Raw genomic sequence first — 57,316 nt, forward strand, 5'->3', positions numbered from 1 at the left:
ATTTTCGGTTAGCACAACCCCTGTTTGCTGGTCAATTTTAGGTTAGCATTACTAGGTGTTCACTGCCGCATAGGCAGCTTAGAAATTTGACGGGCTGGTCGGTGGCGTGGTGGACTTGTTCACTGCCGCATAGGCAGCTTAGAAAGAAGAGGGCGCGCGGGGTCCATATCAGCCCCCGTTCACTGCCGCATAGGCAGCTTAGAAAGGTAAAGCGGCCCTCGTAGTCCTGCACGTCCAGTTCACTGCCGCATAGGCAGCTTAGAAATCCACCTACTGCCCAAGATGCGGAGTGTCGCCGTTCACTGCCGCATAGGCAGCTTAGAAATTTGACGCCGCCGGTGGCGTCGAGTTTGAATCGTTCACTGCCGCATAGGCAGCTTAGAAAATCCAGGCCTACACCCAGCTCGCCGCCTCGGCGTTCACTGCCGCATAGGCAGCTTAGAAATCGGCAGCCTCGCTGAAATCACCGACCGAGTCGTTCACTGCCGCATAGGCAGCTTAGAAATTTTTCGGGCGGCCCGATCGGGATCGGGTGGTGTTCACTGCCGCATAGGCAGCTTAGAAATATAAGGGAGCCCATTATATAGCGGACTACGCGTTCACTGCCGCATAGGCAGCTTAGAAACTGATCCGCTCCTGCTCGGCGCGGCGCTCGGCGTTCACTGCCGCATAGGCAGCTTAGAAATCCAGCGCAAGCAGGCCCACGCCATCATCGACGTTCACTGCCGCATAGGCAGCTTAGAAATGCGAGTGTGAGACAGGACCACGCTTGCCATGGTTCACTGCCGCATAGGCAGCTTAGAAACAGAGTCTCTACCGCCGAGCGCTCGGCTACTCGTTCACTGCCGCATAGGCAGCTTAGAAATGACGGATGAGCCCAAGCAGGCAGGTCGATGTGTTCACTGCCGCATAGGCAGCTTAGAAAAGGGCGGTGATCTCTTTCTTGAGCATCTCAAGGTTCACTGCCGCATAGGCAGCTTAGAAATATAAGGGAGCCCATTATATAGCGGACTACGCGTTCACTGCCGCATAGGCAGCTTAGAAAATCAAGGCCCACGACGACGGTTTCATGCCGCAGTTCACTGCCGCATAGGCAGCTTAGAAAGTCGAGGGCCAGGAGCAGGCAGACGAACGCATGTTCACTGCCGCATAGGCAGCTTAGAAAGTAAGCGGCGGAGAACAACAGCGCCGGTCCTGGTTCACTGCCGCATAGGCAGCTTAGAAAATAGCTCCAGGAGAAGGACGATATTCCGCAACAGGTCTATGCTGCCCAACCCCGCAGCGCGTTTTCTGCTATCCTTGAAACTCCATATCATCACCGTTGCCAACCCGGGATAACGGTTTTTTTGAGGTTGTATGCACTTTCACCATCTCTTCTCCGCCCTCGCCATTGTGCTGCTCGGCTCCCTGGTCGGCGGCCGCCTGGCGGCCCTGCTGCGCCTGCCGCGGGTCACCGGCTACCTGCTGGCTGGCCTGCTGCTCGGCCCCTCCTGCGCCCAACTGCTCGGCCTGCCGCCGCTGCTGGCCGAGGACGCGCTGCGGGAACTCGACGTTCTCGGCAATCTCGCCCTGGCTCTGATCATGGTCAACATCGGCGGCCAGTTCCGTACCGACCATCTGCGCCGCTACCGTCACCGGATCGCCATCTTCTCTCTGGGAGAAACCGGGCTGACCTTCATCCTGGTGGCGGTCTGTTGCTTCCTCGTCAACCAGCTGCTGATGGACGTCGTGGTCGGCGGCCTGACCCTGACCCAGACCTCTCTCGCCTTCGGCCTGCTGCTGGGATTGATCGCCATCGCCACCGCCCCGGCGGCGACCCTGATGGTGATCCGCGAATACGAGGCCGCGGGTCCGGTGACCAACACCGTGCTGACCCTGATCGGATTGAACAACCTTGCCTCGGTGATGCTCTTTATCCTTGCGGAACAACTGCTGACCGGCAGCGGTTTTTCGCTGCAGCTGTTGACCCGGATGTTCGGACCGCTGCTGCTCGGCGGCCTGCTCGGCTTCCTGATGTCGGTCTGGGGGCAACGCCTGGAACAGGGCAGCGAGTACAAGATCCTCCTGCTCGGCGGCATCGCCGCCTGCACCGCTCTCAGCCTGGCACTGCAGGTCGACAGCCTGCTCGCCAGCCTGGCGCTCGGCATGGTACTGGCCAACAGCTCGCCACGCTGGCACCGGATGCTTGAATCGCTGCGGCAAATCGACTACCCGCTCTATGTCGCCTTCTTTGTCCTCGCCGGCGCCAACCTGCACCTCCAGACCCTTGGCCACATCGGCCTGCTCGGAGTCATCTACGTGATCGCCCGCACCGTCGGCAAACTGGTCGGCGCCTGGTGCGGTGCCCGCATCGGCGGATTCAGCCTGCGCGAGCAGCGCTACGTCGGCGCCACCCTGCTGGCTCAGGCCGGGGTCGCCATCGGGCTGGCCCGAAACCTGGTCATCGACTGGCCGGAAATGGGCGCATTGCTGCAGACCGTGGTTCTCGGCGCCGTGGTGGTGTTCGAAATCTTCGGCCCTCTCGCCGTTCGTCACGGGCTGGTTCATTCCGGTGAAGTCCCGCTGCTTTCGCTGCTGCAGAAGCAGGCGCCGCAAAGCGCCCTGGAAGGACTGCACAGCGTAGTCCACCATTTCCGCGCCTCTCTCGGCCTGCCGGACGGCCACAAGGTCAGCGATCCGGGAGATATCCTGGTGCGTCACATCATGCGGCAGAACGTCGAAACCCTGCACAATGACACCGGCTACCACGAGCTGCTGCGCTTGATCGCTCACAGCCGTTACGACCGCTTCCCGGTGGTCGATCAACGGGACCGCTTTATCGGCATGGTCAACTACACCGAGATCCGCAGCCTGCTGTTCGAACCTGACCTGGCAAGCCTGGTGGTGGCCGGCGACCTGGTCACCAGTGTCCAGCATGCGGTCTTTCCGCAACAGTCGCTGCGCGAGGTGCTCGACCTGTTCCAGCAGCAGCGGGATGTCAGCTTCTTCCCGGTGGTCGATCCGGATGAACCGACCCGCCTGCTCGGTATCCTCAGCCAGAATGACGTCCTCTCCGCCTTCCGCCGGCTGGCGGAGAAAGCCTGAAAAGAGACAAACAAAAAGGGCGGCCCGCATCGGGTCGCCCTTTTTGTTTGTTTTCATGTCCACGCCAGCTTACTTCTTCATCAGCGCCGTGGCCTTTTTCGCTTCCGGAGATTGAGGAAACCGTTCCTGCAGCTTGGCCCAGATCACCCGGGCGTTGTCCTTGTCGCCGAGGGCCTGGAAAGCCAGCCCCTGCTTGAGCAGGGCCGATGCCACCTTCGGCTGGTCCCCGTATTTTTCGACCACATCCTGGAACTGCAGGATGGCATTTTCGTACTTCTTCTCCCCGTACCAGGCTTCACCGATCCAGTAGGTGGCATTCACCGCCAGGTGATGCTTGGGATATTGCTTGAGAAAGGCCTGCAGCCGCTCACGGCCAAGGGCGAAGTTGTTCTGATTGCGGATCGCGTCCAGTCCCTGCTGATAAAGCTCTTCGGCACTTACGGGCGCGGGCGCTGTCGCCGCGACTTTCGACGGCGCCTTCTCCAGTTTGACGAGACGTTCTTCGATGGCCTTGACCTTGAAGCGCAGTTCATCGCGCAGGGCGGTCAGTTCCGCCTGCAGTTTCTGCCGGGCGGCCGCCTGTTCCTCGATATCCCCCCGCATGCTGAGAACCTGGTTGCGAAAACTGTCGAAATCGGCCTTGAGGTCGGCCTGGCCGCGGGTCAGTCCGGCCAGCTGCTGCTGTCCACCGCCGGCGGCCTGCGCCTTGCGCAACTCCACCAGGGCCGTTTCATTGGCCGCCAGGCGACGCTTCATCTCCGCCAGATCCTGGTCGATGCGCTGCTGCTGTTGCGGGTTGGCACAGCCGCCAAGGATCATCACCAGCAGCAGAAATCCGAGATAGCACGCTTTCATAACGCCTCCTCAAAGACCTGAAATAAAAAGGGCCGCGCTGCAAAACAGCGCGGCCCCCGTATCCATCTTAAGCTGATCAGCGGACCGCTTTGAACTCGTCACGCCGGTTCTTGGCCCAGGCCGCTTCGTTGCTGGCCGGGTCGAGCGGCATCTCTTCACCGTAGGAGATAGTCGAGATCCGGTCGGCGGCCACGCCGAGAGAAACCAGGTAGTCACGCGCGGCAATCGCCCGTCGCTCACCGAGCGCCAGGTTGTATTCGTCGGAGCCACGCTCGTCGCAGTGCCCCTCGATCCGCACCTTGACGCCGGCGTTGGCCTGCAGCAGGGCAGCGTTGGCGGCAAGGATATCACGCGCCTGGGCCGAGAGACTGAACTGGTCGAAATCAAAATGAATCCGCTGCAACTGCCGGGCGACGGCCTCGATGTCGGCCGGAACCTGCTCCTTGACGGAGGACTCGCTCACCCCCTGGTCGGCAACCGCGGTCGGCTGCTCGACGGCAACCTTGGTCTCGACCGGGGCTTCAGCGGGAGCCTGCTGCGCGGCGGGCTTTTTCGCACAACCAACGGCCAACAGGGAACACAGCGCCACAACGGCAATCCACTGCATTACGACAACCTTCTTCATGGTGTTCCACTCCTTTCAAACGTCTATAGAAATGATATTGTTACCGAAAAACCCTAGTAAAACAGCCTCGATTATACAGAAAGCCGCTGAAAAGACAACTAGGATTGCATTAATCTTGACGATGGCAGCGACGGAGGTTACCAGCGTGGCGACCAGGCCGGATGGTTGCAGTTGCCGGAACCGCCGGAAACCTTGACCGAACCGCTGCCGTCGGCACGCATCAGGTAGATCGCCTTCCTGCCGCTTTCATCCGACGAATAGACCAGAAAGCGCCCATCCGGACTCCAGCGCGGATGTTCCTTGTTGCCGGGACCGAAGGTCAGCCGCCGCTCTTCGCTGCCGTCGGGCCGGATCAGGTAGATGTCGAACAGGCTTCCCTCCTTGCGGCTGAAGGCGATCCAGTCCCCCTTCGGGCTCCAGGCCGGGGTGACATTGTACTTGCCGTTCAGGGTCAGGCGCTGCGGATCACCGCCGTCGGTGGAAAGCAGAAAGATGTGGGGATTGCCGCGCCGGTTGGAGACAAAGGCAATCCGATCACCGTCCGGGCTCCAGGTCGGATCGATGTCGATACCCCAGTAGCGGGTCAGTCGCTTACTGATCCCGCCGTTGCCGTCAAGCAGGTAGATTTCCGAATTGCCGTCCTTCGACAGGGTCAGGGCGATCCGGTCGTCCCGCGGCGCGAAACGGCCGCCGACGTTGAGCCCTCGGCGGGCGGAAAGCCGCGACTCGCGACCGCTGAAGATATCCCGCTGGTAGAGATCGGGATTACCGGCCCGGTAGCTGGTGAAAATCACCCGGCGCCCGTCGGCGGAGAAATCGGGATTGAGGACGATGGAGCGATGATTTGTAATCCGCACCGGCTTGTGTCCGTCAACCTCCATCAGGTAGAGTTCCTTGCGCCCGCTCTGGTCGGAGATGTACGCCAGCCGGCTGCTGAAGGGACCGAGGCTGCCGGTCAGGCTTTTCAGAATCTGGTCGGCGAAGGCATGAGCGATGCGGCGGACATCACCCGGCTTGCCGACATAACGGCGACCGTTGAGCAGCCGCCGGGCGCGGACATCAAACAGCCGCGCCTCGACCACCAGCTGTCCGCCGCGCAGCGAGTAACCGCCCTTGATCAGCATCTCAGCCCCCAGCAGCCGCCATTCGGCGAAATCCACATCGATGGAGAGCAATCCCAACCTGCCGGCATCGGCGAGAAAGGCGCGCGGGTCGATGCGGCTGAAAAGACCGGTCAGCTCAAGGTCCCAGGAGAGGACCTGGTTGAACTCCTCGGCCAGGGCCGGGTTGCGGCCGCCGTCGAGCGGCTGGAGGACGGTCAGCGCCAGCGGTATCTGCTGTTGCCCCGGGGCGCTGATTTCGATGGCGCTCCAGGCCGGCGTAACCAGAACCAGCAGCAGCAACAGCGGCAGAATCAATCGTGTCATGATTATTCCTGAAGATCCTTGAGGTTGAACTTGATGATTTCCCTGATGGTTCGGCCCGGCGGCGGTTCAAGCCGATCAACCCGGCGAATCGCCTGGGTAATCGAATCATCAAAACGACGATCCCCCGAACTCTTCATAACCGTATAGTCGCGCAGAAAGCCGCGGGCATCATAAACCACTTCGACATCCGCCTTGAGATCAAGACTCCTGACCTGGTATTTCGACAGGCTCCAGGCACTCTTGTAGGCCTGCTGCAACCAGGTCCGGTAGGAAACCCCGGCCTCACTGCCGGTGCCGGCGGTTTCGCCGAGAGGCGCCTTGCTGCCCGGCGCCCGGCGGGTGTCCTGCGCCTCCAGAGCCGCCAGTTTCCGCTTCAACTCCTCGCGTTCCCGCTTGCGCCTGAGCTTCTCGATGGCGCTTTCGGTCTTGCGATAGTCAACCTTCGGTTTCGGCCGAGGCTTGCTGACCGCTTTCGGCCTGGACTTGGGTTTGACCTTGGGTTTGACCTTGGGTTTCGGCTTGGGCTTGGGCCTGGCAACCGGCTTCGCCTTCGCTTTCGGTCGGGCCTTGACCTTGTGCTTCGGCGCCCCGTCCGGTCGCCCGGCCTGCGGATTTTTGACCGGCAGGTTGACCAGGTCGACCACGTAGACCGGCGGCTTCGAATGCTGCATGCGCGGCAGCAGCCAGCCGCCGAAGAGCAGCACCAGCAGCAGGTGCAGGCCGAATGAATAGCCGAGCATCGCGGCCAGACGCGGATCGCGTCGTCCCCCGGCCTGCCGCCGCCAGCGGTTGTTGTGACCGCTCCCGCTCACCTCAGCGCTCAGGTTCCTCAGCCACCATGCCGAGCTTGGCGACCCCGGCAGCCTTGATCGCCGCCATCACCTGCACCACCCGCCCATAGGGAACCTTGCGGTCGGCTTCGAGGAAGACTTCCTTCGACTTGCGTCCGCGCAGAACCTGCTCCAGCACCGGGGTCAGCTTTGCCGGCGAGGGAACCGTCGACTTGCCGACACTGATCGTGCCGTCAGCGGCAACCGTGACCACCAGCGGCTCCTGCGCCCCGGTCATGGCCGGCGCATCCTTCACCTCCGGCAGTTCCACCTCGACCCCGGTCTCCATCATCGGCGCGGTGACCATGAAAATGATCAGCAGCACCAGCATGACATCGACAAAGGGGGTGACATTGATCTGGGAGAGGGTGCTGCGTCCCGAGTTGCCGCGGGTTCCGACTTCCATCGCCTAATCCCGTCCCATGCGCTGCACGATATTGAGAAATTCCTGGCAGAAATTGTCCATTTCACCGGTCAGCACGTTGACCTTGTTAACGAAGTGATTGTAGGCCATGACCGCCGGAATCGCCGCCACCAGGCCGATGGCGGTGGCGATCAGCGCCTCGGAGATTCCCGGCGCGACCACCGCCAGCGAGGCGCTGCCGGTTTTACCGATGCCGTGAAAGGAATCCATGATCCCCCAGACTGTGCCGAACAGACCGATAAAGGGAGCGGTCGAACCGGTGGTGGCGAGAAAGGTGAGATATTTTTCCAGCCGCTGGGTTTCACTGGTGGTGGCACGGCGCAGGGCGCGGGCGACATTGGCCGACCGCCCCAGCTCGGCGCTCGGGCCGCCACCCTCGCTCGGCTGTCGACTGCCGCGCAGCAACTCCTGGTAGCCCTCGCGGAACAGAACGGTCAGCGGTGACTGGGAAAAATCCTTGAGCCCCTGGCCGATCAGGTCAAAGCGTTTCTTCGCCCAGAAGAAATCGAGAAAACGATCCGAGTCAATGATCGCCCGGCGGACAATCCGAAACTTGAGAAAAATGATGGCCCAGGAAACAATGGAAAAATAGGCGAGAACCAGCAGGACCAGCTTGACGACCGGCCCCGCACCGAGGATCAATTCCAAGGGACTCCTCCTTACGGCGATACATGAATGATCAATGACGGCCTGAAAAACACCAACTGCGGCGATTATTGACGATCGCCCGGGGCAAGTCAACGTGCTTACCCACAGCCCGGTTCCGCCGCGCAGAGGCTTGCCTTCGACAGCAGGCGGGGTAAGCTTGCTCTGTATGCTCGATCTCAAGCTCATCCAGCAGGCCGCCGCCCGACTCGAAGGACAGGTTCGCCGCACGCCGCTGCTGCAGTCGGCCTATTTCAGCCAAAAACTCGGCCGGCCGCTGCTACTGAAATGCGAGAACCTGCAGCGTACCGGCTCCTTCAAGCTGCGCGGCGCCTACAACTTTCTCGCCTGCCAGCCCCGCAAGCGCATCGCCCCGGGGGTGATCGCGGCCTCTGCCGGCAATCACGCCCAGGGCGTGGCCCGCGCCGCCCAGTTGTTCCAGGTTCCGGCGACGGTGGTGATGCCGGTCAGCACCCCGCTGGCCAAGGAACAGGCGACCCGTCACTACGGCGCCGAGGTTATTCTGCATGGAGAAAACTACGATGCCGCGGCGGCCCATGCCAGGCAGCTGCAGCGGCAGAACAATCTGGTCTACCTGCCCGCCTTCGATCATCGTCTGGTGATCGCCGGACAGGGAACCATCGGCCTGGAAATCCATGCCCAGCGTCCCGATCTGGCGGCGTTGCTGGTGCCGATCGGCGGCGGCGGACTGATCAGCGGCGTGGCCAGCGCCCTCAAGGCCCTCAACCCACGCATCCGCATCATCGGCGTCGAAGCGGCCGGAGCCGCCAGCGCGCTGCACTCAAGGCGGAGCGGAAAGCGCGTCCGCCTGGCCTCGGCACATTCCCTGGCGGACGGTATCGTGGTCAAACAGCTTGGTGCCAGAACCTTTCCGCTGATCGAGGAACTGGTCGACCATCTGCTCACCGTTGAAGAAGAGGAGATCGCCCAGGCGATCGTCGGGCTGCTGGAAAAAACCAAGCTGGTGGTCGAAGGATCGGCGGCGGTCACTCTGGCCGCCCTGCTCTTCCACGCGCCGAAGCTGCCGCCCGGACCGGTCGCCTGCCTGCTGTCGGGCGGCAACATCGATGTCCAGACCCTCTCCCGGGTGGTGCAGCGCGGCATGATCGCCGAAGGCCGTTTTCTGAAAATCCTTGTCAACCTCGATGATGCCCCCGGCAACCTGGCACGGCTCAGCCAGCTGCTCGCCGGGCAGGGAGCCAATATCCTGCACGTTCATCATGACCGTCGACTGAGCAGCATCCCCCTCGGCCGGGCCGAGGTACTGCTCGAACTCGAAACCCGCGGCCCCGAACATATTGCCGCCATCCTCGACGCCCTGCGCCGCCAGACCTGGGGCGCCGAAGTGCTGCACTGAAACCATGTCCGATCATCCCATCAGCGATCGTCTGTTTCTGATCGGCACCGTGCACCGCGACCGGTACGGGGAAGAACGTCTCAGCCGCATCCTTGAACAACTGCGACCGGGCCTGGTCACGGTTGAAATGAGTCCCTACGCCCGCGACTACCGGACCGGGCAGACCCGACCGCAGCTGCTGCGGCTGGAGCGGATCCTGAAACGCCTGGCCAAAGAACTGGGCTGCCCGCTTCAACAGCTCAACCGGCATCCTGCCATTGCCGACATCCGCGGCCTGCTGGCGCTGCCTTTTGAATACCGGGCGGCCCGTGCCTATGCCGACGCCGATGGCGCAGACCTGAAGCTGGTCGATCTCTCGGAAGTCTCGATCCCGAAACTGCGCCAGGTGGAAACCGGACTGATCAGCTACCGCAACCTGAAGATCCTGGTGCGCCGGCCGACCGGAGTTCCGCCGTCGGGAAACGAAGGCTATGCCGGCGCCCGGCAACTGCTGGCCGAGGATGCCCCGGAGAGCCTGCGTCGCACCTTTCTCCGCAACCGACGCGGCACCGAAGGAATCGGCCCGCGCGACGCGGCCATGGCTGAAAAAATCGTCGAACTGCTGCAACGCCGACCGGAACAACGGCTGGTGCATATCGGCGGCTGGGTACACCTGATCGATGATCCGCAACAGCAGACTCTCTACAGCCATCTCGCCGCCTGGCGGCCGCAGCGGCTGCTGCTGGGAAGTCGCTGACCGGGGGTTGTGGCCCCCGACAGCTGGAACTAACCTGAATCCGTGGGTTTATGTCGGATGAAGAGTACAAGTGCTTGACCTGAATGTGATTTGCAAAAATCTGAGGCGCACCCATAGGTTCGCCGGCGATTTTTGAAAAGTACAGACGGGTCAATGACTTGTGCTATTCGCCGGCAATGGACTCACTGATTCAGGACGAGAACAATGACCCGAGATGGGTGCGGATATAGGCGGCCGTCCGCGATCCGGGACTGCGCTGCAGCAGGCGCTTGATCGCCTCGGCATCATCGAGATCGTACCAGGAAGCCACCCGGCACAAATGAATACCGGCCCGATCAGCCGCCTGCCGGGTGCTGTCCAGCACCTCGGCGGTACTCCAGGCGATATCCCGAAACAACTCCGGACAGGGCCGACGACAACCGATCAGCACATAGCCGCCGTCATCGGCCGGAGCGGCCACCGCGTCAGCCGTCCGCAACGCGGCAAAGGCCTCATCGACCAGCGCCCGCGGCAGATCGGGACTGTCGCTGCCGACCAGGGCCGCCGCCCGGAAGCCATCGGCAAGAAGACCGTGCAGAGCCCGCGCCATGCGCTGCCCGAGATCTCCCTCCCCCTGGGGCCGCAGTTCGATCGCTGGAAAATGGTCCGCAAACCAGCCCCTTTCCCCGGCATGGAAAAGCACCAGCGGACGGCCGCAGGCCGAAAGCCTGGCAACCGTCTCGTCGAGACAGGCCGCATAGAGAGCCGCCGCCTGCTCCGGGGAACAGGGAGGACAAAGCCGGGTCTTGACCCGGCCGGGAAGGGGCCGCTTGGCAAACACACCCAACACCTGGGATGCTTTATCGTCACTGTGAATCTGTTTCTGCCGCAGGGACTTTTCCACGCTTTCCACAACCTTATCCACAGCGTTGACTAGTCCCCGACAGTCATCTCGACCTGGGCGTAGGCCGAATGGTTATGAATTGACTCGAAATTTTCACATTCCACGCGAAACCAGCTTATCTCACCGTTTTCCTTAAGTTTCCTGGTCACCTCACGCACCATGTCTTCGACAAACATCGGGTTGTGATAGGCCTGTTCGGTGACCGCCTTTTCATCCTCGCGCTTGAGCAGCGAATAAACCGGCGCGCTGGCGCAGCTTTCAACGGTGGCGATCAGGTCTTCGAGCCAGACATGCTCCCGGTAACGGATCTGGACCCGCACCAGGCTGCGCTGGTTGTGCGCTCCAACCTCGCTGATCTCCCGGGAACAGGGACAGAGCGAAGTCACCGGCACCTCGGCCTCGATGACGAAATCGAAATGATCGCTCAGGGTACCGATCATGCGGCACTGGTATTCCATCAGTCCGCGCGCGCCGGAAACCGGGGCGCGCTTTTCGATGAAGTAGGGAAAACAGAGTTCGAGATGGGCCCGGCCGGCATCCAGCCGCTGCTGCATCTCGCCGAGAATCTCCTCCAGATTGTCGACACTGATCTCGCCATGGTAGCGGTTGAGAATCTCGATGAAACGACTCATATGGGTGCCCTTGAACTGTTCGGGCAGATCGACGTACATGTTGATCCGGGCCACGGTGTGCTGCTGCTCCCTGTACTTGTCGAGCAGCACAATCGGGTAGCGGATATCCTTCACCCCCACCTTGTCGATGGGGATGTTGCGCGTGTCGCGCGATTTCTGCAGATCGGGCATGGACATGGAAAACTCCGTTCCGACTCAGGCGTAGGCAACCGGGTCCTGCAACCCGACCTCGGCAAAACCCTTGAGACGCAGCCGACAGGAATCGCAGCGACCGCAGGCCAGACCCTCCGGGGTCGGGTCGTAGCAGGAATGGGTCAGGCTGTAGTCAACACCGAGATCCAGACCGCGCCGGATGATGTCGGCCTTGGTGAGCTCCAGCAGCGGGCTGTGAATCCGGTATTCGCCCTTTCCCTCGACCGCGGCCGCGGTCGCCAGGTTGGCCAGCTTCTGCCAGGCGGCGATATACTCGGGACGGCAATCGGGATACCCTGAGTAGTCGAGGGCGTTGACGCCGATGAAGATATCGAAGGCCCCGAGAACCTCGGCCCAGCCGAGAGCGAAGGAGAGAAAAATCGTGTTGCGTGCCGGCACGTAGGTCACCGGGATCTCCTCGTCGAGGGGACGATCCTTGGGCACCTCGATATCGGCGGTCAGGGCGCTGCCGCCGAAGGCGCGCAGGTCGATATCGGCCACCTGATGGGCGACGGCGCCGATCTGCGGAGCATAGGTTTTTGCCTTTTCCAGCTCGACGGTATGACGCTGACCATAGGCAAAGCTGAGGGCATAGGGCGCGAAGCCCTGATCGCGGGCGATCGCCAGGCAGGTGGTCGAGTCGAGTCCGCCGCTATAGAGAACAACTGCTTTTTTCTTCATTGATAAACCCTGAAATCGGCTAAGGGCCAAAGGCCAAAGGCTAAAGGTCAAGTCCAATCGTCCCGTCGCCCTGCGCCTGACACCCGACGTTAATGAACCTCGTAATAATCTCCGGTCCCCAACCGGTGAACCTTGAGCAGGTTGGTGGTGCCTGGGGCGGAAACCGGGCTGCCCATGGTGATCACCACCACCTCACCGCGCTGCAGGATGCCGGCCTCAAGAACGGTTTTGGCAACGGTTTCGATCTGCGCTTCGGTATTGCCCTCGATTTTGACCCGCAGCGAGCGTACCCCGTGGTAAAGGGCCAGCTGGCGCCGCACTGTCTCGGACGGAGTCACCGCGTAGATCGGCACCCGGGGGCGATACTTGGCCACCAGCGCCGCGGTCTTGCCGGTCTGGGTAAAAGCCAGAATCGCCGCCGCACCGAGGTTTTCCGCCACCCGGCAGGCAGCCTGGGAAATCGCCTCGGGCAGGGAGCGCCAACCGTCAACCTCGGCAAGCGGGGAAAAGACCTGCTCGCGCAGGGCCGGGTCCGATTCAACATCAAGCGCGACCCGCTCCATCAGTTGCACCGCCTCCACCGGATAGCGCCCGCTGGCGGTTTCCGCCGAGAGCATCACCGCGTCACTGCCGTCGAGGATGGCATTGGCGACATCCGAGGTTTCGGCCCGGGTCGGCCGGGGATTGCTGACCATGCTTTTCAGCATCTGGGTGGCGGTGATGACCGGCTTTCCGGCGTGGTTGCACTTGCGGATAATCCGCTTCTGGATCAACGGTACCTTTTCCGGATGAATCTCAACGCCGAGATCACCGCGCGCGACCATGATGCCGTCACTGACCTCAAGAATCGCGTCAAAGACCTCCACCGCCTCCGGCTTTTCAATCTTGGCGATCACCTGAATCGGACTTTCCCGGTCCAGCAGGTGCTTCTTCAACCCTTCCACTTCATCCGGGCTGCGGACAAAGGAGAGCGCCACGTAATCGACCTGCTGTTCCATGCAGAAGTCGAGGTCCGCCCAGTCTTTTTCGGTCATCGCCGGCGCCGAGACCGCCACTCCGGGAAGGTTGATCCCCTTGCGGTCCTTGAGGATGCCGCCGACGATCACCCGGCAGCGAACCCGGGGAGGATCAACTTCGGCCACCTCCAGTTCCAGCAACCCGTCATCGAGCAGAATCCGGTCACAGGGGCGGACATCATTCGGCAGACCGGCGTAACCGGTGGGGATCAGATGATCCTTGCCGACCAGGTTCTCGGTGGTGATCCACACCTGCTCGCCGGCAATCAGTTTCAGCATTCCCCGATCAAGCGTGCCGACGCGGATTTTCGGCCCCTGCAGATCACCGAGGATAGCCACCGCCCGCTGCCGCCGTCGCGACAGAGCCCTGATGCGGGCGATCAGTTCCCGTTTTTCATCCCGGGTGCCATGAGAAAAGTTCAGCCGGAAAAGGTCGGCTCCGGCATCCAGCAAAGCATCGAGCCGCTCTTCGGTCGAACTCGCCGGCCCGATCGTGGCGACAATCTTGGCGTGACGGAATTTTCGCTGCATACAGTCATCCTTTGATCGGTTCAAGAATACCTGAATCAGTGAGCTCATACCGGCGAACAGCACAAGTCATTGACTCGCTTGCGGCCGCTTTGAATATAGCACAGAGCCTCTGACGGGCAACCGCAAAATGGTTGCCGGAAACGCTTGGTGCATGCTATAAGTTACGGGTTTGCCGTTGGAATTTTCAAAGGTGGGGAGACCGGCTGTCAAGATCGATCTGCCGGTTCGCTGCGACCTTGACCCGAATCACTGATTCAGGTTGACACCCGGACCATCAAAACCATGATACGTTCCCTGTTTCGCAAACTCCTCTGGCTGGCTCTCGCCGCAGCCCTGCTCGGGGCGACCGGCATTGTCACCGCCTACCTGCTGGTTGCCGGCTCCCTGCCGAAAGTCGACACCCTGGCCGACTACCGGCCGCCGATCATCACCCGCATACTCAGCGACGACGGCACGGTGATCGCCGAGATCTACAAGGAACGGCGCATCCTGGTGCCGGTGGAACGTATCCCGCGGCAGCTGATCCACGCCTTCGTCGCCGCCGAAGATTCGAAGTTCTTCGAACATCGCGGTATCGACCTGGTTTCCATCTTCCGCGCCGCGCTGAAGAATATCCAGGCCGGCGGCATTGTCCAGGGCGGCAGCACCATCACCCAGCAGGTCGCAAAATCACTGCTGCTGACCCCGGAGAAGAAATTCGAACGCAAGTTCAAGGAAGCGATTCTCGCCTGGCGCATGGAGCAGAAACTCTCCAAGGAGGAGATTCTCTACCTTTATCTCAACCAGATCTACCTTGGTCACGGCGCTCACGGCATCCAGGCGGCGGCGGAGAATTATTTCGCCAAAAATGTCGAAGACCTGACCCTCGCCGAGTCGGCGATTCTCGCCGGCCTGCCGCAGGCACCGAGCCGCTATTCCCCCTACCGCCACTTCCAGCGCGCCAAGGACCGCCAGCACTACGTTCTCAAGCGCATGGTCGAGGACGGCTACATCAGTGAAGCCGAGGCCGAGCAGGCCGAAGCCGAACAGGTCGTCATCCACCCCCGGGTCAACCAGCACGTCGCCGAAGCGGCCTACTTCACCGAGCAGGTTCGCCGTGACCTGGTCGAGACTTATGGTGCCGAAACCGTGCTGACCCAGGGGCTCGAAGTCCACACCTCCCTCAACCTGGAGATGCAGCGTGCCGCGCAACAGGCGGTGCGGGAAAACCTGCGCAACTACGACAAACGCCAGGGCTACCGCGGTCCGCAGAAAATTCTCAGTGAAGCCGACACCGTCACCTTTCTCGCTGAACAGACCCGCCGGCTCCAGCGCCGGCCGCCAGCGGCCGGGGACTACCTGCGCGGCATCCTCACCGGTTTCGACTCCCGGGTGCTGCAGGTCACGGTCGGTGACCGCCGCGGGCTGCTTCCCCGTGATTCCTTCAAGTGGGCGGGAAACCTTCGCTTCCTCTCCCGTGAAGACTACCTGAAAACCCCGGAGGATCCGGAATCGGATCAGATCCTGGTGCCGATCGGTTCGGTTCTGGAGCTGCGCGTCAACAAGGTCCGTCCTGACGGGTCCCTGGAACTGAGCCTGGAGCAGACCCCGAAAGCCCAGGGGGCGCTGGTCGCCCTCGACCCGCAGAGCGGCCAGGTCAAGGCGATGGTCGGTGGTTTCGATTTCGCCGACAGCCAGTTCAACCGCGTCACCCAGGCCCGGCGTCTGCCCGGGTCGGCGATGAAGCCCCTGATCTACGCCGCGGCGCTCGATAAGGGCTATACCCCGGCGACGGTGATCCTCGACACGCCGATCATCTACAAGGAAACCCGCGATTCCGGGGAAGAGACCGAATGGAAACCACGCAACTACGGCAAGAAATTCTACGGGCCGACCTCGCTGCGCACCGGTCTGACCCACTCACGCAATATCATCACCATCAAGATTCTTGAGGATATCGGGGTCAACTACGCCGCCAACTACGCCCGCCGACTCGGTATCGTCTCGCCGCTGACCCGCGACCTGACCCTGGGACTCGGCTCCTCGGCGGTCACCCCGATTGAAATGGCCAAGGTCTACGCGGTGTTCGCCAATGGCGGCATCAAGGTCAGCCCGGCCTATATCACCCGTATCCTTGACCGCGACGGCAAGGTCATCGCCTCGGTCGACCCGGCCGACTTCCCCGACGGTGCCGGCCCCGGACAGCGTCTGCTGCAGCAGCGTAGGGAACGGGTTATCTCCCCTGAAACCGCCTATCTGATCACCAACCTGCTCGAAAGCGTCGTCCAGCACGGCACCGGCTGGCGGGCCAAGGCGCTGGGCCGGCCGGTGGCCGGGAAAACCGGCACCACCAATGACCTCAAGGATGCCTGGTTCATCGGTTTCATCCCGCAGCTGGTCGCCGTCACCTGGACCGGCTACGATCAGGAACGCTCCCTCGGCAAGCAGGAAACCGGCTCGCGGGCCGCCGCCCCGGCCTGGGTCGCCTTCATGCGCAAGGCGAGTAAAAAATTTCGTCCGCGCCAGTTCCGGGTCCCCGACAGCATCGAATTCCGCTCCATCGATCCGAAAACCGGGCTGCTGGTTCCGGAAGACACTCCGGACGCCATCATCGAGGCCTTCGCCCCCGGCACCGCTCCCACCCGCTACGCCCTGGATGAAGACCGTCCCAAGGCGCGCGACTTCTTCAAGCTTGACCTGGAAGAGAACTAAACGTCAGGTTCCCCAGGCTGAGCAAAAATGTCCACATGCAAGGCGTCCGCGCACCCGCTGAATAAGGCGTACCGGAAGGTACATCGTTGACGCGGGGGAAGGACAACGCCGCAGATGGGCGTTTTTCATCAGCCTGCTCGTTCAGAGCATCCCCTGCCCGCGCCAGAAACGCTCGGCTCCGGGATGCAACGGAACCCGGATGCCACGCAGTCCGAGCCGGCGGTCAAGCTGCCTGCCGATCGGATGCCGTTCCGCCATCGCCTCCATCCCGGCATCGGCATAGAGCCTCTGCAGCAGCCGGTAGACCAGACCGTCGTCGAGATCGACCCGGGCCGCGAGCAGCGCCGAATCCTCAAAAGTCCAGACACGCCGCACCTGGCCGGGATAGGTTCCCGGAGGAATGATCTTTTCGGTGTAGAAAGGAAACTCGCGGAAAAAGCTGCTTTCGCGGGCCTCGGAAAAGAGGTCGATGAAACGCAGCGGCCGGTTTTCCGCCGCAGAGACCAGGGCCCGGTTGGGATAGCCGACCACCAGCCAGACCGCCTCGACGCTGCCCCGATCCAGTTCGCCGAGCCCCATGCTGAAACCGACGTGAATCGGCACGATCCGCTGCCACAAACCGACACGGGAGAAGTAGCGCCGCGCGGCCAGCGCTGTTCCGGAACCGGGGTTGCCGATGGCGATCCGTTTGCCGATCAGGTCACTGAGTTGGCTTATGGGGCTAGACTCGGGTACCACCAGCTGTGCCGCGGCACCGTAAAGACGACCGAGGGCGCGAACATTCTCGAACGACGACGCCTCGTCCGGCAACTGTCCCCGGCGACCGAGCCAGGCGTCGCCGGCGTAGACCAGGGCGAGATCAAGACGGCCGGCGCTGAGATCTTCAAGGTTGCCAATCGATCCGGCCGAGGATTCAACCCGCCACTGCCGCTTCGGCGCAACGGTCGAAGTCACCTCCAGCAGCGCTTCGGCATAGCCCTGGAAGGTGCCACCGGACGGACCGCCGCCGATGAGAATGGTTTGCTGCTGTGAATCACAGCCCATCGCCAGAAACAGCAGCAGCACGAATGTCGGCAAGTGAACCCGACGGGGCACGACCTGCTCCTTCTTATTTGCTGCGCGTAACTCCCCGTCGCGGGCAGCCATCCGCGATCGGACAGGCGCTGCAGACCGGCGTCGGCGCCTTGCACAGGGTCCGACCGTGGGCTATCAGGGTATGGCCGGCCCGCGTCCAGCGCTCCTCCGGCAGCAACTGTTGCAAGTCCTTTTCAATTTTAACCGGATCTTCGGCCCGCGTCCAACCGAAGCGCCCGGCCAGGCGTTTGACATGGGTATCAACCACCATGCCGGGGATGCCGAAGGCGTTGCCGAGGACCACGTTGGCTGTTTTGCGGCCAACCCCCGGCAGGGCAACCAGCTGCTCAAGGTCGGTTGGCACTTCTCCACCGTATTCGACACTCAGAACGGCGGCGCAGCCGATCAGGTTTTTCGCCTTGTTGCGAAAGAACCCGGTGGAACGGATCAGCGCTTCCACCTCGACCAGGTCGGCATCCGCCATTGCCCCCGGGGAGGGGAAACGTTCAAACAGCGACGGTGTCACCAGGTTGACGCGCACATCGGTACACTGCGCCGACAACATGGTGGCAACCAGCAGCTGCCAGGGGTTGCGATGATTCAGCGCGCACTCCGCTTCCGGGTACACCTGCTCCAGACGTTCGAGCAGAACAATCGCGGCATCGCGATCGGTCAGGCTGCCCATACCTTGCCTTCCGGTGAGACTGAAATCCCCGGCAACAATGGTTTATCAACGTTTTTCACAGAATTATCCACAGTTGGTTGAAATAGCGGTCAACCCGGAACAACAATCTCCATCCGCCGCGATGATCTCTCATCGGCCCTCAGGTAACGACGCGGATCACTGATCTGCACCGTCAGAATCAACGGCAGATGGTTTGAGGCATGACGGGCTACCCCGAAGTATGGAATCGAAGATTCCAGGATGCGTAACTCTCCCCGCAGGTAGGCACGGTCGCGGCCGAACAACGGCAACCGGGCCGGATATGTACCGCGCCACAGGGGGCGCCGGGCCTTACGCAGCAGCAGTGCCAGGCTGAGATTGCCCGGCCCCCAGCCGCAGTCGGCGAAGTCCCCCAGCACCAGGGTCGGACAGACCAGCTCGCTGCTGCCCAGCAGGTCGGGCCCGAGCAGAGTCGCGACCTGCTGCTGACGGATCCGGGGCTGCAGGGTCAAACAAACATTGAACACGTGGAGACGCCGGCCGTGCAGTTCAAGGTCGGCGCGCAGGCAACGACCATCACCACCGAGATCAAATTCTCGCACTCCACTCAGGGGATAGTAGGAAAGAAAAGCGTTTGCATTTTCCCCCTGTTGACTGAAACAGGACATTCCCAGCCTCTCGCCGAGGGTCTGCAACGGGTTGCCGGGGCCATCGGTATTGATCCCCTGCAAGGCCACGATATCAGGCGCGGCATCGGCGATCACTTCGAGAATGCGACATGAATCAATGCTGCCGTCACTCCCGCAACAGCCATTGACCTGGTATGTCATGATGCGGATGGCATGCACGATTCAGGACTCCCTGCCGGCGAAGGGGCACCCCTGAATCCGTGAGTTCCTGTTGGATGGAGAGTGCAAGTGCTTGGCCTGAATGGGATTTCCAAAAATCTGAAGCGCACCCATAGGTTCGCTGGTGATTTTTGGGAAGCTCAGGCAGGTCAATGACTTGTGCTATCCGCCGACAAGGGACTCACGGATTCAGAGCATCATCATTCGGCGCGGCGGATGCTTTTGATCACCACCTGTTGCCGCGGCAGATTGGCGAACGGCCCCCCGCGGTGTTCGGTCGGCACCCGGGCGATGCGGTCAACGATGTCCATTCCCGCCACCACCTTGCCGAAAACCGCGTAGCCGAAACCGCGCGCGTCATTGCCGCGATGGTTGAGAAAATCATTATCCACCAGATTGATGAAAAACTGGCTGGTGGCCGAGTCGATCACGTTGGTTCGGGCCATGGCGATGGCCCCGCGAACATTTTTCAGGCCGTTGCCGGCCTCGTTCCTGATCGGCGGCCGGGTCGCCTTGCGCTTCAGGGCGGTATCAAAACCGCCACCCTGGATCATGAATCCCTTGATGACCCGGTGAAAAATGGTGCCATCGTAGAATCCCGCGTCGGCATAGGTGAGAAAATTTTTCACGGACTCCGGCGCCCTGGCTTCATCAAGGTCGAGGGTTATGGTTCCGAGATTGGTCGTCATCAGCACCCGGGTTCCGGCCAGCGCCGGCGAGGCAAGAGTCAGAACAATCAGCAGCAGAACAAGTTTTTTCATCGTGCTTCTCCTGGAATTCGGCCCACACAGGCCACCTATTCGGCTTTCAGATCTCTCTGCATCAGGTCGATGACCGCCTGGCGGGCCGATTTGTCCCGGTAGAGAATCTGGTACATCTGTTCGACAATCGGCGCGTCAATACCGAGCTTTTGCGCCAGTTGGCGGGCCGAGAGGGTGGTTTTGACCCCTTCGGCGACCATCTGCATGCCGGAGAGGATGTCATCCAAGGTGCGACCACGACCGAGTTCCATGCCGACGGTCCGGTTGCGCGACAGGTCGCCGGTGCAGGTCAGGACCAGATCCCCCATGCCGGCGAGACCGGAAAAGGTCGACTGTACCGCGCCCTTGGCCAACCCGATACGGGTGATTTCAGCCAGCCCGCGGGTGATCAGCGCCGCCCGGGTATTATGACCGAAGCCGAGGCCGTCAGACACCCCGGCAGCCAGGGCAATCACATTTTTTAACGCCCCGCCGAGTTCGACACCGACGATATCGCTGTTGGTATAAACCCGGAAAGCGTCACTGCTGAAGGCCGCCTGGACCTGCCCGGCGACCGCGTCGTCGAGAGCCGCCACGGCAACAGCGGTCGGCATTTCGGCAGCCACCTCGCGGGCAAAGGAAGGACCGGAGAGAAAAGCACTACGTTGCAGAATATCCGCGCCGGCGACATCTTCCAGCACCTCCGACATCAGCTGCAGACTGTCATTTTCAATCCCCTTGGACGCGGAGACGATCAGGGCCCGCGGTGACAGGTAAGGCAGCGCGGCAGTGAACACCCGGCGCAGCACCTGGCTCGGCGGCACCAGCAACAGCAGCTCGGCATCCGCGGTCGCGGTGCCGATATCATTGCTGTAGGAGAGCGTCTCGGCAAGCTGAACTCCCGGCAGATAGAGGTCATTTTCACGACTTGCCGGCAGACGTTCGGCGAGATCTTTTTCATACACCCAGAGGCAGACCTGGTGGCCGACACCGGCCAGCAGATCGGCCAAGGTCGTTCCCCAGCTACCGGCCCCGAGAACTCCAATCTTCATCTGTCTTTCTCCATCCCGGTTCGCACAGTTGTCTATGTCCTGAAGCCGTGGGCTCATGTCGAATGAAGAGTGTAAGTGCTTGGTCTGAATGCGGGTTCAAAAAATCTGAGACTCACCCACCAGGTTCGTCGGTGATTTATTGAACCTGCAGGCAGGCCAATGATTTGCGCTATTCGCCGGCAATGAGTTCGCGGTTTCAGGTATTTTATCATGTCACCTGAAAAAGGCCCTAAATGGCCTTCTTTTTCTTCGCCATGCGTCGACGGATCCGCTTGATGCGATGTTCCAGAACCTTCGGCTCGGGATAGTGCCCCTGCAGTTTCTTCAACTCGGCCAAAGCCCTGCGCAGTTCGTCCCGCTGTTCATAGATGCCGGCGAGGGCAAAACGGGACTCAAGGGCAAAACGGTTGCCGGGCCAACGCCGTATGCCTTCGGCGAAGGCGGCGGCTGCCTTGTCCGGCAGCTCATCCAGCAGATAGGTCATACCAACCCGGTACTGAACTTCGGGCAGCAGCTCGCTTTCAGGGTTGGATTTCAGCAGAGATTCGAACTCGATGCGCGCCTGCTCATAGTTTTCCAGCAGGAAATAACAGTCGGCGATCTGATAACGGATCTGGTCCGCGTCGTCGACCCCGGCATCGACCAACCGCTGCAGCAGGGTCAGGGCACTGGAATATTCATGCAATCGCTGCTTGTAGATCGCCGCCGCCCTGCGCTGGGCAGCAACCGCCTGCTGTGCCCGGGGGAAATCCCGCACCAGGCGCAGGTAGACCAGCAGCGCCTGCTGATACTGCCGGAGATTGAATTCAAGCAACTGCCCGGCGAGAAGCAGGGAACGCGGCGCCAGCGGTGAATCGGAAGCCGCGGTGGCCAGTCGCTGAAGATCATTGACCGCCGTGCCGTAGTCACCCTGCCGCGCCAGGGTCTCGGCCTGATGATAGCGGTAGAGATTGATCGCATCCCGCTGATTCCAGCAGAATACCGCAAGGGCGGTCAACAACAGCAGGCCGAGCAACAGTACCCGGCGCAGTCGTCGCCGGCGGGGGCTATTCGTCCGCCGGCGGCGTTCCTCCTTCAGTAGCCGGTTCTTCAGCTGACGTATCTTCAACTTCGTCTTCATCCTTTTCGGCCAGCTTGGCCACCGCCACGATGCGTTCCTCGTTCTCAAGCACCATCAGCCGTACGCCCTGAGTGTTGCGACCAATCTGGCGGATATCGGCAATTCGGGTGCGCAACAGCTTGCCGCGGTCGGTAATCAGCATCAGGTCGGCCTGTTCATCGACCAGGCGGATGGCAACCACTTCACCGTTGCGCTCGGACGTCTTGATGGTGATGATGCCCTTGCCGCCGCGACTCTGCACCCGATATTCGGTGATATCGGTGCGCTTGCCATAGCCGTTTTCGGTGACCGTGACCAGGGCCATGACGGTATTCTCGGTCACCGCCTGCATGCCGATCACCCGGTCATTCGCTTCCAGGTTCATGCCGCGCACCCCGCGTGCCGGTCGTCCCATGGAACGCACGTCGCTTTCAGGAAAACGAATCGACTTGCCGTGCCGACTGGCGAGAATCAGATCCATGCTGCCGTCGGTCAGCCGGGCTTCGATCAGTTCATCGTCCTCGTCGATGGTCAGGGCGATAATGCCGCCGGCACGCGGATTGGAGTAGGCCATCAATTCTGTTTTCTTGATAATGCCGTTGGCGGTGGCGGTGACGATGAACTTGCCTTCCTCGAAATCCTTGACCGGTAGGATGGTGCAGACTTTTTCACCGTTTTCAACCTGCAGCAGGTTGACGATCGCCTTCCCGCGCGAAGCGCGGCCGCCCTGCGGGATCTCGTGGACCTTGAGCCAGTAGACCTTACCCTTGTCGGTGAAGACCAGGATGTAGGAATGGGTCGAGGCGATGAACAGATTCTCAACGAAATCCTCTTCCTTGGGCCGCATCCCGGTCTTGCCCTTGCCGCCGCGGCGCTGAGCCCGGTAGAGGGAAACGGCGTTGCGCTTGATGTAGCCGCCGTGGGAGACGGTGACCACCATGTCCTCCTCGACAATCAGGTCCTCGATGGAGAGGTCGCCGGTTTTCTCGATGATTTCGGTTCGGCGTTCGTCACCGTAACGTTCCCTGATCTCGCCCAGTTCGGTCTTGATGATCTTGAGAATTTCAACTTCCGAAGCGAGGATTTCCTTGAGCCGCTTGATCAGGGCCATGATTTCCTCGTACTCGGCAATGATCTTGTCCCGCTCCAGCCCGGTCAGACGATGCAGGCGCATATCGAGAATCGCCTGGGCCTGGATCGCGGAAAGGCCGAAGCGTTCGATCAACCGCTCCTTGGCCATCGCCGGACTGGCCGAGGTCTTGATCAGTTCGATCACCTCGTCAAGGTTGTCGAGGGCGATCTTCAGGCCTTCGAGGATGTGAGCCCGGGCCTCGGCCTTTTTCAGTTCGAAGATGGTACGACGGGTGACGATCTCTTTGCGATGTTCAATGAATTTGTCGAGAATTTCGCGCAGGGTCATGACACGCGGCTGACCGTTGACGATGGCCAGCATGATGATGCCGAAACTGCTCTGCATCGCCGTCATCTTGTAGAGCTGGTTGAGAATCACCTGGGGAATGGTGTCCCGTTTCAGCTCGATGACAATGCGCATGCCGTCGCGATCCGACTCGTCGCGCAGGTCGGAAATGCCCTCGATTTTCTTGTCCTTGACCAGGTCGGCAATCTTCTCGATCAGTCGCGCCTTGTTGACCTGGTAGGGAATCTCGGTGACGATGATCGCCTCACGGCCGGTGCGGCGGTCCTTTTCGACCAGTGCCCGGGCGCGCATCTGCACGATGCCGCGGCCGGTGCGGTAGGCCTCGCGAATACCCTCGCGACCAAGAATAAAGGCGCCGGTCGGAAAATCGGGCCCGCTGATCCTGGTAATCAGCTCGTCAAAATGGATTTTCGGATTGTCGATCACCTCAATCAATCCGTCGATCACCTCGGTGAGATTGTGCGGCGGAATCTTGGTGGCCATGCCGACCGCGATCCCTTCCGAACCGTTGACCAGCAGGTTGGGGAACTTGCACGGCAGCACCAGTGGTTCCTGCAGTGAATCATCGTAGTTGGGCCCGAAATCAACCGTTTCCTTGTCGATGTCGGCCAGCAGTTCATGGGCCAGGCGGTTCATGCGCACTTCGGTGTAACGCATGGCAGCGGCGGAATCACCGTCGATGGAACCGAAATTGCCCTGACCGTCGACCAGCGGGTAACGCATGGAAAAATTCTGCGCCAGGCGGACAATGGTGTCATAGACCGCAGAATCGCCGTGGGGGTGGAATTTACCGATGACATCACCAACCACGCGGGCCGATTTCTTGTAGGGCTTGTTGTAATCGTTGCCGAGTTCGTTCATGGCGAACAAGACCCGGCGATGGACCGGTTTGAGACCATCGCGCACATCCGGCAGCGCCCGGCCGATAATGACGCTCATGGCATAGTCCATGTAGGACTTGCGCATTTCGTCTTCAATATTGACAGTGACCCGATTCTGATCGGAAAGCATGAAATTCCCTCCGGAAGAGTTTTAAACCAGAAAAACCGAAACACCAAGACGCGGAGAAGGAGAGACCGCTGAGACGCCCGGATTTTCCTTCGGACTGTCCTCTGCGCCTCTTCTTCTCTCTCTCTCCACCTCAGCGTTAATCTTTTATCAACGTCCTCAGATGTCCAGATTTGAAACGTTCAAGGCGTTAGTTTCGATAAACTCGCGACGCGGTTCGACCTGATCCCCCATCAGCACCGTGAAAATCTCATCGGCCATGACCGCGTCTTCGACCTTGACCTGCAGCAGCACCCGCTTGTCCGGGTCCATGGTGGTTTCCCACAACTGCTCCGGATTCATTTCGCCGAGGCCTTTATAACGCTGGATATACTGTCCCTTGCGGGCCCGGGCGAGGAAATGGTCGAGCAACTCGCCGCTGCTCGTCACCCGCGCCTCTTCCCCTTTTTCACTGCTGATCACCGCTTCGCCGGAGGGAATCAGATTTTCCACCTGGCGATAGGCCTGCAGCAGCAGTTTGTATTCGTGGGTGGCGATCAGTTCCAGGACATTGCGATCGACTCGCGCCCGGGTGGTGCCGAGTGTGAAGAGAATCCGTGGCGGATCATTCAGCACCAGGTACTCGGCGCGTGGTTCGAAGGCCTTCAGTTTTTCCGCCAGCGGGGTTAGATCCTCCATGTCACGGAAGCCGTTCTGGATCTTTCCTTCGACGAAAATCCGCAGCAGTTCCGGATTGATTCCCTTGTGAACCTTGCGGTTGAAGAGATCGCGGAATTCAATGATGTTGCGCAGGGTCGGCACGATCTGCTTGCCGCGCAGGGTCTTGCCCTCACCGGGAAGTTCGACACTCATGCCTTCGACTCCCTCGTTGAGCAGGTATTCCTGCAAGGCCATTTCATCTTTCAGATAGATTTCCTTTTTGCCGCGTTTGACCTTGTAGAGCGGCGGCTGGGCGATGTAGAGATGGCCTCGTTCCACAACTTCCGGCATCTGGCGGAAAAAGAACGTCAGCAGCAGGGTGCGGATATGCGAACCGTCGACATCGGCGTCGGTCATGATGATGATGCGATGATAGCGCAGTTTTTCGATGGAGAAGTCATCCTTGCCGATCCCGGTTCCCATAGCGGTGATCATGGTGCGGATTTCCTGGGAAGTCAGCATCTTGTCGAAACGCGCCTTCTCGACATTGAGTATCTTGCCTTTGAGCGGCAGGATCGCCTGGTAGCGGCGATCACGCCCCTGCTTGGCCGAACCACCGGCGGAATCACCCTCGACCAGATAGACTTCGCAAAGCGCCGGGTCCTTTTCCTGACAATCAGCCAGCTTGCCCGGCAGCGCGAGTGAATCGAGGACGCCCTTGCGACGGGTCAGGTCGCGGGCCTTGCGAGCCGCTTCCCGGGCCCGGGCTGCCTCGATCCCCTTCTCCAGAATCTTTTTTGCCACCGCTGGATTTTCTTCCAGGAACTCAGCCAGCTTCTCGTTCATCAGGGTCTCGACGTGGCCCTTGACCTCCGAGTTGCCGAGCTTGGTCTTGGTCTGGCCCTCGAACTGCGGATCGGGAATCTTGACCGAGATGACGGCCGCCATGCCTTCGCGCAGGTCATCGCCGGAGATGGTAGTTTTGAGATTTTTCAGCAGATTGTTGGCGGTTGCGTAGGTATTGAGAGTTCGCGTCAAGGCCGCCTTGAAACCGGAGAGATGGGTACCCCCTTCATGGGTGTTGATGTTGTTGGTGAAGGAGAAAATTTTCTCGTCATAGCCGTCATTGTACTGGATGGCGATTTCGACATCACAGTTGTCCTTCTCACCGTGAATATAGATCGGTTGAGGATGCAGGGAATTCTTGGCCCTGTTGAGATACTCAACAAATGAAGCGATACCGCCTTCATACTGGAAAGTATGCTCCTTTTCCGGATCCGTTCGTTCATCAATGATGCGGATTTTCACTCCGGCATTGAGAAAAGCCAGTTCACGCAGTCGTCGAGAGAGAATTTCAAAGGAAAATTCAGTGGTTTCAAAAATTTCCGCGTCGGGCCAGAACGTCACTTTGGTGCCGTGCAGCCTGGTCTCCTTCCCCTTGGTCAGCGGCCCGTTCGGTACCCCGCGATCGTAGCTCTGTGACCAGACAAAACCGTCACGGCGGATTTCCAGTTCCAGGTGAGAAGAGAGGGCATTGACCACCGAAACCCCGACACCATGCAGACCGCCGGAAACCTTGTAGGCCCCCTCTCCCTTGTCGTCGAACTTGCCGCCGGCATGCAGCACGGTCATGACTACTTCGGCCGCCGATTTATTCTGGGTTGAATGCATGTCGACCGGAATACCGCGTCCATTGTCCTCAACGGTACAGGAGTTGTCGATATGCAGGGTGACGACGATATCGTCACAATAGTTGGCCAGTGCTTCGTCGATGGAATTGTCAACAACTTCATAGACCAGGTGATGCAGTCCGTTGACCGCGGTCGAACCAATATACATGGCCGGCCGTTTGCGGACGGCCTCCAGTCCTTCCAGCACCTGGATACTGTCGGCCTGGTAACCTTCATGCCCTTGTTCTGTCATACCATCCTCATTTAGTTATGAATCCATGGAGGGATCCGGCTGAACCTTTCCCGCCTTGATTTCGAAGCATCGGATCGGGTTCAGATCGCGCTCCCGCAGGGAACTGATATCGGTTGTGGTTAAAAACACCTGTCCGCGATGTGCCAGCAGAAATTCAAAAAATGCGTTCCGGCGAAAACTGTCAAGTTCGCTGTTCAAGTCATCGAGCAACAGCACCGGAGACTGCCTGGTCTGCTCTTCCAGGTCCAGGACCTGGGCCGTTTTGAAGGCCAGCAGGAAAGACCGCTGCTGGCCCTGGGAACCATAGTTTTTCAGCGGTCGGCCATCGATACGGAACTGAAGATCATCACGATGCGGACCGGCCAGGGTCTGCTGATATTGTCGTTCCCGGGCAGCGGTCCGGTGCAGTTCGGCCAAGAGATCATCCGTTGTCAGCCCTATCCGTTCGGAAAAACCGAGATCAACCTCTTCAGTTCCACCGCATATGGTCCGGTAGCAATCCCGCAATCGCGGTCTTAACCGCTGTAGAAAAATCTCGCGCGCCTGTCTCAGTCTGGCTCCACTTTCCGCCAGCTTCTGGCTCCAGGGCCGCAGTTGCGCATCTTCGGCTGCCAGTTTCAACAAACGGTTCCGTTGTTTCAGACAACGTTGAAAATCTCTGGCAATCTGCAAAAACCCGCTGTTGGTCTGAAAAATCGCTCGGTCCAGAAGAGAACGGCGACCGCCCGGATTTCCTCGGATCAGGGAAATTTCTTCCGAGGTAAACAGTACAGTTTTCAGACGACCAAGCATTTCGGCAGCGTTGACTATACGTTTGCCGTCAATGTCGGCGCTCTGTCCTTCACGGGTCAGGAGCAGCTCAAACCGATGACAGACCCCTGACATACAGATACCCGCCGACAGGCGGGCCTCGTCTCGACCGATTTTTATCAGAGTTTCACGTCGATTGGAACGAAAACTCTTCAATTGGCCGAGCAGATAGATCGCTTCCAGCAGGTTGGTTTTTCCCTGGGCATTGTCTCCCCAGATAACATTGAACCCGGTCGACGGTTCGACCCGCAAATCCTGCAGATTACGAAACCCCTGCAGTTTCAATTCCCTGAGGCGCATTGCAGGGACCGTCCGGTCATAGCCGCATAGGCATGACCACAGCCAGAAAGTCTCTATCCTCCACCGGGGTTATCATCCCCGGCGACATATTGTCCCTGACCTGAAGAATGACTTCGTCTTCCTTCTGTACCTGAAGAATATCGAGCATGTAGCGGGAATTGAAACCGATTGCTATTTCCTGCCCGCTGTAATCGATCTCCAGGTCCTCCCGGGCATCACCCAGTTCGGGATTCGAGGATGATATCTCCAGCCTGCCCGGCTGCAGCAGAACTTTGACTCCGCGTGATTTTTCACTGGAAAGGATAGCCATACGTCGCAGGGCGTGGAAAAATTTTTCCCGGGGAATTTTTGCCACCATATCCTGAGACTGAGGGATAACCCGGGTATAATCGGGAAATTCACCATCGACCAGACGCATGATGATAACGGTCTGATCTTTCTGAATAACGGCATTGTTATCCATGAAGCCCAGTCGAATATCACTGTCACTCTCTTCGGCTATCTTGCGCAGCTCGAAAATGCCCTTTTTCGGGAAAATAACCCCTTTTCGTAATTCCTCGCTTTCAGTTCCTTCCAATTCGCGTTGAATCAGTGCCAGTCGATGGCCGTCGGTTGCCACCAGACGCAGAAGTTGACGTCCTTCAAGTTCAATATTCTGAAAGAAAATGCCGTTCAGATTGTACTTGCTCTCATCAGTTGACATGGAAAAAGCGGTTTTTTCCAGCAGGTCGCTGATGACCCCGCTCGGCAGTGAAATGAAATCCCCCTGTTCGACATCCGGAAAATAGGGGAATTCATCGGCCGCCAGACCAACGATATTGAAAAGCGCTTTTCCACAGCGGATTTCTATCCAGCAGTTCTCCTTGGCACCGAGTGTGACCTCCCCCTCGGGCAACTCCTTGATGATCTCAAACAGTTTCTTGGCTGAAACCGTCACCTTGCCGGGTTTGGCAGTGTCGGCCTGATAACTGGCCCGCATTCCGACTTCGAGATCCGTGGCCGTGATCTCAATTTCACCGTCTCGGGCTTCGATCAGAACATTGGAAAGAATCGGAATCGTATTGCGTTTTTCAACAATCCCCTGGATCCTGGCGAGCGCCTTGAGAAAAATCTCACGTTCGATGGTGAATTGCATGCTTTCCTCCTGTCAACAGGTAACTATTATTTATTATCTTTTATTTCTTAAAGACAGTAGTAATACATAGAGCCTGTTGAAACTGTTAAAGCTAAAAAAAATCCTTTAAAAACATGTTGTTAAATAACTTTCGAGGTTGTGGAGAAAAACGTGTGCGAAGGTCATCTGTTGTGGATGAACGTCATTTTTGAACTGCATCCACATTTTGTCCCCCGCTCTCTGCACAGCTTTTACCGGTCAGGATTCAAGAGTGGCGCGAATGGATCCCACGGATGCACTCAACTGCATATCGTCAGCCATTTTAGCCTCGATCTTCTTGATGGCGTGAATAATGGTCGAGTGGTCCTTACCGCCGAATTTATCGCCTATTTCCGGATAGGAACAGGGTGTCAGCTGGCGGGAAATATACATCGCGACCTGGCGTGGCAAAACCAGAGCCTTGAGCCGCTTGGATGATTTGAGATCGCTGACCTTGATGCCGTAATGAGCGGCGACGGTTTTCTGAATTTCTTCGATCGATATTTCGCGGCGTTTTTCAACCAGAATATTTTTAAGTACTTCCTTGGCCATGGCCAGGGTGATAGGCGTGGCTGTCAGACTGGCATAGGCGCCGATACGAATCAGGTAACCTTCGAGTTCGCGGACATTGCTACTGATCGAGTTGGCCAGAAAAAATGTTACATTTTCCGGCAGGTCGATACCGTTCTGTTCGGCCTTGATTTTAAGGATAGCCTGCTTTGTTTCAACATCCGGGGCCTGGATATCGGCGATCAACCCCCATTCAAAGCGTGATCGCAGTCGTTCTTCAAGCCCTGGTATTTCCTTCGGGAATTTATCAGAGGTGACAACGATCTGCTTGTGACTTTCGTAGAGGGAGTTGAAGGTGTGGAAAAACTCTTCCTGGGTCCGTTCCTTGCCGGCAATGAATTGAACATCATCGATCAGCAGGACATCCATGGAACGAAATTTGTTGCGAAACTCATCCATTTTCGCGTAACGCAATGAATTGATGAGTTCATTCATGAATTTTTCCGAAGTATAGTAGCAGATACGCATCTCCGGATTATTCTGCAGGATGGCGTTGCCGATGGCATTGATAAGGTGGGTTTTTCCGAGTCCCACGCCGCCGTAGATGAAGAGCGGATTGTAGGTTGTGGCCGGGTTGGTGGCGACAGCGCGGGCGGCCGCGTAGGCAAACTGATTGGACGAACCGGAAACGAATTCGTCGAAGGTATATTTCTTGTTGAGATTGTAAACGCCGGGATTTTTCCCCACTGTTTTGGTTCTGACCGGTTCTGCGGGCTGTTGCTGAACCGGCAGTTCAGGTTCTCCCTTTTTCTGCTGCAGGGGGGCTATATCTATCTGCAGTTGATAGGAGACAGCACCGATGGTTGATATGGTTTCCTGGATAAGATCGGCATAGTTGTCGCTGATCCAGGAGTATATAAAACGATTGGGAACCTCAAGCCGAACCAGATCCTTGTCGATCGACACCAGGCGGATTGGTTTGATCCAGGTGTTGTAGTGCTGGGGCGTGAGATGCTTCTCCAGCTGCTCAAGAGTTTCCTGCCATAGTGGGTTCATTGATCAATCGATTCAGGGTGTTGCCGATTCCGGGAGGGAAAGCAACCGGCGGACTATTAAAATAATTATCCACAGTTTTATAAACAGCTGTGGAAATAATTAATAACTAGTTGAAAACAGGTTGTTTCATGGAGAAAAATAGACCTGAAAAGCGAGTTTTAAGCTAGCAGAGAGGTTGTCGTTTGGCAAGAAAATTTTCACCTGTTGACGATGCGTCCGGCTTTTGTATCGTTTCCCTTTTTCCCGGTCGTCCGACTGCCGTTTTCCTTTTATTTTGCCGGCTGCAGTCTCCTCAATCCGGGAAGAATTCGTGACTCTGTATCTTGTCCATGAAAAGAGGTATGGGCCTGGGGATGCGATCCTTTATCTGAGGGGCGATAAATTCTTGACAGTCTTCCATCAATGGGGGTAAAAGTACCCTTTGCCATAAAGCAGATAATGCTGAAAACTATATAGGAGAAAAGAAGACGATGAAACGCACCTATCAACCGAGTCGTATCAGCCGCAAGAGAACTCATGGTTTCCGTAAGCGGATGCAGAGCAAGAATGGCCAGTCGGTTATTCGTCGCCGCCGGGCCAAGGGCCGCAAGACACTTGCAGCAACCATTCCGAGCAAATAACGGAGTCGCGGGTGGGCCGGCGCGGGCAGACTTTTCCCGCTGCACACCGACTTAAAAATCGGCAGGATTTCCTGCAGTGTAAGAAAATGGGGCGCAAGGTACATACGTCCCATTTTCTTATTTTTATCGAACAGCATCAGCGACCCGGGCCGAGCAGGCTTGGTTTGACCGTCAGTCGTAAGGTGGGGAATGCGGTTGTCCGCAACCGGGTTAAACGATTGGTGCGTGAATTCTTCCGTACCCGCTATCATCAGCTCGCTGCCAACTGCAGTTATTCGGTTATTGCCAAACGGAACGCCGGTGAGATCAAATTCGAAGATCTCTGTCGTCAACTTCAGGTTCTCCTGAAACAGTGAGTTTTCGTTGCGGCCATCATTCATGCTTGGAAAAATCTTTATTTTTCTTATTGATTTTTACCGAAAGGTGGTTTCGCCGTTTAAGCCGCCCGTCTGTCGATTTTATCCCAGTTGTTCCTGTTATATGCGTGATGCCGTCCGTAGATACGGTCCTTTTAAAGGAGTTTGGCTCGGTGTCAGGCGCCTGGTCAAATGTGGTCCCTGGCATCCCGGTGGCTACGATCCATTACGCTGAAGCGACTATTTCCCGGAGAATGCAGTATGGAAAATAAAAATACTATTATTGCCATCGTTCTGATGGCGGTTGTCTGGCTCGGTTTTACTTTCTTTTTCAAGCCTTCTCCCCCGGTCGTTGCTCCAGAAGTCGGCCAGCACCAGGAGGCTGCTCCGAAAGTCGTTGAAAAGAAGGTGACACAGCAGCCTGTGGCAGCTCCGGTGCCGACAGCGGATCTGGCTCCTCCTGTCAATGAACAGTTGATCAATGTTGAAAATGATTATCTGCGGTTACAGATCAGTTCCTCCGGTGCCCGCATCAAGCATGTTGAATTAAAGCAGTACCGGGTTTCAGCTGATATCGATGCCGCGCCGGTTGTCTTGCATCCCAACGGTCCCCTGCGTACCGCAACTCTGAAGACCACGGGTCGCGAAGGACTTTCGGTTCCTGTAGATGCAAACTTTCAACTGCTGTCGGGGGAAAAGAACATTAATCTCAAACCCGGTCAAACGGCTGATCTGGTTTTTCGTTATGTCGACCAGGCCAATGGTCTGCAGGTCGATAAAGTCTTTCATTTCAACGGTGATAATTACCAGTTTGATATGAACTACCAGGTTAAAAATATTTCCAACCTGAATAAAAGCGGCGTGCTGCAATTAAGCCTGATTCAGCCCTGGGATGAGAAACTCCATTCCAGTCGTTATGATTTTATCGGACCGGTCACTTATACCGGTAAGGATCTTGAGACCGATAAGGTGAAAAAACTGGCAGAGCAGATCAAGAGTTATCAGCAACCAGTCTGGTCTGGATTTGAAACCAAGTATTTTATCAGTGCTGCTGCCCCGCTTGGAAACTCGATTGAGAAGGTCACCGTTTCCAAAGAGGGTGAGTTGATCGAAAATACCTTTTCTTCGACATACTTCAATATTGCTCCGCAGGCGACCGCGCAGATAGGAGTCAATTTCTATTTCGGTCCCCGTGATTCTGAAATACTCAAGCAGGCTGGACATCAATTCGATAAAGCCATTGATCTTGGTTTTTTTGCTGTCATCGCGTCACCTTTGCGTTATGTGCTTAAATTTTTCTATGGTTTTGTTGGTAATTACGGGGTTTCCATCATCCTGCTGACCGTCATCATCAAGCTCATCTTCTGGCCGTTGACTCAAAAAAGCTATACGTCGATGAAGGAAATGCAGAAGATTCAGCCTGAAATGGCCAAGATCAGGGAAAAATTCAAAAACGACAAGGAGCGGATGAACAAAGAGATCATGGCTCTTTACAAGGATAAAAGAGTCAATCCTCTCGGCGGTTGTCTGCCGATGGTCATCCAGATTCCGGTTTTCTTTGCGCTCTACCGGGTGTTGATGGTCGATATCGCCCTGCGGCATGCCCCCTTTGTTTTCTGGTTGCAGGATCTATCTGCGAAAGATCCCTACTACATCACCCCGGTTATTATGGGGGTGACCATGTTTATTCAGCAGAAAATGACCCCTTCGACCATGGACCCGAAACAGGCCAAAATGTTCATGATGATGCCGGTTGTTTTTACCTTCCTGTTCCTGAATTTCCCTTCCGGCCTTGTTGTCTACTGGTTGACCAACAACCTGTTGACCATTGGTCAACAGTATATGATTCATCGTAAACCGTCCTGAAGGAGCCATGGTCCAGGAACTTCTTCATTTTCAGGTGTCGGCAACCGGTCTGGCTGAAGCCGTTGATCGGGGAATACAGCATTTCAACTGCAATCGCAGTGATCTGGAAGTGGATATTTTGCAACCGCCAAGGCAGGGATTGTTCGGATTGTTCGGTCGCAAAAATGCCGTGGTGCGACTCCGGGTCATCAATCGTGTTCAGGCCGGTCGGCTGATTCTGGAGAAGCTGCTGTCGTTGATCGGAATGGATGCCCGGGTCGAGAGTTCAATCCCGGCGCGGACTCTTAATATCATCTCTGATCAGAGTGCCATTATCATCGGCCGCCATGGTCAGACGATTGACAGCCTGCAAACCGTACTCAACGGTCTTCTTGATAGTGCCCTTCCAGGCGGTGGTCGACTGGTTGTTGATTGCGATGACTACCGGCAGAGACGCATAGCCGCCTTGCAGGGGCTCGCCCGCAAACTGGTACGCCAGGCCAGGGAATCGGGCGGGACCGCCATCAGTGAATCTCTTCCCGGTGATCAATGTCACATTCTGCAGCAGTTGCTGACCAGAATGCCGGATATTACCGTGTGGACCCGGGGACAAGGACATCTGAAGCAGATGGTTGTCGGTTTAAAGGCCTGACCGTGAACACTGAAACAACGATTATCGCTCCGGCAACCCCTCCCGGCGAAGGCGGGCTGGCGGTTGTCCGGTTGTCCGGATCATCGTCCGAGAGCCTGTTACGACGTTTTTTCAAACCCTCCGGAAAATTTCCGTCCCTTGACAGTCATCGGCTCTATCACGGTAATCTTGTTGACACTGACGGGTCCCTGATCGATGAAGTTATGGCGGTTCTCATGCGTGCTCCCCGTACCTTTACCCGGGAAGATGTGGCGGAGATCCATTGCCATGGCGGACCGCTGATTGTTCAGCAGATTCTCGATCTTTTCATCACTGCCGGAGCCACTCTTGCCCAGCCGGGTGAATTTACTCTACGAGCCTTCCTCAATGGACGAATCGATCTGGCACAGGCTGAAGCGGTTGCGGATCTGATTCACGCCCGTTCTGTTTCAGCTCAAAGAGTTGCTCTGAATCAGCTGCAAGGAAAACTTTCACAGATAATCAGGATTTACCATCGGCAGGTGGTTGATTTGCTGGCGTTGGTTGAGGCACATATCGATTTCCTTGAAGAGGATATTTCTCCACCTCAGCCCGATGTTCTCTGCCGTTCAGCAGAAGAAATTATTGAGGCGATCGAAAAACTGCTTGCGGGTTTCAACAGTGGCCGGATGATTCATGATGGATTGCGAATACTGCTGGCGGGAAAACCGAATGTCGGTAAAAGTTCGCTTTTAAACTGTCTTCTTGGAGAATCGCGGGCCATTGTATCCCCGTCCGCCGGAACAACCCGGGATACAATCGAAGAATCGTTATTGCTGCATGATCTTCCTGTACGCTTGATAGATACGGCCGGCATACGTCATACTGACGATCCTGTTGAACAGGAAGGTGTTCGCAGGGCGCGGGAAAAAACCGGCAGCGCCGATCTTGTACTATTGCTGATCAATGCTGATCAGCATCCGGATCAGGATGATTTACTGGCTCTGGATTCATGTTGCGAACAGAAGTTGCTGCTGGTCATCAATAAACAGGATCTTTCCCCCCCGGTTCAATTATCTCCACCCTGGTCGGACTACCCCCAGGTCTTTATCAGTGCAAAATATAGACAGAATATCGATGGACTGATTGAGGCCGCCCGTGACCTGGTCGGTCTTTCAGGTGGCGCGGATAGCGGTGAATCGGTCATGCTTTATGAACGTCGTCATTATCAGTCCCTGTTGCAGGCCAAATCTTGTCTGCAACGGTTTATTTCCGGATGCCGGGCAGGTTTTGGTTTTGAATTGTTAGCCCTTGATCTGCGCGACACACTGCAGTCGATCGGTCAGATTACCGGTGAAACCACTCCAGATCAGGTCCTTGACCGGATTTTCAGTCAGTTTTGTATCGGAAAATAATGAAATTGTTTCACGTGGAACATTTCCACAAGATGTTGTGGTCTGGTGACCTCTTTAATCGACATGCTGTGGCGGTGTTGTTCATAAGGAAGCAGGATGCCGACCATGTTCAGTTATGGTAAGGAATATCAGGTTATAGTAGTCGGGGCCGGACATGCCGGTTGCGAAGCGGCGCTGGCCGCCGCACGAATCGGTTGTTCTACGCTGTTGTTGAACCTGAGTCTGGATACGGTAGCACAGATGTCCTGCAATCCGGCGATTGGTGGTCTCGCCAAGGGTCACCTGGTCAAGGAGATCGATGCGCTCGGCGGCGAAATGGGTCTCAATATTGATGTCACCGGGATACAATTCCGAGTTCTGAATACCCGTAAGGGACCCGCGGTCAGGGCTTCGCGGGCACAGGCTGACCGGCGCGCTTACGCATTGCGGATGAAGCAGGTTCTCGAAGCGGAATCGCGACTTGATCTTAAGCAGGGCGCGGTGGATGCCCTGGAAGTTGAGGGCAACAGAGTGGTCGGGGTAAAAACCCGTGAAGGAATCACTTACCGGGGACAGAATGTGGTGCTGACCACCGGGACCTTCATGCGCGGCCTGATTCATGTCGGTTTGAATCATTATCCCGGCGGTCGTGCCGGCGAGCCTCCTTCGATCGGCCTGTCAGATAATCTTCGCAGCCTCGGCCTGCAGGTCGGTCGATTGAAAACCGGTACGCCGGCACGGCTTGATCGCAACAGTATCGATTTTTGCCGTCTTGAAGAGCAGTTTGGCGATGATCATCCGCGCCCCTTCTCCTTTCTTAATCGACGTATTGAGCAGTCCCAGGTTTCCTGCTACATCACTTATACCAATGAGCGTACCCACGAGATAATCCGCCAGGGGCTTGACCGTTCGCCTCTTTATAGCGGCATTATTGAAGGTGTCGGGCCCCGCTACTGCCCTTCTATTGAGGATAAAGTGGTGCGATTTCCGGATAAGGATCGTCACCAGCTTTTTCTCGAACCGGAGGGATTGCAGAGCAACGAAATCTATCCCAACGGCGTCTCGACCTCTCTTCCTCCCGATGTGCAGCTCGCGTTTCTGCGTTCCATCAGCGGGTTGGAGCAGGTGGAGATCATGCGACCAGGTTATGCCATCGAGTATGACTATGTCGATCCGATCCAGTTGCAACCCACCCTGGAAACCAAGTTGATTGAAGGTCTTTTTCATGCCGGGCAGATCAACGGTACCTCAGGTTACGAGGAGGCGGCGGCACAGGGACTGATCGCCGGCATCAATGCCGCATGTCGGGCCCGGGGTGAAGAGCCGCTGATCCTGCGCCGCGACCAGGCCTATATCGGGGTGCTGATCGACGACCTGATCAATCTCGGGGCGCCGGAACCCTATCGGATGTTTACGTCGCGGGCTGAATACCGGCTGTTGTTGCGTGAGGATAATGCCGACCAGCGGTTGACCCCCTTCGGTCGCAAGGTGGGGCTGGTTGACGATAAACGCTGGGCATTATTTGAAGGGAAACTTGATCAGCTCGGCAGAGCCCGGGAGATTGCCGCGCGGGTGCGGGTGGCACCCGGTGACCGGAAACAGGTCGCGCGGCTAGGATTGCCGGACCTGAACAATGGGGCCAGCCTGGAAGAACTGCTGCGTCGTCCGCAGTTGACGATTAAGGATCTGGCATGGCTGGACGAGGAATTGGAAGGGTTCCCCGGTGAGGTTCTCGAACAGTTGGAGATCGAGACCAAGTATGCCGGTTATATCCGCCGTCAGGAGGATGAGGTCGCCCGCTTCCGGAAAACCGAAGAGGTACGGATTCCGGAAGATTTTCATTATGCCGGAATTGGCGGTATGTCAGCCGAAGTAATTGAAAAACTAGAGAAAATTCGTCCAAGAACCCTCGGTCAGGCGGCCCGGATACCCGGTGTGACCCCGGCCGCGGTGGCCATCCTGTCGGTCCTGCTGCGCCGTGGCTGAGTTCAGTTTGCAACGGCGTCTGGCCGATCTGCTCAGGCAGGCGAAACTGTCAGTTGCGGAGGATCGGCAGGTTGATCTGTTGCGCTACCTTGAGGAATTGGCACACTGGAACCGGAGTCATAACCTGACCGCCGTAAGTGAACCGAAAGCAGCCCTGGAAACCCACCTGGTTGATTCCCTGACCCTGCTCCCCCTCCTGCCGGAAAACTGCACCCTGCTCGATTTCGGTTCAGGTGCGGGTCTTCCCGGTCTGCCCCTGCGTATCGTCCGTGACGACCTGCGTCTGACTTCCCTTGACGCGGTCGGCAAGAAGCTCGCCTTTCAGCGACATCTGGCCCGGGTTCTGCGGTTGCGCGGCATCGATTTCGTCCATGCCCGACTGGAGGATTTTTCCGCCGACAGCGAAAACCATAACCGTTACCAGCGGATCGTCTTTCGGGCCGTGGGAGAAATCAATCGATTTGCGTCGATGGTTCTGCCTCTGTTGGAACCGGGAGGTCTCTGGATCGCGATGAAGGGCCCCGATGGTCAGCAGGACTGGAAAAATTTCTGCGGGCAACCTCTGGCGGGTTTTCGCAATCATGCCTGCCTGTCGCTGAAATTGCCGGCCTGCGGTGCCGAACGCAACCTGCTTTGCTTCGAAAAAGAATAGAACGATTGATGGCGTCGCTCAAACTCACCAGCAGCTGCGTTACTGCGTTTATCTCGCGCCTTCGACGTACGTACGGACGCTTCATCGTTCGATAAACGCGTGCCTTGCTGCTGGCGCTTTTTGCTTAGCCAACACCCTTTTTGCTTTCTTGCGAAAGCATCAATATTGATATATGCAAAATTATTATGCGCCGCAGTCAGTGGGGGTCGCATAGATGCCCTGCTCTGATTTCCCGAAAAACGTCAAGCCGTGAAAAACAGGTGAAAGACACTATATCTGGTGGGCCGCGTTTATGAATCCACAAGATATTGCAAGTATTTGAAAAGCTAGCATTTCTTCTTCAACGTCGCGGGTGAATATGTTAGTCTTGGCGGCCTGAACTTACCACCTGGACCGTCCGGTTCGGGTTTTAAAACCGGAGAGGTTTTCATGGCCCGGATTATTGCAATTGCCAACCAGAAGGGAGGGGTCGGCAAGACGACCACAGCGGTCAATCTGGCCGCGTCGTTGTCGGCTGCCGAAAAGTCCACCCTGCTGGTTGATATGGACCCTCAGGGGAATGCCACCAGTGGCGTCGGAATCGACAAGGAGGCGCTTGAGGCGACCGTCTACAACGGCCTGCTCGAAGAAGCCGGAGCCGTCGATCTTCTCTGCCGTACGGAACTGGAGCAGCTGCATATCCTGCCGGCCGATCCGGATCTGATCGGCGCCGAGGTTGAACTTGTGGCGGCTGACGGCCGGGAACGGCGACTCAAGGCCCTGCTGGCAGAGATCGAAGACGACTATGATTACATTCTGATCGACTGCCCTCCGTCGCTCGGTCTGCTGACCATCAATGCCCTGACCGCGGCGGAAAAAGTGCTGATTCCGATGCAGTGCGAGTACTACGCCATGGAGGGTCTCAGCCAGTTGCTCAACACCATTTCTCTCATTCAGCAGGATCTCAACCCGCGATTGACCATCGGCTACATCCTGCTGACCATGTTCGACAGTCGTAATAACCTCTCCCATCAGGTCGGTGAGGAAATCCGCACCCATTTCAACCGCCAGCTGTGTGAAACGGTGATTCCGCGCAATGTGCGGCTTTCCGAAGCGCCGAGCCACGGGTTGCCGGTGCTGCTTTATGATATCGCTTCGAAAGGGTCGCAGGCCTATCTCGACCTGGCCCGGGAAATTATTCAGGCGGAGGTTTGACGAATGGCCAAGCGACCTGCACTCGGCAAGGGGATCGGAGCCCTGATCCCGGGAAATGTCAAGGCGGTGCCGACCACAGACGGCACCCGGGGCAGCAAATATTTTCTCTGTCCCATCGAGGATCTCAAACCGCACAGCAAACAGCCGCGCAAAACTTTTGATGACGCGAAAATGACCGAACTGGTCGCCTCGATCAAGGAAAAAGGGGTGATTCAGCCACTGGTAGTCCGTCATCATGACGATCATTACCAGATTATCGCCGGCGAACGCCGCTGGCGGGCGGCGCAAAAAGCCGGATTGAAGGAAGTGCCGGTCGTCATTCAGGATGTTTCCGAGGATTGGGCGCTGGAAATGGCGCTGATCGAGAATATCCAGCGTGAGGATCTCAATCCGATCGAAGAGGCCGAAGCCTACCGCCACCTGATGGAGAGCTTTGATCTCTCCCAGGAAGAGGTTGCCAAACGGGTCGGTCGGGAAAGGTCCACGGTCGCCAACATGCTGCGCCTGCTCAAGCTGCCGGGCAAGGTCCGCGGTGACGTGATTGCCGGTCATCTCAGCATGGGACATGCCCGCGCCCTGCTCGGTCTTGAAGACGAAGAGGATATCGTCGAAGCACGTGAACAGGTTCTGGCACGCAAACTGTCGGTACGTGAATGCGAGGCCCTGGTCAAAAAGATCAAGAATTTCGGTCGCGTGCCGAAGAACAAAGCCGAACCGGCGCCGGTCGATCCGGAGTTGAAGCGGCTGGAAGTCGAATTGAAGCGGACCCTCGGCACCCAGGTGCGTATTCAGCCTCGGGGCAAGGGGGGCCGTATTGAAGTCAGTTATTTCTCCCCCGCCGAACTGGAGCGCCTGCTTGCTCTGTTCGGAGTCAGCTGAGGGGGTCGTTATTCATGCTGCGCAAGAGGAGGGAGCCCGTCATCATGCGTAAAGATCAGGCAATCGACAAGGGGGACATCAAGGCCTTTCTCGGCCCCGGCAGTCAGTTTGAGGGTAAATTGCTGTTTGATGAAATCGTTCGGCTCGATGGCCGTTTCAGTGGCGAGATTGTCAGCAAGGACACCCTGATCGTCGGCCAGGAGGCGGAAATTGAAGCCGAAGTTACGGTCGGCACCCTGATCCTCTCGGGCCGGTTCAAGGGCAATATCAAGGCCGGCTGCAAGGTCGACCTGCGGGCTCCGGCCCGGGTCGAGGGCAATATCGAGACTCCGGTGCTGGTGGTCGAGGAAGGGGTGACTCTCAACAGCACCCTGCATATGGATGGGGCAAATAAGGCCCCCGGCAACAAGACTTCCTGACAGGCGAATTTCTTCGTGGGGGGGAAAAAACAAAACAGCATCTTGACAGCGTTGGGAGGGGTATGTTAGCAATGCGCTGATTTGCCGCAGGGCAAACTTTTTTATCCCCCCGAGACTTGTATACAGTATACCGACAGCCGAACCTCATTAACAGGCAGAGGACAGCCCGTGATCAGCCTCGACATTACTCTTATTATTCAGTTTGTCAATTTCGTCATTCTCATGACCATCCTTAACATGGTGCTTTACCGCCCGCTGCGCCGGATGTTGGAGCAGCGCAAGGAAACCATTGAGGGCAACCGTCGGGCCGCCGACGATCTGGAAGCCAGTATTGAAGAGAAGATGACCCGCTACCAGCAGCAGCTGCAGGAAGCCCGCCTCAAAGGCAACCAGGAGCGCACTGCTCTGCGCCAGGCTGCTCTTGAGGAAGAACGCAAGACCCTGGGAGAGGCCCACGAGCAGGCCTCGGCGAAACTACAGGCGATCAAAGAGCAGGTGGCCGGAGAGGCTGCTGTTGCCCGCGAGGCGCTGAAAAAGGAAACCGAGGCACTGGCCGGTGAAATCGCCAGCAAGATTCTCGGGAGGAAGCTGTAATGTCGACTACCAAGACCAATCTTTTCAAGACCCTGATCATTTTTTCCATTGTTCTGGCTGCCGGTACGGTCTTCGCCTCGGGCGGAGAGCATCAGGCTGATGGCGGAGTGCTGCTCAAGGATTTTCTCTGGCGCTGTCTGAACTTTGCCGTCACTTTCGGCCTGCTCGCTTATTTCATCACCAAGCCGTTGCGCAACGGCCTGGCCGGTCGTCGACAGGGCATTGCCGACAGCCTGGCCGCCGCGGAAAAAATGAAGGCTGAGGCCGAAGCCAAGTTTGCCGAATATGACCGCAAGTTGAGTCGTGCCGCTGAAGAAATCGAAGAGATCTACCAGCAAATCCGCCGTGAAGGCGAACGGGAAAAGGAACGGATTCTCGACGAAGCTCGACAGATGGCCATCAAGGTCAGGAGCGAAGCCGAAAAATCGGCAGCTCTCGAGGTCGCCCGGGCACGTCGCGAGCTGCGAGAGGAAGCCTCCCGCCTTGCCGTCGATATTGCCGAGGAGATGTTGCGCAAGAAATTCACCAAGAAAGACCAGACCCGTCTGGTGGATGAATATATTCAGAAGGTGGGAGAGTTACATTGAGCACCAGTGCGATAGCAAAACGTTATGCCAGGGCGTTGGTCGGCATCGCTGCCGAACAGCAGACGGTGGAGCAGTACGGAGACGAACTCGGGAGGGTCTGCGAGGCCTTCGGAGTGGAAGAGTACCTGCGGCTGATCCTGGAAAGCCCCACCTTCCCGCTCAGCAAGAAGGCGGCCATTCTCAATGATCTGATGGAGATGCTTGACATCTCCGAGGGGATGCGGGCCTTTCTCGGACTGCTGCTGGAAAAGGACCGTCTTCAGTACCTGGCCCAGATCAAGCGTGACTACAGCCGGTTTGCCGATGAGATGGCCGGCCTGGTCCGGGCTGCGGTGACCGCCTCGCGAGATCTTGATGCCAAACAGTTGCAGGCGATCAAGGCGGGACTGGAACAGCAGACCGGTAAGCAGGTCGAGCTGAGCGTCGCCATTGATGAGGAGTTGATCGGCGGTCTGCAGGTTGAGATCTCCGGCCGCCTCTTCGACGGCAGTCTGAAAACACAATTGAAGCGCATTGAAGATACCTTAAAAAAGGGGTGAGAAGGACTTATGGAAATCAGAGCAGAAGAGATCAGCGCGATCATCAAAAAACAGATCGAGAATTTCGGTCGCGAGGTGGAGGTCAGCGAGACCGGCACCATTATTTCGGTTGGTGACGGTATTGCCCGCATTCACGGCCTGGATAAAGCGATGGCCGGCGAGTTGCTGGAATTCCCCGGCAACACCATGGGCATGGTTCTCAACCTCGAAGAAGATAATGTCGGTGCCGCCATTCTCGGTGAAGCCCAGCACATCAAGGAAGGCGACACCGTCAAACGTACCGAGCAGATCGTGCAGGTTCCGGTCGGTGAAAAGCTGCTCGGCCGGGTGGTCAACGGCATCGGAATTCCGATCGACGGCCTCGGCGAGATCGAAACCGATGATTACCGCAAGGTCGAAATCAAGGCTCCCGGCATCGTCGCCCGTAAGTCGGTGCATGAACCGATGCAGACCGGCCTCAAGGCGATCGACTCGATGGTTCCCATCGGCCGTGGTCAGCGCGAACTGATCATCGGCGACCGCCAGACCGGCAAGACCGCCGTTGCTATCGACACCATCATCAACCAGAAGGGCAACGGTGTGGTCTGCATCTACGTCGCCATCGGCCAGAAACGTTCCACGGTCGCCCAGGTGGTCGACAAGCTCAAGAGCCACGGCGCCATGGACTACACCATCGTTGTCGCCGCGACCGCATCCGACCCCGCCCCGCTGCAGTTTATCTCCCCCTACACCGGGGTCACCATGGGCGAGTTCTTCCGTGACACCGGCAAGCACGCCCTGATCATCTATGACGATCTCTCCAAGCAGGCGGTCGCCTACCGGCAGCTCTCCCTGCTGCTGCGCCGCCCGCCGGGACGCGAAGCCTATCCGGGCGACGTCTTCTACCTGCACAGCCGCCTGCTGGAACGCGCCGCCAAGCTGAATGACGATCTCGGCGCCGGTTCGCTGACCGCGCTGCCGATCATCGAGACCCAGGCGGGTGACGTTTCGGCCTATATCCCGACCAACGTCATCTCCATCACTGACGGTCAGATTTTCCTCGAAACCGACCTTTTCTATTCCGGTGTCCGTCCGGCCATCAACGTCGGCCTGTCGGTTTCCCGCGTCGGTGGATCAGCCCAGGTCAAGGCGATGAAACAGGTCGCCGGCACCCTCCGCCTGGCGCTGGCCCAGTATCGTGAAATGGCCGCCTTTGCCCAGTTCGGTTCCGATCTCGATGCCGCCACCCAGCGTCAGCTCAATCGTGGTGCCCGGCTGGTCGAGATTCTCAAACAGGGTCAGTATCAGCCGCTGCCGGTTGCCAAGCAGGTTCTGGCCATCTACGCCGCCAACAACGGCTATGTCGACGAGTACCCGGTCACCGCGGTGCAGCGCTACGAGCAGGAACTGCTCTCCTTCCTCGAAAGCAGCCACGCCGGCCTGATCAAGGATCTCGGCGAGAAAAATGCCATCGACGACGACCTCGAGGGCCGTATCAAGGCTGCCCTGGAAGAGTTCAAAGGTCAGTTCGTCGCCTGATAACCCGACTGCGAAGGTAGCGACAGATGCCCAGTCTGAAGGATATTAAGAAACGTATCGGCTCGGTCAAGAACACCAGCCAGATCACCAAGGCGATGAAAATGGTCTCGGCCGCCAAGCTGCGCCGCGCCCAGGACGCCGTGGTGGCGGCCCGACCTTACGCCGACAAGCTGAACTACGTGCTTTCCAGTCTTGCCCTGCGCGAAGACCACGAAGCCCATCCACTGTTGCAGGAGCGGGGCAAGAAGAAGGCTCTGGTGCTGCTTCTGACGGCGGATCGCGGACTCTGCGGCGGCTTCAATGCCAATATTTCCAAGACGGCGGAGAAGTTTATCAAGGAGCGGACTGACGGTTTTGAAGAGTACGAGCTGATGATTGTCGGGCGCAAGGGAGCCGATTACCTGCGCCACCGTAATGTGCCGATCGGCAAGGTCCATGCCGGCATTACCGCCAGCATCACTTATCATACCGCAGCACTGATCGGCAGCGAGGTGGTCGAAGGCTACCTTGCGGATCAGTACGATGCCGTCTACCTGATCTACAATGCGTTTCAGAGCGCGATCACGCAGGTTCCGACGATCCGCAGGTTGTTGCCGATCGAACCGGCCCAGGTCGACGAACGCGAGCATATCGCCCAGTATATCTACGAGCCGGGCAAAACCGAGGTACTGAGCCAGATCCTGCCCAAGCAGGTCGAGGTGCAGATCTTCCGCGGGCTGCTCGAATCGGTCGCTTCTGAGCATGGCGCGCGGATGAGCGCCATGGACAGCGCCAGCAAGAACGCGGCCGAGATGATCAACAAGCTGACCCTGCAGTACAACCGCGCCCGTCAGGCGGCGATCACCAAGGAACTGATGGAGATCATTTCCGGCGCCGAGGCGATCAAATAGTCGAAATCACAGCTGAAAATAATGCGGCTTATAGGAAAACACGGAGGATAGGTTCACCATGAATAAAGGGAAAATCACTCAGGTCATCGGACCCGTCATCGACGTTGAGTTCGAGGCGGGAAAACTCCCGGAAATCTACCACGCGCTGAAGGTTACAAACCCGGGTCTCGATGACCGTGAATGGAACCTGGTCTGTGAGGTCGCCCAGCATCTCGGCGAGAACACCGTGCGCGCCATCGCCATGGATTCGACCGACGGTCTGGTTCGCGGCCAGGAAGTTCTCGATACCGGCAAGCAGATCGTCATGCCGGTCGGCAAGGCGACCCTCGGCCGGATCCTCAACGTGATCGGCGAACCGGTTGACGAGGCCGGCCCGGTCAATGCCGAAATCGAATGGGAAATCCATCGTCCGACTCCCGAGTTCGTGGAACAGTCGGTTGATGTCCAGGCCTTTGAGACCGGCATCAAGGTCGTCGACCTGCTTGCCCCCTACGCCCGCGGCGGCAAAATCGGCCTGTTCGGCGGTGCCGGGGTCGGCAAGACGGTTCTGATCATGGAGCTGATCCACAACATCGCCAAGCAGCACGGCGGTTTCTCGGTGTTCGCCGGTGTCGGCGAGCGGACCCGTGAGGGCAACGACCTCTGGCACGAGATGAAGGATTCCGGGGTTCTCGACAAGGCCGCGCTGATCTATGGCCAGATGAATGAGCCCCCCGGAGCCCGTGCCCGTGTCGCCCTCTCCGCCCTGACCTGCGCTGAGTACTTCCGCGATGAAGAAGGCCAGGACGTGCTGCTGTTTGTCGACAACATCTTCCGCTTCACCCAGGCCGGTTCCGAGGTTTCGGCGCTGCTTGGCCGCATTCCTTCGGCGGTCGGTTACCAGCCGACCCTGTCGACCGAGATGGGTGAACTGCAGGAGCGGATCACCACCACCACCAAGGGGTCGATCACCTCGGTTCAGGCGATCTACGTTCCGGCCGATGACCTCACCGACCCGGCGCCGGCGACCGCTTTCGCCCATCTCGACGCGACCACGGTTCTTTCCCGCCAGATCGCCGAGCTCGGTATCTATCCGGCGGTTGACCCGCTCGATTCGACCAGCCGGATTCTCGATCCGCAGGTGGTCGGCGAAGAGCACTACAAGGTTGCCCGTGACGTCCAGTATGTGCTGCAGCGTTACAAGGACCTGCAGGACATCATCGCCATTCTCGGTATGGATGAACTCTCCGAGGAAGACAAACTGGTGGTTGCCCGCGCCCGGAAAATCCAGCGTTTTCTCTCCCAGCCGTTCCACGTGGCCGAGGTCTTCACCGGATCGCCCGGCAAATATGTCGAACTGGCCGACACCATCAAGGGATTTCAGGAAATCGTTGCCGGCAAGCACGACGAGGTTCCCGAGCAGGCCTTCTACATGGTCGGTACCATCGAAGAGGCCCTGGAGAGAGCCAAAGAACTGGCCGCCTGATCGTTTCGGCCTTGAAGAGGACCTAGTACATGGCAGAAAAACTGACACTGCAATTGGTTACGCCCTATAAGAAGGTGCTTAGCGCCGAGGTTGACGAGGTGACCGCCCCGGGAACCCTGGGTGAACTGGGTCTGTTGCCGGGACATACTCCGTTGCTGACGACCCTCAAGATCGGCGAGCTTTCCTACAAGCAGGGGAACGAGAACTTTCATGTCGCCGTCAACTGGGGCTATCTCGAAGTCGAGGAAGACCAGGTCAATGTTCTGGTCGAAACGGCCGAACCGGCTGACGAAATCGATCTCGAGCGTGCCAGGGCCGCCCTCGGCCGGGCCGAAGAGAAGCTCAAGGGACTCGATCCCGAAGACAAGAATTTCAAGATCATGGAAGCTGCCCTTGAACGGGCGATGATCAGAATTCAGGTGGCCGGCCGCAAGGGCCGCTGATTCTTCTCATCATGTCAATAAAATGAAAAAGGGCGACCTTTCGGGGTCGCCCTTTTTTTATCAGAATTCAGCGCGCCTCAGTTGAGCAGCTGATTGTCCTCTTCAAGCTGCCGCATCTTGTCCATGACCAGTTCCAGGTGGATGCGCATCGCCTCGCGGGCCCGTTCCGGTTCATGGGCACGGATGGCCTCAAGGATTTCAAGATGATGTTTCATCAGCAGGTCGATGTAGCCTTCCTTCTGGTAGAATTCCATCAGGGCGACCATGATGGTGGTGTGGAACAGCTCCTGGATGGTGTTGAGAACATGCAGCTGGATGGTATTATGCGCCGCGGCGGTGATGGCATAATGAAATCTGGCGTCAATGTCGGGTTTCCAGCCGCCATTGCTGGCCTGGCGTTTCATTTCCTGGTAGAGAGCGTCAAGGCGGGCGATGTCTTCGGGGGTGGCGCGTTCGGCGGCCAGGTAGGCCGACCAGGTTTCGAGCCCCACGCGGACCTCGGCCAGGGAATAGAGCATTTTGGGGTTTTTCTCGACCATGCTGGTCAACGGGTCGGCCATGGTGGCTTCGGTCAACGAGAGGACGAAGGTTCCCCCGCCCTGGCGCGATTCAACCAGTCCCATCGCTTCCAGCACCATGATCGCCTCGCGGACCGAGGGGCGGCTGACGCCAAGCAGGGACGCCAGCTCCCTCTCTGAAGGGACGCGTTCGCCCGGTTTCAGGTCTCCCTCGGAAATCAGGGTTCTGATCTGTTCAACGATTTCTTCGGAGATTTTCTTCGGTCGGATGGGCTTGAAAACGTTGGTCATTCCACTGCTCCAAGAAGTGAATTGGTAAGACCAGTTTTTTACCACTGATAACGATAAAAGGCAAGCTGGCGCCATGACAGGAACCGTGACCGATAAGACCATCATTCATTGTGACATGGATGCTTTCTTCGCTTCCGTCGAGCAGCTGGATCGGCCTGAGCTTGCCGGACGAGCGGTGCTGGTCGGCGGCAGTCGCGAGCGAGGTGTGGTCAGTGCCTGTTCGTACCAGGCCCGCCCGTTTGGAGTCCGTTCCGGGATGGCGATGAGCAAGGCCCTGGCGCGCTGCCCCGGGGCGGTGGTTCTGCCGGTGAGGATGGAACGCTACCGGGAGGTATCTCGGCAGGTTTTTTCGATCTTCTCAGACTACAGCGACCTGATCGAGCCGCTTTCCATCGACGAGGCCTTTCTCGACGTCAGTGGCTGCCTGCGTCTGCTGGGGTCCGGGGTGAAAATAGCCGAAGCCATTCGCCATCGGGTACGCCGGGACCTCGGCCTGCCGATCAGTGCCGGAGTGGCGCCTAACAAGTTTCTCGCCAAGCTCGCTTCGGAAGAAGCCAAGCCGAACGGCTTGCTGGAGATTCTCTCCGGGGAGGTGGATGCCTTTCTGTTGCCGTTGGACATCGGCAAGCTCTGGGGGGTCGGACGAGTGATGGCGGAAAAGCTTCGAGCCCTAGGTATAGATCGTGTTTCTGACCTGCGCGGGTGGCGGCGCGAGGATCTGTGCCGGCGCTTCGGTCGCGAGGGTGCCCGGTTCTATGAGCTTGCGCGTGGAATTGACCCCAGACCGGTTGATCCGGGGCGCGAAATCAAGTCGATCGGCGCCGAGGAGACCTTCTCCAGGGACCTCACGAATCCGAAAGAGATACGTCGTCAGCTGCTGTCGCAGGCTGAGAAGGTCGCGCGCCGGGTACGCAAGCAAGGATTGGCGGCGATGGGGCTGATGTTGAAAATAAAGTATGCGGATTTTTCAACCCGAAGCAGAAGCCACCGGTTCCGGAACCCCGCGCGCGAGGCCGAGGAGATCTGGCGGGTAGCGCTGGAGCTGCTGAAAGATACCGAGGTCGGGTTGAGGCCGGTGCGATTGACCGGCATCTACCTGACCGACCTGGTCAACCCGGAGCGGGGCCAGCAGGAACTCTTCTGTGACCCGATGGTGGAACGCCGGCAGAAGTTGATCTGCGCCATCGACGAATTGCAGGACCGTTTTGGTTCGAAGGCAACCAGGCGTGCGACCCTGCTCGAAGGAAAAGGCTCAGTTCAATGCGTCCAGAAGGGGGAGGACGGCGGCGAGTGAATGATCAAGATGCGTCTGGCTGTGGGCTTCAAGGGTGATGCTCGGGCGCAGGCCGGTCTCTGTCAGGTGTGACCAGAGCGGGGTGAAGTCGATCTGCCCGGCACCGACCGGCAGGTGGTCGTCCTGGCGGCCGAAATTGTCGTGCAGGTGAAGGTGAAAGAGCTTGGTGTCGAGACTCTGCAGCCACTCGGTCAGGGTCGGCTTTCCGAACAGAGCCCAATGACCGATATCGAAACAGTGACCGAAGGACGGGTGATCAAGGCCGTCGACCTGTTCCCGCAGCAGAACGGAATCCTCGTCATAGATATTTTCCAGCGCCAGGCGGATTCCCAGACGTTCGGCCCTGACGCAGAGTTGCGGCCAGAAGTGTAGTGCCTGCTGCAGCCAGGCCCGGCGTTGCTTGCCATAACGCCAGCTGTCGTAGCCGGGATGAAACACCACCAGCCTGGCAGCGAGACGATCCGCGGCATCAAGGGTTTGTAGAAAACGCTGCAGAGTCACCTGCTGAACCAGCGGTTCCACGGCGCCGGGGTTGAGATCCATGAACGGGGCGTGGACGGTGACCGCCAGCGAGGCGGCCTGAAAGCGGGCCCCGAGGTTGGTGAAATAGCCCGGTTCATGCAGGTCGAGATCAATTGCCTGCAGACCGAGTTCAGGTTGCAGACGACGCTCCAGCAGGCTCGGCAGATACATTTCGACCTGTCGGAAGGGGACGTGGACGTGCAGAAAGGATGGCACCATGGTCAGCTCCGTCCGGCGGCGATCCGTTCCAGGTTTTCTATCGCCGGCCGTTCTCCAAGGGTGATCAGGATATCCCCGGCGGCAATGACGGTTTCGGAGGCCGGGTTGAAAACCATTGTACCATCCCTCTTCTTGATGCCGACGATGATGGTTCCCAGGTCCTTGCGGATCCCCGACGTCAACAGGGTTTGACCGGCAAGGGATGATTCCCGGCCCACCAGCACCTCTTCCATCTGCAGTTCCAGGCGATGTCCGGCGGTGGCGATTTCGATGAAGTCGACCACGGATGGGCGCAGGATCGCCTGGGCCATGCGGGTGGCGCCGATCACATAGGGAGAAATAACCTTGGAGGCCCCGGCCCGTCGCAGCTTCAGCTCGGAACCCTCTTCTCCGGCCCGGGCGAGGATGAAGAGGTTGGGATTGAGACCGCGGGCGGTGAGAGTGATATAGACATTTTCGGTGTCGGAGGTGACCGCGGTGATCAGCCCGTTGGCCTTGCGGATGCCGGCCTTTTCAAGGGTTGCGTCGTCGGTGGCGTCGCCGGCGACGAACAGGATGCCGTCATCCGACAGTCGCCCGCAGAGGACGGGATCCTTTTCGACGACGACGAAAGGCATCGGCCGGGCGGCAAATTCGCGGCAGATCAAGGTGCCGATCCGCCCGTAGCCGCAGACAATGTAATGTCCCTGCAGTTTTGAGATCTTTTTCTGCAATTTCTTCCTCCCCAGCAACTGTCGCAGCTGACCTTCGACGATCATCTGGATCAGGCTGCCGACGGCGTAGGCGATAATCCCGGCGCCGAAAATGATGAGCAGAATGGTGAAGGCCTTGCCTTCAGGTGAGAGCGGGCGAACTTCGCGGAAACCGACGGTGGAGAGGGTGATCACCGTCATGTAAAGGGCGTCGAAGGGAGCCCAGCCTTCGAGCAGGGAATAGCTGACCGTGCCGAAGCCGATAACCGCGACCAGGGTCAGGAGAGAAAAGCGAAGATGGCGGACCGGGTCCATGCAGGCTCCAGAGGTGGATTTTTCGGGATCATAGCGACAGCCGGCCAAAATGGCAAGTTGAAGGGCTTCAGGCGGGCAAGAAAAAGCTTGACATGGCTTGTATACTGTATACAATCAAACATGCTAAACTTTAGTGACTCCGCCGTCACTTTCCCGTGTGGAATGAACAAGCTGTCAGTGGTGTGCGGGGTATCTGGAATGGAGATTTCCGTTGCGAAAAAAACCGATTGAACGCCATCAGACACTCCGCGAGAAAATTCTCGAAACCATTCGTGAATCGATCCTCAAGGGCAATTTGAAACCCGGCGAGAAAGTCGCCGAACCGGAGCTGGCGGAACGTTTCGGCATCAGCCGCACGCCGATCCGTGAAGCTTTCCGGCAGCTCGAATCGGAGGGTTACCTGACGGTCATCCCCCGCAAAGGAGCGGTCGTCACCGAACTCTCCGAGCGCGATGTCAGCGAGTTTTACGCCATCAAGAGCATCCTCGAAGGCTATGCCGCCCGGCTCGCCGCCCGCAACCTCAGTCCGCGGGATATCGACAAGCTCGAACAGATCAACAAGCGTCTTGAGCAGCTGGCCGAAGAAGGAGACGTGAAAAGTTTCTACCGGGTCCACAATGAATTTCACGATCTTTTCATCAAGGCCTCCGGTAATGAGAAACTGGCAGAGCTGATTGAACAGGTGGGGATGAAATTCAACCGTCTGCGGATGGCGTCCCTCTCCCTGCCCGGACGGATGGAGATTTCGGTTGCCGAGCATCGCAAGATCATCGCTGCCTTCAAGGAAAAAGACGGAGAGTCCGCTGACAATCTGGTTAGTCGCACCGCGGCGCTCGGGGGCAAAGTGCTGATCCAGAGCATGGGGGGGGCGCACGCCCACAAGGATGCGATAGACCTGCTTGACGAAGCGGTTGATATCTGATCAATCTCGTGAAACGGTGACGCTCTCACTGTCTCAGATAGAAGAATAAAGATAGAAGAATAAGAGTTCTTGCCCGGTGACCTGCATGAGAGGTCGCCGGTTTTTTTTGGTCGCGGTCGGTCAGGGTATAAAGAGGCCACCGGGGAATGTCGATATGTAGGAGTGGCAGGAGATAAGCAGAAGGCGAGGAGAATGACCAGCCAATCCCTTACCCAGATGGCCCCGGAGCCTTCGGCGAAGGCAACCCTCGTTGATGGAGAAGCGGGGGATCTCTATGCCATCGGCATGGATTGCCTGCACCCCGACCTGCGGGCGCCCTGTGATCTCTACCGGCGGTTGCGGACCGGGGAGTTTGTCTTCTTCGCCCGAGAGGGAATACCCTTCGACGATAGGGTCAAGGCGAGCCTGCTGGAGTTCGGGGTGGAATGTCTCTATATCCGGGAACAGGATGTCGGGCGGTTTTTCCTCTATATCAAGCAGACCCTTGAAAAGATCGTCAAGGACCCTACGGCTTCGGCCGAACACAAGGCTTCTGCGGTCCACATGTCCTGCCGGGAAACCATGCGGCGGGCCTACAGTGATCCGCGGGCCAGTTTTCTGCAGCAGGCCCATGAAGTGATCACGCCGACCGTTGACCTGATTGTCAACGACGAAGAGGCGACCCGCTGCCTGATCCGGCTGACGGCTTATGACCATTGCACCTACGTTCATTCCACCAATGTCGGCATCTTCGGGGTCGCCCTGGCGCGCATTATCCACGGTCACGAATCGGCAGCGGTGATGGAACGGCTCGGCGCCGGTTTTTTTCTCCACGACCTCGGCAAATGCATGATCCCGATTGAAATTCTAAACAAGCCGGGAGCGCTGACCGCCGCCGAACGGCAGGTTGTCAACCGTCACCCCCTCGACGGCTACCACCTGCTGCAGGAACGCGGCTTCATGACCGAAGAGGCGGAGATCCTCACCCTTCAGCATCATGAACGGGAAGATGGCAAGGGCTATCCGGCCGGCCTGACCACGCCCGATATCCACCCCTACGCCCGCATCTGCCGGCTGGTCGACGTCTACGAGGCGCTGACCGCCGAGCGCCCCTACCACCAGCGCCGCAGCACCTTCGAGGCGCTCAAGTTCATGCAGGAAAAGATCCTCACCGATATCGACCAGGAGCTGATGGTCAATTTTGTGCGGTTGTTTGCCAGGAATTGAAGAAACGCAGAGCACAGAGGAAAACAAATTCTCTGTGCTCTGCGTGACTTCTGTGGTGACCCTTCAGTTCCGCAGCCGGTATCCCTTGCCGATCAGCAGCGCGACGATGCTGAAGAGAATGATCGCCTGCGCCGCGGCGACGCCGAAGGCAACGCTGAAGGAGAGGTCGCCGACGCCGAGGACGGCGTGACGGAAGCCGTCGATCAGGTAGAAAAGCGGGTTGAGATGGGAGAGACCGGCCCAGAAGCCGGGCAGGATGGAGATCGGGTAGAAGACCCCGCCGAGGTAGATCAGCGGCAGGATCAAGAAGTTGGTGAACATCGACAGGGCATCGAAATTATTGGCGAAAATGGCCGCCAGCAGCCCGAACTGGGCGAACAGGAAGCTGGCCAGGCAGGCCATCGCCAGGGCTGCCGGAGGGTGCGCCCAAGGTAGCTTGGCGAACAGGGTCGAGATCAGCCAGACCGCCAGGCCGACACCGGTGCCGCGGATCATTGCCGCCAGGGTGTAGGCGCAGATGAACTGCGGTGGAGAGATCGGGGTCACCAGCAGGTCGACGATGTTGCCGAGATAGCGCGACATGAAGAGGCTGGAGCTGGTATTGGCGAAGGAGTTGTTGATCACCCCCATCAGGATCAGGCCGGGAATGACGAACTGGGCATAGGAGAAGCCCTCCAGCACGCTGATCCGCTCGCCGAGGGTGGCGCCGAAGACGAACAGGTAGAGAGAGGCGGAGATGATCGGCGCCAGCAGGGTCTGGGACGAGACCCGCAGAAAACGACGGATTTCCTTCTGGGTCAGGGTCCAGAAGGGCTGCCAGCGATGGTAGCGGCGATTGCCGAAAACCAGTTTCATGCTTCCCCTCCCCCGTTGTTTTTGAGGCCGGTCATTTCGATAAAGATATCTTCGAGGTTCGGCTGCCGGGTTTCAATCTCCGCCACCTGCAGGCCTAGGCTGCTGATGCGCCCGAGCAATTCACCGCTGGCAGCCCCCCGCGGCACCGGCAGGGTCAGAATCAGCCCCTCCCCCTCCAGGCGCGGTTCAAGGTCGGCCAGTTCCGGCGGCGGCGAAGCCAGGGGATGTTTCAGCTGCAGCACCAGCTCCCGCCGGCCGCAGCGCTGCAGCAGGCTGGAAGTCTTTTCCAGGGCGAGGATTTCGCCGTGGTTCATGATGGCGATCCGTTCGCACATCTGCTCGGCCTCTTCGAGGTAGTGGGTGGTGAGCAGGATACTGGTCCCCTGGTTGTTGATCTCGCGGACGAAGTCCCACAGCGAATGACGCAGTTCAACATCGACGCCGGCGGTCGGTTCATCGAGAATCAGCAGCTTCGGCTTGTGAATCAGCGCCTTGGCGATCATCATCCGCCGTTTCAGGCCGCCGGAGAGCTTGATGATCACCTTGCCGAGATGCGGCCGCAGGCCGAGACGGTCGATCAGCATGTTGCGCCAGGCCGGGTCGTCATCGACCCCGAAGTAGCCGGAGTGGATGCGCAGCGACCGGTCGATGGTGAAGAAGTTGTCGATGACGATTTCCTGGTGCATGACTCCGGTCAGCCGGCGGGTCAGCCGGTAGTCGCGAACATTGTCGAGGCCGAAGATTTCCACCCGGCCGCCGCCGATGCGGGTGACCCCGGCGATCATGTTGATGGTGGTGCTCTTGCCGGCGCCGTTGGGACCGAGCAGGCCGAAGATCTCGCCGGCGCGGATTTCAAAGGAGATCCCTTTGACCACTTCAGGGCCGTCGAAGCGTTTGCGCAGATCGGTGATTTTCAGCGCCGGAGAAGTTTGATTTGCAGTTGTCGCGTGCATGAGGGGTATAATAGGCGCAAGTACGCTAAAGGACAACCACAGCGGTAAGCCCCAAATCCACCGGCAATTTCGGGATTCGGCTGTCGTTACGGATGGATCTGCTTCGTTGCCTCGCATCTCCACCCGTTCCGCCACCCTCGGTCCGCAAAACAGCCGGTGGATTTGGGTAAGCGACAAACGGTAAGCATGGGAGGTTTTTCATGGTCAAGCTGGATCGCATCACCACTGGCGGCGGCGACAAGGGACAGACCAGCCTGGTCGATGGCTCCCGGGTGCCGAAACAGTCACTGCGGGTCGAGGCCTACGGCGGGGTCGATGAACTCAACAGCCTGTTCGGCGTGGTGCTGCTCGAAGCGCTGCCGCAGGGTGTCGGGCCGGAACTGGAACGGATTCAGAACGACCTGTTCGATCTCGGCGCTGATTTCGCCACGCCGAGCGACGGGGCGGTCGGTGAGCGGGCACTGCGCATCACGGATAATCACGTGAAACGTCTCGAAGCCGAGGTCGAGCGGGTCACCGCTCTGCTGGAACCGTTGACCAGCTTCGTCCTGCCCGGCGGCACCCGCGCCGGGGCGCTGCTGCATCTGGCCCGCGCCACCGCCCGGCGGGTTGAACGCCAGGCCTGGCGGCTGGTCGAAGAGGAGGGGGTCGAAAAGATCAACCCCCGGGCCCTGACCTACCTCAACCGCCTCTCCGACCTCTGCTTCGTTTGGGCCCGGCTAGCCAATGACGGCGGGCGGGCCGACCGGCTCTGGCAGCCCTGCGACAACTGCTAGGGCGGCCGATACGCACCCATCTGCGGCGTTACGCTCAGCCTTCAATCCTCGACGTAGCTGCCGCTACGCCTGCGGTTTCAGTCTTCGCAAGCCTTGCATCTGGGCTCGTCTCGACCGCCTTGTAGCGGGCGACCGGATGTTTCTTCTGTCGATTGGTCGAATTGTTGTATGCTGAAACTTACTTGATTTCAGGTGGTTAACACTCCTATGTGTTGACCTGAATGGGAATCTGTGCGAAAAAAGTGAATCATTTTATGTTTTTGCACAACTCGAAGGAGGAGGGATGTCCAGCGAAACCGGTCAGCAGCTTACCGAGCTTCTGCTCTCTCTAGTTCCCGCCGATGGTACCAGTGTTGGCAACAAGGCCTTAGAACGGCAGTTTCATGAGGTCGCCAAACAGCAGAATCACACCCTCTTTGATGGCGAGTTCGAACGTCTGCGTGAAGGGTTGATTGAGCAGGGCACCTTACTTCGCGGCAAGGGACGCGGCGGCTCGGTGCGCCTGGCCAACCCGACGGCCGAATTCAGTCTGCAGATCCAGGAGAAGCCGCCGGAAACCGAAACGCTCAAACCTGCCCCGTCAAAGACCCCTGCGGCAAAGGCCAGCAAAAAAGCGAAAAAAACGACCGAAAAGACCCAGGTCATCCCCTACCGTCACCTCGATAACCGCAAGAACAATCCCGAAGTCGGCATGGTCACCCCGGTGACCGACCCGGCAACCCCACCGACCACCTGGAGCTACGACCCCCACCTTGACCCGGCCCTGCAGTTCGATGTTGGTCGTTCGGCCATCGAGAAGCTGATCGACGACGCCCTCGACTCCGGCGATCAGGAGATGATGCGCACAGCCCTTGAAGAGCTGAAGCGATTGCAGGCCCCCTACCTCAACTGGACCGGCAAGGCCGAACGCACCAGCTTCGAGGTCGATACCGTCTCGCTGCACGTTCACGAGCGCATCGACCCGATGAGCATCCTCTCGGCGGTGCGCAAGCAGTTGCGCGACCGCAAAGGCCAGAAGGTCGAGACGATGGTGCAGGCCGGGCTGTTCGAGGCCCCCTTCGAGAGCGTCCCTTTTCGCGAGGCGGTCGATTTCTACCGCCACGAGCGCGGCTGGGCCAACCGCCTGGTGGCGGGCGATTCGCTGCTGGTGATGAACTCGCTGCTGCAGAAGGAGAGCATGGCCGGGCAGGTGCAGATGATCTACATCGACCCGCCCTACGGCATCAAGTACGGCTCTAACTTTCAGCCTTTTGTCGGCAAGCGCGACGTCAAGGACCGCAAGGACGAAGACCTGACCCAGGAACCGGAGATGATCAAGGCCTTCCGCGATACCTGGGAGCTGGGGATTCACTCCTACCTGACCTACCTGCGCGACCGGCTGCTGCTGGCGAAGGAGCTGTTGAGTGAATCGGGGAGTGTGTTTGTGCAGATTTCTGATGAGAATGTTCATTTTGTCAGAAACCTATTGGGTGAAATTTTTGGCGAAGAAAATTTTGTCGCACAAATTGCCTACAAGACATCTGTTGGTTTGGGGTCTTCCTTTCTCGACCGTGTCAACGACTATGTGGTGTGGTTTGGGAAAAACACAAAACAACTGAAGTATAGACAGCTTTACGTGCCTCTAGAGCTTGGCGAGGAAGGTGCGACAAGATACTCATATGCGCAGCTGCCCGATGGGAAGGTTGTACCAACAAGCGAAATCGAGGAATCTACAGCTGATGGAGTAAGATTTTTTACAGACCAGGGCCTTACTAGTCGCACCGGCAGCGAGGGAACGAGTTTCCCCGTTGAATATCAAGGCGTCGTTTCATCGCCAAC

At 58.3% G+C, this 57,316-nt stretch carries 53 protein-coding genes and 1 CRISPR repeat array (1 of these 54 cut by a window edge); of the genes, 27 read left to right on the forward strand and 26 right to left on the reverse strand.

Features of this window, described 5'->3' with window-relative positions:
• Positions 1 to 57: 57 nt before the first annotated feature.
• A CRISPR array of direct repeats spans positions 58 to 1,225; the repeat unit is 28 nt; unit sequence GTTCACTGCCGCATAGGCAGCTTAGAAA.
• Positions 1,226 to 1,356: 131 nt separating this feature from the next.
• Complete coding sequence (locus C2E25_RS07320) at positions 1,357 to 3,084, forward strand: cation:proton antiporter (RefSeq protein WP_103115110.1); 1,728 nt, start codon at positions 1,357 to 1,359, stop codon at positions 3,082 to 3,084.
• Between the two features lie 69 nt (positions 3,085 to 3,153).
• On the opposite strand, the gene ybgF is transcribed toward C2E25_RS07320, so the two are convergent.
• The 6 genes from ybgF to tolQ form a co-directional block, all read right to left on the reverse strand.
• Complete coding sequence (gene ybgF, locus C2E25_RS07325) at positions 3,154 to 3,939, reverse strand: tol-pal system protein YbgF (protein ID WP_103115111.1); 786 nt, start codon at positions 3,937 to 3,939, stop codon at positions 3,154 to 3,156.
• 76 nt (positions 3,940 to 4,015) lie between these two features.
• Entirely contained in the window at positions 4,016 to 4,564 is a 549-nt protein-coding gene (pal, locus tag C2E25_RS07330; RefSeq protein ID WP_103115112.1) for a peptidoglycan-associated lipoprotein Pal, read from the reverse strand.
• A gap of 137 nt (positions 4,565 to 4,701) precedes the next feature.
• Positions 4,702 to 5,991 (reverse strand): Tol-Pal system beta propeller repeat protein TolB, encoded by a 1,290-nt coding sequence (gene tolB, locus C2E25_RS07335; RefSeq protein WP_103115113.1) that lies wholly within the window; start codon positions 5,989 to 5,991, stop codon positions 4,702 to 4,704.
• Between the two features lie 2 nt (positions 5,992 to 5,993).
• Positions 5,994 to 6,803 carry a TonB C-terminal domain-containing protein gene (locus C2E25_RS07340; RefSeq protein ID WP_103115114.1) on the reverse strand — a complete coding sequence of 270 codons (810 nt, stop codon included), beginning with the start codon at positions 6,801 to 6,803 and terminating at the stop codon, positions 5,994 to 5,996.
• A 1-nt stretch (position 6,804) separates the two neighbouring features.
• Positions 6,805 to 7,227 (reverse strand): protein TolR, encoded by a 423-nt coding sequence (tolR, locus tag C2E25_RS07345; RefSeq protein ID WP_103115115.1) that lies wholly within the window; start codon positions 7,225 to 7,227, stop codon positions 6,805 to 6,807.
• Positions 7,228 to 7,230: 3 nt separating this feature from the next.
• A complete protein-coding gene (gene tolQ / locus C2E25_RS07350; protein ID WP_103115116.1) occupies positions 7,231 to 7,893 on the reverse strand; it encodes a protein TolQ in 663 nt (220 codons plus the stop codon).
• 166 nt (positions 7,894 to 8,059) lie between these two features.
• Here tolQ and ilvA point away from each other — a divergent pair, with 166 nt between their 5' ends.
• A complete protein-coding gene (gene ilvA, locus C2E25_RS07355) occupies positions 8,060 to 9,268 on the forward strand; it encodes a threonine ammonia-lyase (RefSeq protein ID WP_103115117.1) in 1,209 nt (402 codons plus the stop codon).
• 4 nt (positions 9,269 to 9,272) lie between these two features.
• Complete coding sequence (locus C2E25_RS07360; protein ID WP_103115118.1) at positions 9,273 to 10,004, forward strand: hypothetical protein; 732 nt, start codon at positions 9,273 to 9,275, stop codon at positions 10,002 to 10,004.
• A gap of 190 nt (positions 10,005 to 10,194) precedes the next feature.
• On the opposite strand, the gene C2E25_RS07365 is transcribed toward C2E25_RS07360, so the two are convergent.
• The 4 genes from C2E25_RS07365 to pyk form a co-directional block, all read right to left on the reverse strand.
• Positions 10,195 to 10,887, reverse strand: a complete 693-nt coding sequence (locus C2E25_RS07365) for a TIGR04282 family arsenosugar biosynthesis glycosyltransferase (protein ID WP_158247175.1) — start codon at positions 10,885 to 10,887, stop codon at positions 10,195 to 10,197.
• A 29-nt stretch (positions 10,888 to 10,916) separates the two neighbouring features.
• On the reverse strand, positions 10,917 to 11,690 hold the full coding sequence (gene folE2 / locus C2E25_RS07370; RefSeq protein WP_103115178.1) for a GTP cyclohydrolase FolE2: 774 nt from the start codon (positions 11,688 to 11,690) through the stop codon (positions 10,917 to 10,919).
• A gap of 24 nt (positions 11,691 to 11,714) precedes the next feature.
• Entirely contained in the window at positions 11,715 to 12,392 is a 678-nt protein-coding gene (gene queC, locus C2E25_RS07375) for a 7-cyano-7-deazaguanine synthase QueC (RefSeq protein ID WP_103115120.1), read from the reverse strand.
• A gap of 89 nt (positions 12,393 to 12,481) precedes the next feature.
• A complete protein-coding gene (gene pyk / locus C2E25_RS07380; protein WP_103115121.1) occupies positions 12,482 to 13,939 on the reverse strand; it encodes a pyruvate kinase in 1,458 nt (485 codons plus the stop codon).
• Between the two features lie 282 nt (positions 13,940 to 14,221).
• Between pyk and C2E25_RS07385 the strand changes: the two genes are divergently transcribed.
• Positions 14,222 to 16,630 carry a penicillin-binding protein 1A gene (locus C2E25_RS07385; protein WP_103115122.1) on the forward strand — a complete coding sequence of 803 codons (2,409 nt, stop codon included), beginning with the start codon at positions 14,222 to 14,224 and terminating at the stop codon, positions 16,628 to 16,630.
• Between the two features lie 141 nt (positions 16,631 to 16,771).
• On the opposite strand, the gene C2E25_RS07390 is transcribed toward C2E25_RS07385, so the two are convergent.
• From C2E25_RS07390 to dnaA, 11 genes are all read right to left on the reverse strand, one after another.
• Positions 16,772 to 17,725 carry a TAXI family TRAP transporter solute-binding subunit gene (locus C2E25_RS07390; RefSeq protein ID WP_158247176.1) on the reverse strand — a complete coding sequence of 318 codons (954 nt, stop codon included), beginning with the start codon at positions 17,723 to 17,725 and terminating at the stop codon, positions 16,772 to 16,774.
• A 13-nt stretch (positions 17,726 to 17,738) separates the two neighbouring features.
• A complete protein-coding gene (gene nth, locus C2E25_RS07395; RefSeq protein WP_103115124.1) occupies positions 17,739 to 18,389 on the reverse strand; it encodes an endonuclease III in 651 nt (216 codons plus the stop codon).
• 89 nt (positions 18,390 to 18,478) lie between these two features.
• A complete protein-coding gene (locus tag C2E25_RS07400; protein WP_103115125.1) occupies positions 18,479 to 19,216 on the reverse strand; it encodes an endonuclease/exonuclease/phosphatase family protein in 738 nt (245 codons plus the stop codon).
• Positions 19,217 to 19,416: 200 nt separating this feature from the next.
• Positions 19,417 to 19,977 carry a peptidylprolyl isomerase gene (locus C2E25_RS07405; protein ID WP_103115126.1) on the reverse strand — a complete coding sequence of 187 codons (561 nt, stop codon included), beginning with the start codon at positions 19,975 to 19,977 and terminating at the stop codon, positions 19,417 to 19,419.
• Positions 19,978 to 20,012: 35 nt separating this feature from the next.
• A complete protein-coding gene (locus tag C2E25_RS07410; RefSeq protein ID WP_103115127.1) occupies positions 20,013 to 21,008 on the reverse strand; it encodes an NAD(P)H-dependent glycerol-3-phosphate dehydrogenase in 996 nt (331 codons plus the stop codon).
• A gap of 229 nt (positions 21,009 to 21,237) precedes the next feature.
• Positions 21,238 to 22,116, reverse strand: a complete 879-nt coding sequence (locus C2E25_RS07415) for a tetratricopeptide repeat protein (RefSeq protein WP_158247177.1) — start codon at positions 22,114 to 22,116, stop codon at positions 21,238 to 21,240.
• A complete protein-coding gene (gyrA, locus tag C2E25_RS07420; protein WP_103115129.1) occupies positions 22,055 to 24,556 on the reverse strand; it encodes a DNA gyrase subunit A in 2,502 nt (833 codons plus the stop codon). The genes C2E25_RS07415 and gyrA overlap by 62 nt, the downstream gene beginning before the upstream one ends.
• A 156-nt stretch (positions 24,557 to 24,712) precedes the next feature.
• Entirely contained in the window at positions 24,713 to 27,115 is a 2,403-nt protein-coding gene (gene gyrB, locus C2E25_RS07425; protein ID WP_103115130.1) for a DNA topoisomerase (ATP-hydrolyzing) subunit B, read from the reverse strand.
• A 15-nt stretch (positions 27,116 to 27,130) separates the two neighbouring features.
• A complete protein-coding gene (gene recF, locus C2E25_RS07430) occupies positions 27,131 to 28,225 on the reverse strand; it encodes a DNA replication/repair protein RecF (RefSeq protein ID WP_103115131.1) in 1,095 nt (364 codons plus the stop codon).
• A 16-nt stretch (positions 28,226 to 28,241) separates the two neighbouring features.
• Entirely contained in the window at positions 28,242 to 29,360 is a 1,119-nt protein-coding gene (gene dnaN, locus C2E25_RS07435) for a DNA polymerase III subunit beta (protein WP_103115132.1), read from the reverse strand.
• A gap of 237 nt (positions 29,361 to 29,597) precedes the next feature.
• Positions 29,598 to 30,944, reverse strand: a complete 1,347-nt coding sequence (gene dnaA, locus C2E25_RS07440; RefSeq protein ID WP_103115133.1) for a chromosomal replication initiator protein DnaA — start codon at positions 30,942 to 30,944, stop codon at positions 29,598 to 29,600.
• A gap of 470 nt (positions 30,945 to 31,414) precedes the next feature.
• On the opposite strand from dnaA, the gene rpmH reads away from it, so the two are divergent.
• The 18 genes from rpmH to C2E25_RS07530 all read left to right on the forward strand — a co-directional run bounded on the left by rpmH (position 31,415) and on the right by C2E25_RS07530 (position 46,935).
• Positions 31,415 to 31,564, forward strand: coding sequence for a 50S ribosomal protein L34 (rpmH, locus tag C2E25_RS07445; RefSeq protein ID WP_085011122.1), 150 nt, complete (start codon positions 31,415 to 31,417; stop codon positions 31,562 to 31,564).
• Between the two features lie 86 nt (positions 31,565 to 31,650).
• Positions 31,651 to 31,920, forward strand: a complete 270-nt coding sequence (gene rnpA / locus C2E25_RS17825; protein ID WP_420094621.1) for a ribonuclease P protein component — start codon at positions 31,651 to 31,653, stop codon at positions 31,918 to 31,920.
• Between the two features lie 22 nt (positions 31,921 to 31,942).
• Positions 31,943 to 32,155 (forward strand): membrane protein insertion efficiency factor YidD, encoded by a 213-nt coding sequence (gene yidD / locus C2E25_RS07455; RefSeq protein ID WP_103115135.1) that lies wholly within the window; start codon positions 31,943 to 31,945, stop codon positions 32,153 to 32,155.
• A gap of 26 nt (positions 32,156 to 32,181) precedes the next feature.
• Entirely contained in the window at positions 32,182 to 33,786 is a 1,605-nt protein-coding gene (yidC, locus tag C2E25_RS07460; RefSeq protein WP_158247179.1) for a membrane protein insertase YidC, read from the forward strand.
• A 7-nt stretch (positions 33,787 to 33,793) separates the two neighbouring features.
• Positions 33,794 to 34,417 carry a Jag N-terminal domain-containing protein gene (locus C2E25_RS07465; protein ID WP_103115137.1) on the forward strand — a complete coding sequence of 208 codons (624 nt, stop codon included), beginning with the start codon at positions 33,794 to 33,796 and terminating at the stop codon, positions 34,415 to 34,417.
• Positions 34,418 to 34,419: 2 nt separating this feature from the next.
• Positions 34,420 to 35,790 (forward strand): tRNA uridine-5-carboxymethylaminomethyl(34) synthesis GTPase MnmE, encoded by a 1,371-nt coding sequence (gene mnmE, locus C2E25_RS07470; protein WP_158247180.1) that lies wholly within the window; start codon positions 34,420 to 34,422, stop codon positions 35,788 to 35,790.
• Positions 35,791 to 35,895: 105 nt separating this feature from the next.
• On the forward strand, positions 35,896 to 37,755 hold the full coding sequence (mnmG, locus tag C2E25_RS07475) for a tRNA uridine-5-carboxymethylaminomethyl(34) synthesis enzyme MnmG (protein ID WP_103115179.1): 1,860 nt from the start codon (positions 35,896 to 35,898) through the stop codon (positions 37,753 to 37,755).
• Positions 37,756 to 37,762: 7 nt separating this feature from the next.
• Entirely contained in the window at positions 37,763 to 38,407 is a 645-nt protein-coding gene (gene rsmG / locus C2E25_RS07480; protein WP_158247181.1) for a 16S rRNA (guanine(527)-N(7))-methyltransferase RsmG, read from the forward strand.
• Between the two features lie 429 nt (positions 38,408 to 38,836).
• Positions 38,837 to 39,601: a ParA family protein gene (locus tag C2E25_RS07485; RefSeq protein ID WP_103115140.1), complete on the forward strand. Its 765-nt coding sequence runs from the start codon at positions 38,837 to 38,839 to the stop codon at positions 39,599 to 39,601.
• A gap of 3 nt (positions 39,602 to 39,604) precedes the next feature.
• Positions 39,605 to 40,480 (forward strand): ParB/RepB/Spo0J family partition protein, encoded by an 876-nt coding sequence (locus tag C2E25_RS07490; RefSeq protein ID WP_103115141.1) that lies wholly within the window; start codon positions 39,605 to 39,607, stop codon positions 40,478 to 40,480.
• Positions 40,481 to 40,524: 44 nt separating this feature from the next.
• Positions 40,525 to 40,899: a bactofilin family protein gene (locus C2E25_RS07495; RefSeq protein ID WP_233189367.1), complete on the forward strand. Its 375-nt coding sequence runs from the start codon at positions 40,525 to 40,527 to the stop codon at positions 40,897 to 40,899.
• 168 nt (positions 40,900 to 41,067) lie between these two features.
• On the forward strand, positions 41,068 to 41,493 hold the full coding sequence (locus tag C2E25_RS07500; RefSeq protein WP_103115142.1) for an ATP synthase F0 subunit B: 426 nt from the start codon (positions 41,068 to 41,070) through the stop codon (positions 41,491 to 41,493).
• Positions 41,493 to 42,080, forward strand: a complete 588-nt coding sequence (atpF, locus tag C2E25_RS07505) for a F0F1 ATP synthase subunit B (RefSeq protein ID WP_103115143.1) — start codon at positions 41,493 to 41,495, stop codon at positions 42,078 to 42,080. The genes C2E25_RS07500 and atpF overlap by 1 nt, the downstream gene beginning before the upstream one ends.
• Entirely contained in the window at positions 42,077 to 42,619 is a 543-nt protein-coding gene (gene atpH / locus C2E25_RS07510; protein ID WP_103115144.1) for an ATP synthase F1 subunit delta, read from the forward strand. The genes atpF and atpH overlap by 4 nt, the downstream gene beginning before the upstream one ends.
• Positions 42,620 to 42,628: 9 nt before the next feature.
• On the forward strand, positions 42,629 to 44,137 hold the full coding sequence (gene atpA, locus C2E25_RS07515) for a F0F1 ATP synthase subunit alpha (RefSeq protein WP_103115145.1): 1,509 nt from the start codon (positions 42,629 to 42,631) through the stop codon (positions 44,135 to 44,137).
• Between the two features lie 26 nt (positions 44,138 to 44,163).
• Positions 44,164 to 45,027: an ATP synthase F1 subunit gamma gene (atpG, locus tag C2E25_RS07520; protein WP_103115146.1), complete on the forward strand. Its 864-nt coding sequence runs from the start codon at positions 44,164 to 44,166 to the stop codon at positions 45,025 to 45,027.
• A gap of 58 nt (positions 45,028 to 45,085) precedes the next feature.
• On the forward strand, positions 45,086 to 46,492 hold the full coding sequence (gene atpD / locus C2E25_RS07525) for a F0F1 ATP synthase subunit beta (RefSeq protein ID WP_103115147.1): 1,407 nt from the start codon (positions 45,086 to 45,088) through the stop codon (positions 46,490 to 46,492).
• A 29-nt stretch (positions 46,493 to 46,521) separates the two neighbouring features.
• A complete protein-coding gene (locus C2E25_RS07530; RefSeq protein WP_103115148.1) occupies positions 46,522 to 46,935 on the forward strand; it encodes a F0F1 ATP synthase subunit epsilon in 414 nt (137 codons plus the stop codon).
• 77 nt (positions 46,936 to 47,012) lie between these two features.
• Here the strand turns inward: C2E25_RS07530 and C2E25_RS07535 are convergent, their stop codons facing one another.
• Positions 47,013 to 47,744, reverse strand: a complete 732-nt coding sequence (locus C2E25_RS07535; RefSeq protein ID WP_158247182.1) for a FadR/GntR family transcriptional regulator — start codon at positions 47,742 to 47,744, stop codon at positions 47,013 to 47,015.
• An 85-nt stretch (positions 47,745 to 47,829) separates the two neighbouring features.
• On the opposite strand from C2E25_RS07535, the gene dinB reads away from it, so the two are divergent.
• Entirely contained in the window at positions 47,830 to 49,038 is a 1,209-nt protein-coding gene (dinB, locus tag C2E25_RS07540; protein WP_158247183.1) for a DNA polymerase IV, read from the forward strand.
• Here the strand turns inward: dinB and C2E25_RS07545 are convergent.
• Together C2E25_RS07545 and C2E25_RS07550 are read right to left on the reverse strand one after the other, a co-directional pair.
• Entirely contained in the window at positions 48,997 to 49,779 is a 783-nt protein-coding gene (locus tag C2E25_RS07545) for a sugar phosphate isomerase/epimerase family protein (RefSeq protein WP_103115151.1), read from the reverse strand. The genes dinB and C2E25_RS07545 overlap by 42 nt on opposite strands.
• 2 nt (positions 49,780 to 49,781) lie before the next feature.
• A complete protein-coding gene (locus C2E25_RS07550) occupies positions 49,782 to 50,786 on the reverse strand; it encodes a potassium channel family protein (RefSeq protein WP_103115152.1) in 1,005 nt (334 codons plus the stop codon).
• Positions 50,787 to 50,997: 211 nt separating this feature from the next.
• Here C2E25_RS07550 and C2E25_RS07555 point away from each other — a divergent pair, with 211 nt between their 5' ends.
• The gene (locus tag C2E25_RS07555) at positions 50,998 to 51,708 is read left to right on the forward strand and encodes a GntR family transcriptional regulator (RefSeq protein WP_103115153.1); all 711 of its coding nucleotides are present in this window, start codon (positions 50,998 to 51,000) and stop codon (positions 51,706 to 51,708) included.
• 192 nt (positions 51,709 to 51,900) lie between these two features.
• Positions 51,901 to 52,914 carry an HD-GYP domain-containing protein gene (locus C2E25_RS07560; RefSeq protein ID WP_103115154.1) on the forward strand — a complete coding sequence of 338 codons (1,014 nt, stop codon included), beginning with the start codon at positions 51,901 to 51,903 and terminating at the stop codon, positions 52,912 to 52,914.
• Between the two features lie 63 nt (positions 52,915 to 52,977).
• Here C2E25_RS07560 and C2E25_RS07565 read toward each other — a convergent pair whose 3' ends face one another.
• Positions 52,978 to 53,769 carry an ABC transporter permease gene (locus tag C2E25_RS07565; protein ID WP_103115155.1) on the reverse strand — a complete coding sequence of 264 codons (792 nt, stop codon included), beginning with the start codon at positions 53,767 to 53,769 and terminating at the stop codon, positions 52,978 to 52,980.
• Positions 53,766 to 54,722: an ABC transporter ATP-binding protein gene (locus C2E25_RS07570; RefSeq protein ID WP_103115156.1), complete on the reverse strand. Its 957-nt coding sequence runs from the start codon at positions 54,720 to 54,722 to the stop codon at positions 53,766 to 53,768. The genes C2E25_RS07565 and C2E25_RS07570 overlap by 4 nt, the downstream gene beginning before the upstream one ends.
• Before the next feature lie 200 nt (positions 54,723 to 54,922).
• Here C2E25_RS07570 and C2E25_RS07575 point away from each other — a divergent pair, with 200 nt between their 5' ends.
• Both C2E25_RS07575 and C2E25_RS07580 read left to right on the forward strand, forming a co-directional pair.
• Complete coding sequence (locus C2E25_RS07575; RefSeq protein ID WP_103115157.1) at positions 54,923 to 55,498, forward strand: cob(I)yrinic acid a,c-diamide adenosyltransferase; 576 nt, start codon at positions 54,923 to 54,925, stop codon at positions 55,496 to 55,498.
• 283 nt (positions 55,499 to 55,781) lie between these two features.
• Positions 55,782 to 57,316: the 5' portion of a site-specific DNA-methyltransferase gene (locus C2E25_RS07580; RefSeq protein ID WP_103115158.1), read on the forward strand. Its footprint extends 1,654 nt past the window's final position; 1,535 of the gene's 3,189 nt are visible here — the first part of the coding sequence; the start codon lies at positions 55,782 to 55,784; the stop codon falls past the right edge of the window.

The organism is Geothermobacter hydrogeniphilus (assembly GCF_002898515.1).
Taxonomy (GTDB): Bacteria; Desulfobacterota; Desulfuromonadia; order Desulfuromonadales; family Geothermobacteraceae; genus Geothermobacter_A.

What these genes read in the sequence shown, in the direction of transcription:
- C2E25_RS07320 (WP_103115110.1), top strand. Translation starts at nt 1,357, where the DNA reads ATGCACTTTCACCATCTCTTCTCCGCCCTCGCCATTGTGCTGCTCGGC.
- ybgF (WP_103115111.1), bottom strand. Translation starts at nt 3,939, where the DNA reads ATGAAAGCGTGCTATCTCGGATTTCTGCTGCTGGTGATGATCCTTGGC.
- pal (WP_103115112.1), bottom strand. Translation starts at nt 4,564, where the DNA reads ATGAAGAAGGTTGTCGTAATGCAGTGGATTGCCGTTGTGGCGCTGTGT.
- tolB (WP_103115113.1), bottom strand. Translation starts at nt 5,991, where the DNA reads ATGACACGATTGATTCTGCCGCTGTTGCTGCTGCTGGTTCTGGTTACG.
- tolR (WP_103115115.1), bottom strand. Translation starts at nt 7,227, where the DNA reads ATGGAAGTCGGAACCCGCGGCAACTCGGGACGCAGCACCCTCTCCCAG.
- ilvA (WP_103115117.1), top strand. Translation starts at nt 8,060, where the DNA reads ATGCTCGATCTCAAGCTCATCCAGCAGGCCGCCGCCCGACTCGAAGGA.
- C2E25_RS07360 (WP_103115118.1), top strand. Translation starts at nt 9,273, where the DNA reads ATGTCCGATCATCCCATCAGCGATCGTCTGTTTCTGATCGGCACCGTG.
- folE2 (WP_103115178.1), bottom strand. Translation starts at nt 11,690, where the DNA reads ATGCCCGATCTGCAGAAATCGCGCGACACGCGCAACATCCCCATCGAC.
- queC (WP_103115120.1), bottom strand. Translation starts at nt 12,392, where the DNA reads ATGAAGAAAAAAGCAGTTGTTCTCTATAGCGGCGGACTCGACTCGACC.
- pyk (WP_103115121.1), bottom strand. Translation starts at nt 13,939, where the DNA reads ATGCAGCGAAAATTCCGTCACGCCAAGATTGTCGCCACGATCGGGCCG.
- C2E25_RS07385 (WP_103115122.1), top strand. Translation starts at nt 14,222, where the DNA reads ATGATACGTTCCCTGTTTCGCAAACTCCTCTGGCTGGCTCTCGCCGCA.
- nth (WP_103115124.1), bottom strand. Translation starts at nt 18,389, where the DNA reads ATGGGCAGCCTGACCGATCGCGATGCCGCGATTGTTCTGCTCGAACGT.
- C2E25_RS07405 (WP_103115126.1), bottom strand. Translation starts at nt 19,977, where the DNA reads ATGAAAAAACTTGTTCTGCTGCTGATTGTTCTGACTCTTGCCTCGCCG.
- C2E25_RS07410 (WP_103115127.1), bottom strand. Translation starts at nt 21,008, where the DNA reads ATGAAGATTGGAGTTCTCGGGGCCGGTAGCTGGGGAACGACCTTGGCC.
- gyrA (WP_103115129.1), bottom strand. Translation starts at nt 24,556, where the DNA reads ATGCTTTCCGATCAGAATCGGGTCACTGTCAATATTGAAGACGAAATG.
- gyrB (WP_103115130.1), bottom strand. Translation starts at nt 27,115, where the DNA reads ATGACAGAACAAGGGCATGAAGGTTACCAGGCCGACAGTATCCAGGTG.
- recF (WP_103115131.1), bottom strand. Translation starts at nt 28,225, where the DNA reads ATGCGCCTCAGGGAATTGAAACTGCAGGGGTTTCGTAATCTGCAGGAT.
- dnaN (WP_103115132.1), bottom strand. Translation starts at nt 29,360, where the DNA reads ATGCAATTCACCATCGAACGTGAGATTTTTCTCAAGGCGCTCGCCAGG.
- dnaA (WP_103115133.1), bottom strand. Translation starts at nt 30,944, where the DNA reads ATGAACCCACTATGGCAGGAAACTCTTGAGCAGCTGGAGAAGCATCTC.
- rpmH (WP_085011122.1), top strand. Translation starts at nt 31,415, where the DNA reads ATGAAACGCACCTATCAACCGAGTCGTATCAGCCGCAAGAGAACTCAT.
- rnpA (WP_420094621.1), top strand. Translation starts at nt 31,651, where the DNA reads ATGGGGCGCAAGGTACATACGTCCCATTTTCTTATTTTTATCGAACAG.
- yidD (WP_103115135.1), top strand. Translation starts at nt 31,943, where the DNA reads ATGCTTGGAAAAATCTTTATTTTTCTTATTGATTTTTACCGAAAGGTG.
- yidC (WP_158247179.1), top strand. Translation starts at nt 32,182, where the DNA reads ATGGAAAATAAAAATACTATTATTGCCATCGTTCTGATGGCGGTTGTC.
- C2E25_RS07465 (WP_103115137.1), top strand. Translation starts at nt 33,794, where the DNA reads ATGGTCCAGGAACTTCTTCATTTTCAGGTGTCGGCAACCGGTCTGGCT.
- mnmG (WP_103115179.1), top strand. Translation starts at nt 35,896, where the DNA reads ATGTTCAGTTATGGTAAGGAATATCAGGTTATAGTAGTCGGGGCCGGA.
- C2E25_RS07485 (WP_103115140.1), top strand. Translation starts at nt 38,837, where the DNA reads ATGGCCCGGATTATTGCAATTGCCAACCAGAAGGGAGGGGTCGGCAAG.
- C2E25_RS07490 (WP_103115141.1), top strand. Translation starts at nt 39,605, where the DNA reads ATGGCCAAGCGACCTGCACTCGGCAAGGGGATCGGAGCCCTGATCCCG.
- C2E25_RS07495 (WP_233189367.1), top strand. Translation starts at nt 40,525, where the DNA reads ATGCGTAAAGATCAGGCAATCGACAAGGGGGACATCAAGGCCTTTCTC.
- atpF (WP_103115143.1), top strand. Translation starts at nt 41,493, where the DNA reads ATGTCGACTACCAAGACCAATCTTTTCAAGACCCTGATCATTTTTTCC.
- atpA (WP_103115145.1), top strand. Translation starts at nt 42,629, where the DNA reads ATGGAAATCAGAGCAGAAGAGATCAGCGCGATCATCAAAAAACAGATC.
- atpG (WP_103115146.1), top strand. Translation starts at nt 44,164, where the DNA reads ATGCCCAGTCTGAAGGATATTAAGAAACGTATCGGCTCGGTCAAGAAC.
- atpD (WP_103115147.1), top strand. Translation starts at nt 45,086, where the DNA reads ATGAATAAAGGGAAAATCACTCAGGTCATCGGACCCGTCATCGACGTT.
- C2E25_RS07530 (WP_103115148.1), top strand. Translation starts at nt 46,522, where the DNA reads ATGGCAGAAAAACTGACACTGCAATTGGTTACGCCCTATAAGAAGGTG.
- C2E25_RS07535 (WP_158247182.1), bottom strand. Translation starts at nt 47,744, where the DNA reads ATGACCAACGTTTTCAAGCCCATCCGACCGAAGAAAATCTCCGAAGAA.
- C2E25_RS07545 (WP_103115151.1), bottom strand. Translation starts at nt 49,779, where the DNA reads ATGGTGCCATCCTTTCTGCACGTCCACGTCCCCTTCCGACAGGTCGAA.
- C2E25_RS07550 (WP_103115152.1), bottom strand. Translation starts at nt 50,786, where the DNA reads ATGGACCCGGTCCGCCATCTTCGCTTTTCTCTCCTGACCCTGGTCGCG.
- C2E25_RS07560 (WP_103115154.1), top strand. Translation starts at nt 51,901, where the DNA reads ATGACCAGCCAATCCCTTACCCAGATGGCCCCGGAGCCTTCGGCGAAG.
- C2E25_RS07565 (WP_103115155.1), bottom strand. Translation starts at nt 53,769, where the DNA reads ATGAAACTGGTTTTCGGCAATCGCCGCTACCATCGCTGGCAGCCCTTC.
- C2E25_RS07570 (WP_103115156.1), bottom strand. Translation starts at nt 54,722, where the DNA reads ATGCACGCGACAACTGCAAATCAAACTTCTCCGGCGCTGAAAATCACC.
- C2E25_RS07575 (WP_103115157.1), top strand. Translation starts at nt 54,923, where the DNA reads ATGGTCAAGCTGGATCGCATCACCACTGGCGGCGGCGACAAGGGACAG.